Here is a 55,731-nt window from a genome sequence, read left to right on the forward strand (position 1 = left end):
GCGGTCTTCTGTGTTTCTTTTTTGTCTGGTGGGTTGTTTTTTGTTTTTCCCCCCGCCGACCTGGGCGGGGGGCCGGCGGGCCGTGCGATCGCACGGCGGCCGGACGTCCTTGGACGGGGTCTCCCTGCTCGTACGAAGTTGAGAGCCTGGGGATGGAGCCACCAGGGCTTTCGGCCGACGCAGAAGGGGATCCCCCGGCCCTTAAGGCCTTGGGGAGGACGTACCGGACGGTGCGACGGGGCAAAGCCCGCCGGAAGGGGCGCGAGCGGAATCCGGGCCGTGGTGCGGTCGCCAGGTCGGGTCAGACCGCGACGCCCTGCTGGCGCAGGAACGAGACCGGGTTGATCGCCGAACCGTAGTTGGCAGTGTGACGGATCTCGAAGTGCAGGTGCGGGCCGCTGGAGTTACCGGTGTTGCCGGAGAGAGCGATCTTCTCGCCCGTGCTCACGGTCTGGCCTATGCGCACGTCGATCCGCGACAGGTGCGCGTACTGCGAGTACGTGCCGTTGCCGTGCTTGATCACGATGGCGTTGCCGTACGCGGGACCGTCGCCGCCACCGTTCGGGCCCGCCTTCACGACGGTGCCGGAGTGCGCGGCCTTGACCGCGGTCCCGATCGGCACGGCGAAGTCCTGGCCGGAGTGCTTGTGAGCCCAGCGGCTGCCGTCGGTGCCGAAGGTGGCGCTCAGCGTGTAGTGACGGACCGGCGCCATCCAGGAGGCGGCCTTGCCGGCGGCCTTCTCGGCCGCCTTGCCCTGCGCGGCCACCGAGTCGGCCGCGGTGGCGCCGATCAGGGTCGCGGTGCCGGGGGAGCTCGCCGGGGCGGCCGCGAACGCAGCGCCCGCGCCGAGAACCATCGACGTCCCCAGGCCGGCTGCCACTACGGCGCCACGGACACGGGACATGAACGGGCGGCGGGAGTGCTGGAACGTAACGCACTTCGACATATGCGGAGATCCTCCGGATGTGAGTGAACCCGGCTTGTCCGCCGGGCTGGCCATCCCTTGGTAACCCGCCACCCCGTCTGCACCCAAACACCCCATCTACGAAGAAAAGCCGTATTCGGGGCCCAGGGAACCTGCCGTCACGGGCTCCAGACCCTCGCCGCACAAGTCGGCCGAATCTCCCCGGCCGGACAGGTTTAACCCCAGCTCCAAACCGCCTGAAACGGACATGTTGCCGTGTTTCAGGCCTCCCCTCCCACCGCGCCGAAGGTCCCGTTCCGCTGCGGGGCGAAGGCCCCGTCCACGATCACGGTTCCGTCTCCTATGCCTCGTAGTAAGGCCGAAAAGGGGTGTGCTGCTTGTCACCGCCGACGGGACCGCAGACCGTCCGAATCGGGACCTTCGGCATGCAACCTGACTACGCTGTCACGCCAGACGCTCAGCTCCCGGGGACAGCGATGACCAGCGACAGCGCGGACGCCATGGACGGCATCGAGCTCGCAGACGCGGTCGAGTCCATCCGCAATCAGCTCATCGACGCCGCGAGCCGCGCCATCGGCCGCCCCGTGCCCTCGAACTCCGCAAGGAGGTCGAGGGCAGCGGCAAGGTGAAGGCCTGGGTGGTGGAGACGGGCGCCGACGCGTCCCGTGCGACGGGCCGCACCCGCAAGGTCTCCCTCACCCTTGAAACCGCGCGACACCACGAGCGGCGAGCCCTGGCGGATCGGTCACGAGGATGCGGGCAGCACGGCGCACTTCGGCCGCGGTACGGCGCAGCCGTGAGCGCGACGCGGCCCACGGCCCGCACGGTCGCCTTCCATGGCTCCGGGGCCGTCCAGGGCAGCGGAGCCCTGCTCACCGGCCGGCTGGTGCTGACCTGCGCCCACGTGGTCAAGGGCGGCAACCGGGCCGTCGTCGCCCACCCTGATCTGCCGAGCACCTTCCCGCATGGAAGTCGCTCCTGCTCGCCCCGGGACGGCACGGCGAAGGGGCTGCCCCGGAACCGTACGAAACGGTCCGGGGCAGCCCCTTCGGATGCTCAGACGCTCAGCGCGCCCTTACGCGTCCTTCGTCAGGTTCGGGCCGGCGCCGCCTGCCGCCTGCTCGATCGGCGGGACGTCGGGCAACGCCGACTTCTCCTCGCCGCGGAAGGTGAACTTCTTCTCCTCACCCTCGCCCTCGGTGCCGACGACCACGATGTGACCGGGGCGCAGCTCACCGAAGAGGATCTTCTCGGAGAGGACGTCCTCGATCTCGCGCTGGATCGTCCGGCGCAGCGGCCGGGCGCCCATCACGGGGTCGTAGCCCTTCTTGGCCAGGAGCGACTTGGCTTCCGCGCTGAGCTCGATGCCCATGTCGCGGTCCTTCAGGCGCTCGTCCACCTTGGCGATCATGAGGTCGACGATCTGGATGATGTCTTCCTCGGTGAGCTGGTGGAAGACGACCGTGTCGTCGACACGGTTGAGGAACTCCGGCCGGAAGTGCTGCTTGAGCTCTTCATTGACCTTGTTCTTCATCCGCTCGTAGCCGGTCTTGACGTCGCCCTGGGCGGCGAAGCCCAGGTTGAAGCCCTTGGAGATGTCCCGGGTCCCGAGGTTGGTCGTCATGATGATGACGGTGTTCTTGAAGTCCACGACCCGGCCCTGGGAGTCGGTCAGGCGACCGTCTTCCAGAATCTGGAGCAGGGAATTGAAGATATCGGGGTGGGCCTTCTCGACCTCGTCGAAGAGGACGACGGAGAACGGCTTGCGGCGCACCTTCTCGGTGAGCTGGCCACCCTCTTCGTAACCCACGTAACCGGGGGGAGAACCGAAGAGGCGGGAAACCGTGTGCTTCTCGCTGAACTCCGACATGTCGAGGGAGATCAGCGCGTCCTCGTCGCCGAAGAGGAATTCGGCGAGCGTCTTGGAGAGCTCGGTCTTACCGACACCGGACGGGCCGGCGAAGATGAACGAGCCACCGGGGCGCTTCGGGTCCTTCAGACCGGCTCGCGTACGGCGGATCGCCTGCGAGAGGGCCTTGATGGCGTCCTTCTGGCCGATGACGCGCTTGTGGAGCTCGTCCTCCATGCGCAGCAGTCGGGAGGACTCCTCCTCCGTCAGCTTGAAGACCGGGATGCCGGTGGCGGTGGCCAGGACTTCGGCGATGAGCTCGCCGTCGACCTCGGCGACGACGTCCATGTCGCCGGCCTTCCACTCCTTCTCCCGCTTGGCCTTCGCCGCCAGCAGCTGCTTCTCCTTGTCGCGGAGGGAAGCTGCCTTCTCGAAGTCCTGGGAGTCGATGGCCGACTCCTTGTCGCGGCGGACACCCGCGATCTTCTCGTCGAACTCGCGGAGGTCCGGCGGCGCGGTCATCCGGCGGATACGCATCCGGGAACCGGCCTCGTCGATCAGGTCGATCGCCTTGTCCGGCAGGAAGCGGTCCGAGATGTAGCGGTCGGCCAGCGTCGCGGCCTGGACCAGCGCCTCGTCCGTGATGGAGACGCGGTGGTGGGCCTCGTAGCGGTCGCGCAGACCCTTGAGGATCTCGATGGTGTGCGGCAGCGACGGCTCCGCGACCTGGATGGGCTGGAAGCGGCGCTCAAGAGCGGCGTCCTTCTCCAGGTGCTTGCGGTACTCGTCGAGCGTCGTCGCACCGATCGTCTGGAGCTCACCTCGCGCCAGCATGGGCTTGAGGATGCTCGCGGCGTCGATCGCGCCCTCGGCGGCACCCGCACCCACGAGGGTGTGGAGCTCGTCGATGAACAGGATGATGTCGCCACGGGTGCGGATCTCCTTGAGGACCTTCTTCAGGCGCTCCTCGAAGTCACCGCGGTAGCGGGAACCGGCGACCAGTGCACCGAGGTCGAGGGTGTAGAGGTGCTTGTCCTTGAGGGTCTCGGGCACCTCGCCCTTGACGATGGCCTGCGCCAGGCCCTCGACGACCGCCGTCTTGCCGACGCCGGGCTCGCCGATGAGGACCGGGTTGTTCTTGGTACGGCGGGACAGCACCTGCATGACCCGCTCGATCTCCTTCTCGCGCCCGATGACCGGGTCGAGCTTGGATTCGCGAGCGGCCTGGGTGAGGTTCCGGCCGAACTGGTCGAGCACCAGGGACGTGGAGGGTGTGCCCTCCGCGGGGCCGCCTGCAGTGGCCGCCTCCTTGCCTCCCGAGTACCCGGAGAGCAGCTGGATGACCTGCTGCCGCACCCGGTTCAGGTCGGCGCCCAGCTTCACGAGGACCTGGGCGGCGACGCCCTCGCCCTCGCGGATCAGGCCGAGCAGGATGTGCTCGGTACCGATGTAGTTGTGGCCAAGCTGAAGAGCCTCGCGGAGCGACAGCTCCAGGACCTTCTTGGCTCGGGGAGTGAAGGGGATGTGCCCGGACGGGGCCTGCTGGCCCTGACCGATGATCTCCTCCACCTGCTGGCGGACCGCCTCGAGCGAAATCCCGAGGCTCTCCAGGGCCTTAGCGGCGACACCCTCACCCTCATGGATAAGGCCCAGGAGGATGTGCTCGGTGCCGATGTAGTTGTGGTTGAGCATCCGGGCTTCTTCCTGAGCCAGGACGACAACCCGCCGCGCGCGGTCGGTGAACCTCTCGAACATCGTTAATCGCTCCTCAGAGCGGTCAGGCAGTAAGGGGTCGGTCCCCTCCCTGTCCTTCCGCAGCTTAGTCCCGCAAGCGGGGACCGCTCATTCCAACTGCCGACACCCGTCCTTGGCCTCCTGCCCCGAACGCCGACAACTGCTCCAACCCGATGGTGCGAGACGATGTTCCCGCAGGCCAGGCAGATACCCCTATCGCCAGTACGCCGATGGCGAACGTGAGACGTGCCGAGCTGCGTGTCGCCCCTCCCCACTAGGGATGTTCTTACCCGCAATTACAGACAGTCCATGCGGCGCGCGCCGGTTCCCTCCGCTATGGGCGAACATCCTTGCGCGCGGAAACGCACTCGCACGCCCCCCGTCATGGGTACGTTGCGCACACAACTGCCGACTCTGCGTAACTCTTGGGGCGGTCCGGCAGTTCTTCGGACATGGCCCTCACCATCCCGCCCCCACGCGCAACGCTCGTCGACGAGCGCAAGGGTGACTGTGCGTGGTGGTACGAGCACGAACTCGGCTGGCCGACGGAAGGGACCGCTCCGGTGCGGTTGCCGACCGGGCTGCGGTTCGACGTCCTGGAGCTGCCTGCGGCCGCGGGGTACGCGGCGCTGCGGCGAGTGGGGCGCACCGGACCCGTGGCGCTGACGGGGCGGACCATGGGGCTGCTGGTGGCCGCGGGGAGCGCCGACGAGCTGCCGGGGCTGCTCGACTGGCTGGACTGGGGCGGGGTCTCCCTCGCGCTGACCGCCGTCAGTACGGGCGGGCGGATCATCGCGCCGACGCCGCCCGACTGGGCTCCTGGCTCGCCGGGGGCCGCCGCATGGCTGCGGCCCCCCGAGCTGCGGCACGAGGGGAAGCCGGAGCTCCCGGCCCTCGCCGGGCTCGGGAGCAGGGGTGGGGATGCTCCCGATCTCGTACGGCTCGTGGACGCGGTGGCAACGGAATGCCACCGGGCCCGGTTGATGCATGCCCGGACGGGGCGAACGACAACGGTGCAGCCGACAGCGGAGCTGTCGGCAAAGGGACTGCCGACGGGTCGGTCGGCAGTTCAGCCGTTGGCCTTCTCGTAAGCCTCGCGGATCTCTGCCGGAACACGACCACGGTCATTCACATTGTGACCGTTCTCGCGCGCCCACTTACGGATCTCAGCAGTGTCCTTGTTGCCACCGGTAACGGCGCGACCCTTGCCACGACCCGCCCCGGCACGGCCACCGGTACGCCGGCCACCCTTGGTGTACGGCTCAAGAAGGCCACGGAGCTTGTCCGCGTTGGTCGTGGTGAGGTCAATCTCGTACGTCTTGCCATCCAGAGCGAACGTGACCGTCTCGTCCGCCTCGCCACCGTCGAGGTCATCGACAAGAAGGACCTGAACCTTCTGTGCCACCGGATTTCCTTTCATCGAAAATGCAGTACGCGGAAAGGAAACCGCTTTTCCCCGGAAAACACAAACCCCTGGGAGAGGTTCAGGAGCTCAAGAACACGGGAAACATGCGCGATTCGGACATAGGGTTCCGGCGCCTTCCGACGGTCACAGGTGCAGAAGCATCCGGCTGTTGCCCAAGGTGTTCGGCTTCACTCGTTCGAGACCGAGGAACTCTGCTACGCCCTCGTCATAGGAACGCAGCAGCTCGCTGTAGACATCTGTGTCGACCGGCGTCTCTCCGATCTCCACGAAGCCGTGCTTGGCGAAGAAGTCGACTTCGAAGGTGAGACAGAAAACCCGGCGCACACCCAGCCAGCGGGCGGTCTGCAACAGCTTGTCCAGCACTTGATGCCCCACTCCGGCGCCCTTGATGCTGTGATCGACCGCGAGAGTACGGACTTCGGCGAGGTCTTCCCACATCACATGGAGTGCGCCGCAGCCGATGACCCGGGCGTCCTCGTCGCGTTCCGCGATCCAGAACTCCTGGATGTCCTCGTAAAGCGTCACCGTTGCTTTGTCGAGCAGGATGCCTTCGCGTACGTACCCGTCGAGGAGACGGCGGACCGAGGGCACATCGCTCGTCCGGGCACGCCGGACGGTGATGGCTGCGTTTATAACCGACGGTTCGGTACGGAAATCGGTATGCGGAAGCTCTGAGGACATGCCCAGACGCTATCGCCCGGACTCCGTGTCCGCGTCATCGGACGGGCGATCGCCGGCCTCCGGCAGCTCCGGGGATACGATCCGCATCGCGTCACTGAGAGCTTCCCGCTGCTCGGCGGACATCATGCCGAAGAAGGCGACAAGTGCGGCGGCGGGGTTGTCGCTGTGGGACCAGGCTTCGTTCATCAGTGCGGCCGAGTAGGCGGCGCGGGTGGAGACCGCCGTATATCGATATGCGCGGCCTTCGACTTCCCTGCGCACCCAGCCCTTCTGATGGAGATTGTCCATTACCGTCATGACGGTCGTGTACGCGATGGACCGTTCCTTCTGAAGGTCCTCAAGGACTTCCCGCACGGTGACCGGGCGGTTCCATTGCCAGACCCGTGTCATCACGGCGTCTTCCAGCTCTCCCAATTGGCGAGGCACAGCGTCACCTTAGTGCTAGATGTCTGGAATGACCGGTTATTTACGCAACAAAAGGGCGTACGGCTCCTGATGAGCCGCACGCCCTTCATGCGGTACGCGAGGTGCGGTACGCGCCGTACCGGTCAGACGCCCTCGGTCCGCGGTGTCTGCTGCGCCGCCTCGGCACGGCTGAGCGCCGAGTCCACGGCCGCGTCCTCCTTGGCCTTGTTCGGGCCGCCCTGGCTCTTGACGATCGTCACGACGAGGCCGATGAAGAAAGCGGCCATCACCACGGGGGGCACGAGCGCGGATACGTAGTCCATGGGATCCAGAGTAGCGATCCCGGTACGGACTTCCGCGCGACCCCTCCGTCGTCCGGCGTGGCTACCCCGCGGCGCGCTGTTGCGGGGGCGGAACGGGCCGACGGCGGGGCGGAAAGACTTCCGAGGGCTTCGGGGCGGGGCGCTCGGACGGCGGCACCGGACGGGCCGGGGCTGCCGGGGTCTTCGGCTTTTCGGGCTCCGCGGCCCGGCCGCCGGGCAGGGCGAGCAGGCGGCTGCGCGGCGCGGGTGCTGCCGTGGGGACGGCGCGTCCGGCGAGACGGGCCCGCACCGACCGCTCGGCGAGCACGTGGCAGCGCTCCAGGAGCACCGCGGCAACCGGTCTGCCCCGTTGGGTACGCAGGGCGGCCAGATCCTCCGGGCGGGGGTCGTATCCGGCGGCCAGGGCATCCTGGAGCAGCTCCAGATAGCGGGCGACCGAGCCTGGCAGGGCGTCGCGGTAGCGGACGAGGTCGGCGAGGAGGAACGCGCGCAGCCGTCCCGCCTCCCCGACCGCCTCGTCCAGGGAGCCCGCGAGCCGCAGGCAGTCCTGGACGTCCTCGTCGGGCAGGGGCGCGGGGCGGAGGGCATTGGCGAGGGCGCGTCGGAGCACACGCAGCTCGTCCGCGCTGAACGCCATACCGCCGCGTGATCCGTAGGGCGTGGGCATAACGCGACAATACGTGCTACATGGACAAAATCCGTTTAGCTGGGCGACGGCGGCGCGGCGGCGGTCTTCGCACCGCCGCCGCGCCGTTCCCGCAGGTACTCGGCGCGTGCCCTACATCCGGGCGATGTTGCGCTCGTACACCAGTCGCAGCCCGACGAGCGTGAGCCAGGGCTCGTGCTCGTCGATGACGGAGGATTCCCCCAACACCATCGGAGCAAGGCCGCCGGTCGCGATGACGGTGACGTCGTCCGGGTCGGCCGCCAGCTCCTTCTTCATGCGCTCGACGACTCCGTCGACCTGGCCCGCGAAGCCGTACACGATCCCCGCCTGCATGGCCTCGACCGTGTTCTTGCCGATCACGCTGCGCGGCCGGGCCAGCTCGATCTTGCGGAGCTGGGCGCCCTTCACGCCGAGCGCCTCGACCGAGATCTCGATGCCGGGTGCGATGACCCCGCCCGCGTACTCGCCCCGGGCGGAGACCGCGTCGAAGGTGGTCGCCGTGCCGAAGTCGACGACGATCGCCGGGCCGCCGTAGAGATCGACGGCCGCGACCGCATTGATGATGCGGTCCGCGCCGACCTCCTTCGGGTTGTCCATCAGGATCGGGACGCCCGTCTTGATGCCCGGCTCGACGAGCACGGCGGGCACGTCGCCGTAGTAGCGGCGGGTGACCTCGCGCAGCTCGTGCAGGACGGCCGGGACCGTGGAGCAGATCGCGATGCCCTCGATACCGTCGCCCAGCTCCTCGCCGAGCAGCGGGTGCATGCCCATCAGGCCGTTGAGCAGCACCGCGAGCTCGTCCGCGGTGCGGCGGGCGTCGGTGGAGATCCGCCAGTGCTCGACGATCTCCTCACCGTCGAACAGGCCCAGGACGGTGTGGGTGTTGCCGACGTCGATGGTGAGCAGCATCAGACGCCGGCCCCGTCGGTGTCGCGGAAGTCCAGGCCGATGTCGAGGATCGGCGAGGAGTGGGTGAGCGCGCCGACGGCCAGGTAGTCGACGCCTGCGGCGGCGTAGGCACCGGCGGTGTCGAGGGTGAGCCGGCCGGAGGACTCCAGGACCGCGCGGCCGCCGACGAGCGCGACGGCCTCCTCGGTCCGGGACGGGGTGAAGTTGTCCAGCAGGATCAGGTCGGCGCCCGCCTCCAGGACCTCGCGGACCTGGTCCAGGGTGTCGACCTCGACCTCGATCGGTACGTCCGGGAACTCGTCCCGCACCCGCCTGAACGCCTCGGCGACGCCGCCCGCCGCGATGACGTGGTTGTCCTTGACCAGTGCGGCGTCGGAGAGCGACATCCGGTGGTTGACACCGCCGCCGCAGCGCACCGCGTACTTTTCCAGGGCCCGCAGGCCCGGGGTGGTCTTGCGGGTGTCGCGGACCTTCGTCTTCGTGCCTTCGAGCGCATCGGCCCAGGCGCGGGTGGCGGTCGCGATGCCGGAGAGCCTGCAGAGCAGGTTGAGCGCGCTGCGCTCGCCGGTGAGCAGGTCACGGGTGCGGGTGGTGACGGTCAGCAGCTTCTGGCCGGGAGCGACACGGTCGCCGTCCTCGACATGGCGCTCGACCTCGAACTCGGCCGTGCAGACGATGGAGAGGACAGCCTCGGCGACGCGCAGACCCGCGACGACACCGGCCTCGCGGGCGGTGAAGTCACCGGTGGCCATGGCCTCCTCGGAGACCGTGGCGACGGTCGTGACGTCCACACCGCCGTCGAGGTCCTCCTCGATGGCGACGTGCGCGACGTCCTCGACCTGGACCGGGTCGAGGCCCGCGTCGGCGAGCAGCTGGGCGAGGTCGGGGTCGAGACCGCACTCCAGGGGGTCCAGCTCGTAGCGTTCCTCCCCGCCGCAGCCGCAGGCGTCCCCGCAGCCGCCCGCGGCCGGTGCGGGCGCGCCGATCTGGATCAGCGGTACGTCCACGGGTGTGGGGCGCGGATTCTCTTCGGGCGTGCTCACGGTTACGGCTCCTCGGGAGTGGGGTGGTTCGTGGGTGCTGCTGCGCAGTCTGGTGCCCCCGTCGCGCGTACGGGCGGGAATGCCTCGGACTCCGTACGGGCCAGGACCAGCTGCCGGTCGGGGGTGAGCCGGACGACGAGGTGGCGGCGCCAGGTCTCGTCGTCGCGTTCGGGCCGGTCCTCGCGCCAGTGGCAGCCGCGGGTCTCCTCGCGCTCCCGGGCTGCAGCGACCAGGACGCGCGAGACGAGGAGCAGGTTAGTGGCCTCCCATGCCTCGACGCCGGGCACCGCGACCTTGGGCTCGGCCGCCTCGGCGTCGACGGCGGCGCTGCGGTGCAGGGCCTCCAGCTCGTCGGCGGCGGTGGCGAGGCTTGCGGCGGAACGAAGGACTCCGGCGCCCTGGGTCATGATCCGCTGGATCTGCGGCCGCACCTCGGGGGCAAGGAGCGGGGAGGGGGCGGGGGATCCGGCGGCCGGGATTTCGGAGGCCGGGGCCTGCACGGTGCGCGGACCGTTCGCGACGATGTCCGCAGCGATGCGTTCGGCGAAGACCAGCCCCTCCAGGAGCGAGTTGGACGCCAGCCGGTTCGCGCCGTGCACACCCGTGCAGGCGACTTCTCCGCACGCGTACAGACCCGGGACCGTCGTCCGGCCGCGCAGGTCGGTGCGGATGCCGCCGGAGGCGTAGTGCGCGGCGGGGGCCACCGGGACGGGTTCGGTGATCGGGTCGATGCCGTGGGCACGGCAGGCCGCCAGGATCGTGGGGAACCGCTGCTCCCACATCTCGGCGCCGAAGTGGCGGGCGTCGAGATACATGTGCTCGGTGCCGTGCAGCTGCATCTGACGGGTGATGGCCTTGGCGACGATGTCGCGGGGCGCCAGCTCCGCCAGTTCGTGCTGTCCGACCATGAACCGCGTACCGGACGCGTCGACGAGATGGGCACCCTCACCCCGTACCGCTTCCGATACGAGGGGCTGCTGGCCCTCGGAGTCCGCGCCGAGGAAGAGGACCGTCGGGTGGAACTGGACGAACTCGAGGTCGGAGACCTCCGCACCGGCCCGCAGGGCGAGCGCGACACCGTCGCCGGTGGAGACCGGCGGGTTGGTGGTGGCGGAGAAGACCTGGCCCATGCCGCCGGTGGCGAGGACCACCGCGGGGGCGTGGACCGCGCCGACGCCGTCGTGCTGGCCCTCGCCCATGACGTGCAGGGTGACGCCCGCGGTACGCCCTTCGGCGTCCGTCAGCAGGTCCAGCACCAGGGCGTTCTCCACGGTGTGGAGGGCGGCGGAGCGGACCGCATCGACCAGGGCGCGGGAGATCTCGGCGCCCGTCGCGTCCCCGCCCGCGTGGGCGATACGGCGGCGGTGGTGGCCGCCCTCACGGGTGAGCGCGATGTCGCCGGTGTCGGTGGTGTCGAACTGCGCGCCGGTCTCGATCAGGCGGCGTACTGCGTCGGGGCCCTCGGTGACCAGGGTCCCCACCGCGGACTCGTCGCACAGGCCGGCGCCCGCGACCAGGGTGTCGGCCAGGTGCTGTTCGGGGGTGTCGCCCTCGCCGAGCGCCGCCGCGATGCCGCCCTGCGCCCAGCGGGTGGAGCCGTCGTCGAGCCGGGCCTTGGTGACGACGACAGTGGCGAGGCCCGCGGCCGCACAGCGCAGCGCGGTGGTGAGGCCGGCGACGCCGGAGCCGACCACCACGACATCCGCGTCGATGGCCCAGCCGGGGGCGGGGGCGGTCAGCCGTATTCCGGTCACGTGTCGGCTCCGAAGGTCAGCGGGATGTTGTCGATGAGTCGGGTGGCACCCACCCGCGCGGCAACGGCGAGGATCGCGTCACCGGTGGTCCGGTCATCGGGGATCTCGGTGAAGTCGGCCGGGTCCACGAGCGCCAGATAGTCCAGTGCGAGCGGGGGCTGCGCGGCGGCCGCGTCGTCGAGGATCGTCCGCGCGGCAGCGCGTACCGCCGTGGGTCCGTCGTCCGGCCGGGCCCAGGCCACCGCCTGGGTGTCGGCGGCCGCGCGGACCTCACCGAGGCGGGTGAGCGCGGCGGCCCGGCCCGTCGTCGCCGTAGTGGTCTGCGCGCGGGCGTGCAGCGCCTGCTGGGCGGCGAGCCGGTCCCGGGCGGCGAACAGGGCCCGGGAGAGGGCGAGGGCGGTGCGGCGCTCCTCGGCGTCGAGGAAGCGGTTGCGGCTGGAGAGCGCGAGTCCGTCGGGCTCGCGGACCGTCTCCACGCCGACGATCTCCACCGGGAAGTTCAGATCGCGCACCATGCGGCGGATCAGCGCCAGCTGCTGGGCGTCCTTCTGTCCGAAGAACGCGGCATCGGGGCGGGTGAGGTGCAGCATCTTGGCGACGACGGTCAGCATCCCGTCGAAGTGTCCCGGGCGGGACGCACCTTCCAGACGCTCGCCCATCGGGCCCGCGTCAATCCTGACCTGCGGTTCGCCGCCGGGGTACACCTCGTCGACGGACGGGGCGAAGACGGCGTCGGCGCCGGCCGCGCCCGCGACGGCGAGATCGGCGTCGAGGGTACGGGGGTAGCGGTCGAGGTCCGCCGCCTCACCGAACTGCAGCGGGTTGACGAAGACGGTGACGACGACCTGGCCGTCCGGGCCCGCGGCGGTGCGTGCGGCACGGATCAGGGTGGCGTGGCCCTCGTGCAGGGCTCCCATCGTCATGACGACGGCCCGCGGCCCCTTGCCTGCGCCGAACGCGTCGAGTTCGGCCGCGGTACGCAGCAGTGTGGTTGCTCCGGTCGTGTTCATCGGATCCCTCCCGGTCCGGTGCTGCCCGCGCCGCCCGCACCGGTCGCACCGTCGGACAGGACGCCGAGCAGGTCCTCCGCCAGTTCCGGCTTGAGCAGGCCGTGCGCGAGCGCCCGGTCGGCGGTCGCACGGGCCATGGCGAGGTAACCGGCCACGGTCTGCGGGGCGTGCCTGCGCAGCTCGCCGATGTGCGCGGCGACCGTGCCTGCGTCGCCGCGGGCCACCGGGCCGGTCAGCGCGTTGTCACCGGAGCGCAGCGCGTTGTCGAGTGCGGCGCCGAGGAGAGGGCCGAGCATCCGGTCGGGGGCCGCGACCCCCGCCGTGCGCAGCAGCTCCATCGACTGGGCGACCAGGGTGACCAGGTGGTTCGCACCGAGGGCGAGCGCCGCGTGGTAGAGCGGACGGGACTCCTCCGCGATCCATTCGGGCTCGCCGCCCATCTCGATGACGAGCGCCTCGGCGGCAAGCCGCAGCTCCTCGGGGGCGGTGACTCCGAAGGAGCAGCCGGCCAGCCGCTGTACGTCGACAGCCGTGCCGGTGAACGTCATCGCCGGGTGCAGGGCGAGCGGCAGGGCGCCGGCCCGCAGCGCGGGATCCAGGACCCGGGTCCCGTAGCGCCCCGACGTGTGGACGATCAGCTGTCCCGGGCGGACCGCGCCCGTCTCGGCGAGACCCTCGACCAGGCCGGGCAGGGCGTCGTCGGGGACGGTCAGCAGCACCAGCTCGGCGCGGGCGAGCACCTCTGCGGGCTGCACGAGGGGGACGTCGGGCAGAAGCGTGGCGGCGCGGCGCACGGACGCGTCGGAGACACCCGAGACGGCGACCGGGCGGTGTCCGGCGAGCTGCAGGGATGCGGCGAGAGCGGGGCCGACGCGACCCGCGCCCACGACGCCGACGGTGAGGCGGGCGGGGCGGTCCCTCGCGTCGAGGGGCTCCCTGGGTGTTGTTGCGTTCACGCGGGCGATGGCCTTCCGTTCCAGTCCGCGGGGGGTACCGGACGATTTCTCTGCATGCTACGCCAGCGTTTCGTCCGGGCCCCCGGCCGTCCACAGGCTGTGGACGAACGCGTGGATCGCCGACGGGGGAGGGGCCGCGCAGCGGTGTGGGCGGGGGCGGCGTTCTGCGTGATGATCGTCCCATGGCAGACACGGATGAGCAGGTGCAGGTGCGGGACGAGGTACGGGGTGGCTCCCCGGACGACGAACAGGCGGAGCGCCTTCGCCGGCTCGGCGCCTGGCGGCGGGCCGAGCGGGCCCTTGCGCGGCCGCAGGCCGACCGCACCCTCGGGGAGCAACTGGCCGACCTCGCCGAGCACGCCGCGTCCGTCGCCGACCCGGACCAGCCCGCGGACATCTACGGGGACGGCGTCGTCGCCCAGCTGGAGACGCGGATCGCCGGGCTGCTGGGCATGGAGGCGGCTGCGTTCTTCCCGACCGGGACGATGGCGCAGCAGGTCGCCCTGCGCTGCTGGGCGGGGCGCACCGGCAATCCGACCGTGGCGCTGCACCCGCTCGCCCACCCCGAGGTGCACGAGCGGGGCGCGCTGGGGGTGGTGAGCGGGCTGCATACCGTCCACCCGACGTCCGCGCCGCGGCTGCCCACCGCGGAGGAGATCCGCGACTTCGTCGAACCGTTCGGCACGCTGATGCTGGAGCTTCCGCTGCGCGACGCCGGTTTCGTCCTGCCGGAGTGGGAGGAGCTGGAGGCCGTGGTGGCGGCCGCGCGCGAACGTGATGCAGTGGTGCACATGGACGGCGCGAGGCTGTGGGAGTGCGCCCCCCGGTTCGGACGCGGGCTGCCGGAGATCGCGGCGCTGGCGGACAGCGTGTACGTGTCGTTCTACAAGACCCTCGGCGGGCTGTCGGGGGCGGCGCTCGCCGGTCCCGAGTCCCTGATCGAGGAGGCGCGCACCTGGCGCCACCGGTACGGCGGGCAGCTCTTCCAGCAGTTCCCGGCGGCGCTGGCCGCGCTGATCGGTCTGGAACGGGAGCTGCCGAAACTGGCTTCGTACGTGGCGCAGGCGAAGGTAGTGGCCGGTGCGCTGGCCGAGGGGTTCATGGAGTCCGCGGTGCCGTGGTTCCGGGTGCATCCGGAGCCGCCTCACACGCATCAGTTCCAGGTGTGGCTGCCGTACCCGGAGGATGTCCTGACGGAGGCGGGAGTGCGGCAGGCGGAGGAGACGGGCGTGGCGCTCTTCCGGAGGTGGCACCCGGCCGCCGCGGGGCCACCCGGGATGTCGTACACGGAGGTCACGGTGGCGGAGGCGGGACTGGAGTGGACGAAACGCGATGTGCGCGAAGCGGTGGGGGAATTCGTGCGGCGGCTGGCTTAGAGGGGGGCGGGTGCGGGGCGTCCGGGGCCGTTCCGTCCTCAAGCGCAGGACGGGCAAGCTGGTGGCGCCGGGGCCACCGCCCCGGTCGGCGGGTGCCCCGTTCGTCCGAGCACCCGTTCCGTCCTCACCCGCCGGACGGGCCGGAAGTGCCGGGCCGGGCGGGGCCGCCGGACCGGCCGACGGTGCCCGGCGGGCGGCGAATGAGGCGTTCTCGTAGGGCCGTTCTCCAGCGGCGGTTCGCCGGGCGGCCTTCGATCACCGCTGCGAAGCGGCGGGCGTCACGGGCCTCCCGCACGCCCCCCCGGTCGTGCCGGCCAGGCAGCGGCGGCGGCGCTTCCCCGTGCTGAGCTGCGCGGTAGCTGTCGAGCATGTGTTGCTGCATCGCGTCCATGACCTCAGCGTGGGCCGCTCCGGCGGGTCCGGCCCGTCGATTGACGACCACCGTCAAATGGCGCGTGACGCTCTCGCCTCGCCCCGCACTATGGAGGGGTGAGCGTGAACATCGACATCGCGGGACTGCCGTCCGAACGCATCGTCTTCGAGACCTCGCCCCTCGCCGAGCTGGGGCTCGCGCTGCATGCGCTCTCCGAGCCGGGGCACCACCCCGGCCTGCACGGCTGGGCGACGGCGACCGGCAGTGCGCTGGAGCCGGACCTGGCCGACCGGCTGCACGAGGCCGAGTTCCTGTGGCGGAACACGTTCTCGGACGTCTTCATGCCGTTCGCCGGGGTCCGTGGCGGTGACGGCAGGACCGGGGCGACGCTCGCCGAGGACCTCGACATCCTCGACCGGCTGGACGACGAGCGGTTCGTCGCCGCCGCCCTGGAGTTCACCTGCGCCAGCCTGTACGGGATCGGCGCCCCTTCCCCGCTCAGCGACCCGGGCATGCGCGCCCGCGCCCTGGACATGGCGGCGGCGCGCGGTCCGCGGCAGGTGGAGTTCACCCAGCAGCTGCTGGCCGACCCCGCCCCCGTACGCCGCTGGGTCCGGCGCCTCCTCGAGGACTGCGACGAGGCGTTCTTCGCGGACACCTGGCGCCGGGTCCAGGTCCAGCTGGTCGCCGACGCCCGGCACAAGACGGATCTGCTGCGCCGCAAGGGCGCCGACGAGGCGCTGGGCGCGGTGTCCGCAGCGCTCTCGCTCGACGAGAGCCGCGGCCGGATCAGCGTCGACAAGATGACCGAGGGCTCGACCACCGCGACCGACCCGTCCATCGGCGCCGGGCTGACGCTCATCCCGTCCAGCTTCGGCTGGCCGCATCTGATGGTGCTGCACGCACCCGGCTGGCGCCCGGTGATCCACTACCCGGTGCACCGCCCGGAGCTGCCGTCCCCCGCCTCGGTCGAGATCCTGCAGCTGCGGATGGAGGCACTGGCCCACCCCATGCGGATGCGCCTGTGCCGCAACCTCGCCCGTTCCCCGTACACCACCGGTGAACTCGCCGACTCGCACAGCATCACGGCGCCCGAGGTCTCCCGGCATCTTTCGGTGCTGAAGAAGGCTGGCCTGGTGACCACACGACGCCGCGGCCGCTACGTACTGCACCAGCTGGACCTGACCGTGGTGGCCAGGCTCGGCAGCGACTTCCTGGAGGGTGTGCTGCGGTGAGCGGCGCCGGGCGGCCGTGGGCTCGGTCCAGCCGCCTGCGCCTGAGCCCGGACGGGTCCCGCGGAGAGACCGCGATGCGTTGCGGGGTCAGCCCGCCCCGCCCCCGCCGGCCCGCACCAGCCCCGTCTCGTACGCGAGGACCACGACCTGCACCCGGTCGCGCAGGTTCAGCTTGGTGAGGATGCGGCCGACGTGCGTCTTCACCGTCGCCTCGGACAGCACCAGGCGTGCCGCGATCTCGCCGTTCGACATGCCCTGCGCCACCAGCAGCATCACCTCGCGTTCGCGTTCGGTGAGCTTGCCGATGTCCTTGTGCCGCGGTTCGTCGCCGCTGCTCGGCAGCAAGGGCGAGAAGCGGTCGAGCAGTCGTCGCGTGGTGGACGGGGCGACGACCGCGTCTCCGCTGTGCACCGAACGGATCGCGGCGAGCAGCTCGCCCGGCGGCACGTCCTTGAGCATGAAGCCGCTGGCCCCCGCCTTCAGTCCGGAGAAGGCGTACTCGTCGAGGTCGAACGTGGTCAGGATGAGCACCTTGGGCGCATCGGGCCCGCCGCAGATGCGCCGGGTCGCCTCGACACCGTCCAGCCTCGGCATGCGGACATCCATCAGCACCACATCCACGGCGGTGGAACGAAGGGTCTCGATCGCCTCCGCGCCGTCGCCGGCCTCGGCAACGACCTCCATGTCCGGCTGGGCTGCGAGCACCATCCGGAAACCGGTGCGCAGCAGCACCTGGTCGTCGACGAGCATCACGCGGATCGCCATGAGGGTTCTTGTCTCCTGTTCCTGTCCAGCAAGGGTCGGCGGGCTAGTGGGCGGGCTTGAGCGGCAGCAGCGCGCTGATCCGGAAACCGCCGCCGGGGCGCGGCCCGGCGTCGAGCGTGCCGCCGACCATGCCGACCCGCTCCCGCATGCCGATCATCCCGTGGCCCGCGCCGTCGGCGCCGCCGTCCTCGTACAGTTCGTGCGCGGCGCCCCGGCCGTCGTCCTCGACCAGCAGCCCGAGCCCGTCGTCGAAGTAGACCAGCCGCACACTCGCACCGGCGTCCGGGCCACCGTGCTTGCGGGTGTTGGTCAGGGCCTCCTGCACGATGCGGTACGCGGTCAGTTCGACCCCACTGGGGAGCGGGCGCGGGGTTCCCTCGATCTTGAAGTCCACTGCCAGGCCGGTCTGCCTGACCTGCTCGATCAGGTCCTCGATCTGCTCGACGTCGGGCTGTGGGACGTACTCCCCGCTCTCCTGGGCGTCGCCGGTCCGCAGCACGCCGAGCAGCCGGCGCATCTCGGCGAGTGCCTGCCTGCCGGTGCTGGAGATCGTCTCCAGGGCCTGCCGGGCCTGGTCGGGCGCCGCGTCCATCACGTACGCCGCGCCGTCGGCCTGCACCACCATGACGGAGACGTTGTGTGCGACGACATCGTGCAGTTCGCGGGCGATACGGGCCCGCTCGGCGGCCACCGCGACCTTCGACTGCGCCTCGCGCTCCCGCTCGAGACGGGCGGCGCGCTCCTCCAACTGGTCGAAGTACGCCCGCCGGGTCCGCATCGAGTCGCCGAGCACCCAGGCGAGCACGAACGGCACCGTCATGACGATGACGACGAAGACCTCCTGCGTCCAGTTGCCGTGCGGCTCGTTCGGCCAGCGCAGCTGCGAGAGACCGGCCGCGCAGAGACTGCAGACCAGCGCGAGCCGGGAAGCCCAGCGCTCACCGACCGTGGCCACGGTGAAGGTGATCACCAGCATGGCGAAGTTCGCGACGCTCGGTCCGACACCGAACACCAGCTGCGCGACGCCCATCGCGACGGCGAGCAGCAGCATCTTCTCCGGTGCCCGGCGGCGCAGCGCAACGACCAGGCAGAGACCGATGATGATCGGCACGGCGGGGAGCCGCTCCGATCCGCGGCTCGGGTCGGCCACCACGGACACGCCGGAGAGACCGAGGAGGACGACAGCCCAGAAGGTGTCGACGCCCGTCGGGTGTCTGCGGATGAAGTCGTAGAGGCGCTGCACGTAACCCAGCGTAGGGAAGGCCGACAGGTGACCGGGTCAGCCGAAGGGCCGATCCGGTTCCAGGGACCGTACTCCCCAAGGTGGAGACTTGGCTCCGTGACGGATGAGTGGTGTGGGTGGCAGGAGGCGGCAGAGACCGCTTTGTACGGGGACGGGGGGTTCTACCGGAGCCCCGAGGGGCCTGCCGGGCATTTCCGCACCTCCGTGCATGCCTCGCCGCTGTTCGCCGCCGCCGTGGCCAGACTGCTGGCCGGGACGGCGCGGGAGCTGGGAACGGACCGGATCGATCTGATCGACCTGGGGGCCGGGCGGGGCGAGCTGCTGACAGGGGTGCTGGCGGCGCTGCCGGGCAACGCCCCGGCGGGGCTCGTGGTGCGGGCGTATGCGGTGGAGATCGCTGCCCGGCCGCCGGGTCTGGACCCCCGGATCGAGTGGTGCGCCGAGCCGCCGCAGGGGGTGCGGGGGCTGCTGTTCGCCAACGAGTGGCTGGACAACGTGCCGACGCCGGTCGCGGAGACCGACGCGGACGGCGTCGACCGGTATGTGCTTGTCCGGACGACGGACGGCACGGAACGGCTGGGCTCACCGGTGACCGGGGCGGACGCCGAGTGGCTGCGCCGCTGGTGGCCGTCGGCCGGTCCTGGCAGCCGCGCGGAGATCGGGCGGCCGCGCGACGAGGCGTGGGCGCGGGTGGTCGCCACCTTGTCCGAGGGGCTCGCCGTGGCGGTCGACTACGCCCACGTACGGGAGGCGCGGCCGCCGTTCGGCACGCTGACCGGTTTCCGGGCCGGGCGCGAGGTGCGGCCGGTGCCGGACGGCAGCTGCGACCTGACCTCGCATGTGGCGCTGGACGCGTGCGCGGCGGCGGGTGCGGGGGGCGGGATGGAGCCGGAGGTGGTGGATCAGCGGGAGGCGCTGCGCGGGCTCGGGGTCAGCGGGGAGCGGCCGTCGCTCGCACTCGCCTCGACCGACCCGGCGGCATATGTGCGGGCGCTGGCGTCGGCGGGCGAGGCGGCCGAGCTGACCGCACGGGGCGGACTGGGCGATTTCGGATGGCTGATGCAACGGGTGGGGGCGAGCCTGTCGAGCCCCTCCGGCGTTTGACGAGCGGGCTCCGCGGCAGCGCCCCGGAGGCAATGCGGTCCGGGGTGCCGGGCGGACGGGCCGGAAAGCCCGGGGCCCGGAGCACGCTGTGCGGCGCGCAGGGAATACTGGCCGTATGACGGAGACGACGGTCGGCATCGGTGGCGCGGCGGAGAGCACCGACATGGTGCTCAACATCGGGCCGCAGCACCCCTCGACACATGGCGTGCTCCGTCTGCGGATCGTCCTCGACGGCGAGCGGATCCAGCACGCCGAGCCGGTCATCGGCTATATGCACCGCGGTGCGGAAAAGCTTTTCGAGGCGCGCGACTACCGGCAGATCGTGATGCTCGCCAACCGTCACGACTGGCTGTCGGCTTTCTCCAACGAGCTGGGTGTCGTGATGGCTGTCGAGCGGATGCTCGGCATGGAGGTCCCGGAGCGAGCGGTCTGGACACGGACACTCCTCGCCGAGCTGAACCGGGTGCTGAACCACCTGATGTTCCTCGGCTCGTACCCGCTCGAACTGGGCGGCATCACCCCGGTGTTCTACGCCTTCCGGGAACGCGAGGAGCTGCAGGCCGTGATGGAGGAGGTCTCCGGCGGCCGGATGCACTACATGTTCAACCGGGTCGGCGGTCTCAAGGAGGACCTCCCCGCAGGGTGGCTCGGCCGCGCCCGGGACGCCGTCGCCTCGGTCCGCTCACGGATGGACGTGTACGACCGGCTGGTGCTCGGCAACGAGATCTTCCGGGGCCGTACCCGCGGTGTCGGTGTGCTGTCCGCCGAGACCGTGCACGCGTACGGGGTGTCCGGGCCGATCGCCCGCGCCTCCGGGGTCGACTTCGATCTGCGGCGCGACGAGCCGTATCTGGCGTACGGGGAACTGCAGGACACCCTCAAGGTCGTCACCCGCACCGAGGGCGACTGCCTGGCCCGGTTCGAGTGCCTGCTGGAACAGACCCACAACGCGCTGGACCTGGCGGACGCCTGCCTGGACCGGATGGCCGGGCTGGCGCCCGGTCCGATCAACCAGCGGCTGCCCAAGGTGCTGAAGGCCCCCGAGGGCCACACCTACGCCTGGACCGAGAACCCGCTCGGGATCAACGGCTACTACCTGGTGTCCAAGGGCGAGAAGACCCCGTACCGGCTGAAGCTCCGCTCCGCCTCGTACAACAACATCCAGGCGCTCACCGAGCTGCTGCCGGGCACGCTGGTCGCCGACATGGTCGCGATCCTGGGCTCGCTGTTCTTCGTCGTCGGCGACATCGACAAGTAGCTCCTGCCGCCGACACCCCGCGGCAGGGCAGGCCCTAAGGGCTGTCCCGTCATCCCTGGCGGGCGCACGACGCCGGCTACGGCACCTCGCTGCGTTGTCGGAACGCCCGAATACGCCCAGTACGAGGACGCTCCTCCGCCTGGCGATGCACCGCATCCGACGCCGCGCGCTGTTCCGTCAGGGATGACGGGACAGCCCTTAGGAGATCGCGCTGCGCAGCTCCACGACGTCCAGTTGCTCCGTCTCGTCGTGCGCGGTCAGGTCGATGACCTTGCCGACGGCCCGGTTCTGCGCCGCCCCCGTGCGGTGCGCTGCCAGCGCCTCCTCGCCGACCACGTCCGCGAGGTCCTCGTTCTGCACGGACTCGATCGCGACGTGCGCCTTCTGCGTACCGAAGAAGTCGAAGCTGCCCTGCGGCACCGAATGACGGCGGGACGCGGCGTACGGAACGACCGCGCTGGCGGCCGGGACTGCGCGCGGCGCGGGGAGCGCGGTGGACGGGCGGGCCGGGGGCAGGGCGGGCGACAGGCGGCGGTGCTGTTCGGCATCGGCCGCCGCGTGCTTCCCCTTGTACTCCTCCGCCTCCTGGGCGCGCTCCGCGAGATCGCGCTTCCTGGCCTGCTCGGCGGTGCGGCGGGCTTCCTGGAGCGCGGCGTTGCGGGTGAGGTCCTGCAGGGCCTGGGCGGCGCGCGCATACGCGGCCGGTGTCGGCGTGGAGCGGGCGGCGGGCAGCTCCCGGGGCGAGGCGGCTTCGAGCGCGAGCTGCCTGCGTCCCTCCAGCGCGCTGGCCCGCTCGGTCTCGGCGTTGGCGTAACGGCGCAGCAGTGCGGCGTGCTCGCCGCGCAGACCGGCGAGCTCCACACGCTTGCGGCGCAGCTTCGTCTCCAGCCGGACGCGCAGGGCCCGCGACTCCTCCAGGTCGGCCTCGAGCTCCGCGATGCGCTCCTCGGTCTTCCATTCGTCGCTTGCGCGGGCACGCATCAGCTCCGCGACGCGACGGCCGGCCTCCCGGTCCCAGGAGCGCATCAGATACGCACCGGTGACGGCTGCGGCCGCAACGGCGGCGACCAGTCCGCGCAGGACCAGGGGCTCGGCGAGGAGCCAGGCACCCGCAGCACAGACGACCGACGCTCCGGCGACGACCGAGGGCGGAAGGATTCTGTGCAGAGGTGGCGAATGGCGATGACGTCCACGTGGCATGGCCTGAAATTTACCGTGCGTACGGGTCGGTTGGGAGGCCGCCCGGCAATCTGTTCCCCGCCGGTTACCTGACGGGTTACCCGACGGCCTCCGAAGTAGTCCCTTCCTACTTCTTGATCAGACCTTTCGACTGCAGATAGTCCTTGGCCACATCGGCCGGCTTGGCACGCTCGGCGTCGACCTTGCGGTTCAGTTCCGCGAGGTCCTCGGTGGTGAGCGTCTTGGTGAGCTTGCCGAGCGCATCGGCAATGTCCTGCGCTCCGGCGTCCTTGGCATTGAGAACCGGAACGACGTTGTCCGCATTCTGGAGCTTCTTGTCGTCCTCCAGGAACACCAGGTTGTAGCTGTCCAGCACCGCGTCGGTGGTGGTCGTGAGGACCAGCTGGTCCTTGCCGTCCTTGACGGCCTGCTTGGACTGCGGGGTGCCGACTCCCTTCGGGTCGATACCCGTGACATCAATGCCGTACGTCTTCTTCAGACCCGGTGCGCAGAAGGGCCGCACCTCGCACTCGTCACCCGCCGCGATCTTCACCTTCAGCTTGGACGCACCCAGATCCGAAAGGGTCTTGAGCTTGTTCTTGTCGGCGAATTCCTTGGTCACCGCGAACGCGTTCTGGTCGACCGCTTCGCCGTACGGGAGCACCTTCAGTCCGCGCGGGGTGGCGAGCTTCTCCAGCGCGGCGGTGGTGGCCGCCGCGTCACCGGAGGCGACCGGGTTCTTCTCGGCCGTCTTCGCGCCGTTCGCCTTGGCGTTGAGGAATTCGGCGATCGTCGCGGCGTATTCCGGTACGACGTCGATCTCGCCCTTCTCCAGGGACGGCTCGTACAGTTCCCGGTTCTTCACCGTGGTGACCGAGGTGCTGTATCCGGCGTCGCCGAGGATCTGTGCGTACAGCTCGGCGAGCACCTTGGACTCGGTGAAGGCCGCGGCGCCGACGACGAGCGAGCCCTTCTTCCCCGAGTCACCGGACGCGGCGGAGCCGCCCTTGTCCTTCTCCAGGCTGTCGCCGCCGCAGGCGGCGAGCGAGCCGGCCAGTGCGACCATGCCGATGACCGCGCCCGCTATGCGCGAGGTCTTGCTCATGATGTTCTCCGTCCACAGCAACAGGGCTGATTACGAGTTGTGTCGGGCAATCGGATGGGTCAGGCGGTCCGGCGGCGGCGGAGCGGCGACAGAGCCCGGTCCAGCCCCACCAGCACGGCCTCCACCGCCAGGGCGAGCGCGGCGACGAGCAGCGCACCGGCGACCACCTGCGGTGTGTTGTACGTGTTGAAGCCGGCGGTGATGATGCGGCCGAGCCCGCCCTGACCGACCATGGCGGCGATCGTCGCCGTGGCGATCACCTGGACCGCCGCCGAGCGCAGACCGGTCATGATCATCGGGTAGGCGAGCGGGAGCTCGACCCGCACGAAGAGCTGGCCGCCCGACATCCCCATGCCGCGCGCCGCCTCGACCACCGACCGGTCCACCTCCGTCATCCCGACATAGGCGTTGGTCAGCAGCGGCGGCACGGCGAACAGGACCAGCGCGATGATCGTCGGCACATAACCGGCGTTGCGCAGCGGCGACACCATGAACAGGGCCAGCACCGCGAAGACCGGGATCGCCCGCCCCACGTTGGAGAGGTTCACGGCCAGTGCGCCGCCCTTCCCGATGTGCCCCAGGTACAGGGCGACCGGCAGCGCGATCGCGGCGGCCAGCACGAGCGACACCCCGCTGACGTACAGATGCTCGCCGAGCCGGTGCCCAGCCCCGCTCTCCCCCGACCAGTTGGCGCCGGTGGTCAGCCAGGTCCAGGCCTCGCCGAGTACTCCCATGGGTCAGACCGCCTTCACCTTGGCGACCACACCCACGGCGTCGCGCGTCGTGCGTATGCGGGTCCAGGGGGTCAGCAGCCGTTGCACCCCGAGCAGCAGCAGGTCCGCGACCACCGCGAGCAGCACGCAGAGCACCGAAGCGGTGAGCACCTGCGCCTTGAAGAAGCTCGGCAGGGCGTCCTCGATGAGGTTGCCGAGGCCGCCTCTGCCGACGATCGAGCCGACCGTGGTGAGCGCGATGGTGGAGACGGTGGCGATCCGGACCCCGGCCATCACCGCGGGCAGGGCGAGCGGGAGTTCGACCTCCCACAGGAGTCGGCCCGGCCCGTATCCCATGCCCTTCGCGGCGTCCTTCGCCTCCTGCGGCACGGCTTCGAGCCCGGCCAGGATGTTCCGTACGAGAATGGTGAGCGAATACAGCACCAGACCGGTGACGACCAGCGCGGCCGAGAGCCCGAACAGCGGCAGCAGCAGCGAGAACATCGCCAGCGACGGCACGGTGTAGAGCACCGTCGTCAGTCCGAGCACCGGTCCCGCGATGCGCCGGCTGCGGCGCGCGAGCAGCGCCAGCGGAAATGCCACCAGGAGCCCGATCACCACCGAGACAGCGGTGATCCAGATGTGCTGAACGGTCGCATCGGTCAACTCCTGGCTACGGGAACGGAGATACTCACCGCAGATCCAGTCGTTCGTCACCAGGCAGTTCTGTCCGGCCATCCGTCCCCCACCTCCCGTTCGCCGGTCCGTACCGATGTCTGGCGACCCTATCCCCGACCACTGACAATCGCCGAGGCCGTTGTATTCCAGCAACATGTCCTTCACAGAGCACGCGCCACAATGGGGAACCATGATCCGTTTCGAGCACGTCACCAAGCGGTACGCCGACGGCACGACCGCAGTCGACGACCTTTCCTTCGAAGTGGCCGAGGGTGAACTGGTCACGCTCGTAGGGCCGTCCGGCTGCGGCAAGACCACCACCATGAAGATGGTGAACCGGCTGATCGAGCCGACCGAGGGGCGGATATTCCTCGACGGGGACGACATATCGGCCATCGACCCCGTCCGGCTCCGCCGCCGTATCGGCTATGTGATCCAGCAGGTCGGACTGTTTCCGCACAAGACGGTGCTGGAGAACACCGCGACGGTTCCTCATCTCCTGGGCTGGAAGCGGGGAAAGGGCCGCGAACGCGCCGCCGAACTCCTGGATCTCGTCGGACTTGACCCTTCCGTTTATGGCGACCGATATCCGGACCAGCTCTCCGGTGGTCAACGCCAACGCGTGGGAGTGGCAAGGGCGCTGGCCGCTGATCCACCGGTACTGCTGATGGACGAGCCTTTCGGCGCGGTCGACCCGGTGGTCCGTGAACGGCTGCAGAACGAATTCCTCAAACTCCAGGCCCAGGTCCGGAAAACCGTGTTGTTCGTCACGCACGACATCGAGGAAGCCGTCCGGCTCGGCGACCGCATCGCCGTCTACGGTCAGGGCTCCATCGAGCAGTTCGACTCCCCCGCGACCGTGCTCGGTGCCCCCGCCACCCCGTACGTCGCGGACTTCGTCGGCGCCGACCGCGGCCTCAAGCGGCTCTCCGTGACCCCCATCGAGGAGAGCGACCTCGACCAGCCGCCCGTCGTCCATCTGGACGACCCGATCTCCCGGGCGACCGAGCGGCTGCGTGCCCAGGGCGCGCGCTGGGCCGTCGTCCTGGACGCCGACGACCATCTGCACGGCTGGATCCCGGCCGGCACCGCCCTCGCCGACGCCGAGGGCACGGTCCGCGAACACGCCCGCCGCATGGAGGCGTGGCTCCCCGTCGGCGCCCCGCTCAAGCAGGCGTTCGCCACGATGCTGCAGCACGACGCGGGCTGGATCGCGGTCATCGACAAGGAGAGCTCCGGCCGGTTCCTCGGGGTGCTCACCCCTGCCCGCCTCCATGAGGCGCTGCGCCGCTCGATCGACGCGGACGCCCAGGACCTGCCGCGCGCCGACGTGAACGTGGAGACGGTGGCCCGGGCGGGCTCGATCTGAACCGGGGGCATGCGCCCGGCATCTCCACCGGCCTGCCGCACCCGGTCAGTTCTCGCTCAGCCGACTGCTCATCCACTCCAGCGCCGAAGGGATCTCCCGCCGCCAGGTGTTGAAGTTGTGCCCGCCGCTGTCCAGCACGATCGAGGAGACCTGGGCGGGCGCCTTCACCTTCGAGATGAACTTCCGCGTACTCCTGTAATTCCCCTCGCCCTGCCGTGACGTCGTCACCAGGAACGACGAGTCGGGCTGGGGCAGATGGTCCAGGCTCCACAGCAGGTTCGCGCGCTCGCGCTCCGCCCGGTTCCCGTGGAAGAGATCACCGGTCGTCGGGTCCTCGGCCGCCTTGTAGTACGCGGACAGACCGGCGCTCGCCGCGAATCTGTCCGGGTGGTGCAGACCGATCTTCAGTGCGCAGTACCCGCCGGTCGAGTTGCCGATGATGCCCCAGTTCCGTGCCCGCTTCCCGATCCGGTACGAGTCCGAGACCGCCTGGGGCAGGTCCTTCGCGAAGAAGGTCTCGGTCTGCGGCCCGCCCGCTATGTCCACGCACTCGGTGTCCCGCGGCGGGGCGACCGTGGGCCTCAGCAGCACCAGGATCATCGGCTGTGCCCGTCCGGCTTTCACCCGATCGAGTGCGGTGCGTGGATACTCGAGCCTCTTCAGGAGGTTCTCCGCGGTGCCCGGATAGCCGGTGAGGACGACGACCGCGGGGAACTGCCGGTGGGCGTACTCCGGCCGGAAGTACTCCGGCGGAAGATACACGTACGCCGAACTCTCGATCTTCGACCGCCGCCCCGCGATGACGACCTTGTCGATCCGGCCGCCCGCCGTGGGGTGCGAACCACCGGGAACGTCCGGCTGCTGTATCCCGACCCGGACGATGTTCTTCGATGCCAGGGTCCCCGCCGCCCCGTCCGTAACGACGCCCAGTTCCTGCTGCCCGCCGAAGAGGTCGGCCCAGGAGCCGTAGAACAGAAAGGAGTTGTTGGCCATCAGGCCGACCGAGGCGAAGACCATCACCTGGGTCGCCAGCAGCAGGCCGACGCGGCCGAACACCGCGGGCACACTGCGGCGCGCCAGTCTCGGCCAGATCAAGACCGTGGCAGCGAACAGTACGACGGCCGGCACAGTGGACAGCGTCAGAACTGCCTTGCTGGTGAGCCCCATGGTTGAGTGAGCTTTCTTGTCAGGAATTTTCCGGGATGCGGGTGAACCCACCGCCCGGAAGCCTCGTCCTAGAGGTCGCACATCGTCCGGACCGGCTCGGCCGACGGACTCAAGAATCTCTCGCGGAGCCACGGGAAGCGATGTCTATCACGCTAGATGGGGATAAATCAGGATCGGTTCCGAATGCTGTACGCAAGTTCGTACGCGGACCGCGCCCCGAATCCGTACCGGCGCTCGTCGGCGCCTCCTGCACCCTCGTCGGTCTGATCGACGTCGCCGCAGGGGTGTTCCCGCGCTTCCGGCACAGCCGGATGCACACGCTCGCCGAAGTCCTTCCAGGAGCCCTCGGCCCCTTCGCCGCCGCGCTGTCGCTGAGCGCAGGCGTCCTGCTGCTACTCCTCGCCCACGGCCTCAAGCGGCACAAACGGCGGGCCTGGCGCGCCGCCGTGGTCCTGCTGCCGGCAGGCGCGGCAGCGCAGTTCGTCTACCGGCACTCGGTCCTCGGCGCCCTCGTCTCCCTCACGCTCTGCTATCTGCTGGTCCGTCACCGGAGTGAATTCGCCGCGCTCCCCGACCCGCGCAGCCGATGGAGGGCGCTGGCCAACTTCGTTCTCCTCGGGGCGGGTTCGCTCGGCCTGGGACTGATCATCGTCTCCGTTCACCCCGGCCACGTCGTGGGCAACCCCTCCATCGCCGACCGTCTCCAGCACGTCCTGTACGGACTCTTCGGCTTCGAGGGGCCCGTCGAGTACGCCGGAGTCACCTCCTGGACCGTGGCGTACTCGCTCGGCGCACTCGGTCTGCTGACCGCCGTCACCACCATCTACCTCGCGTTCCGCCCCGAACATCCGGCCGCCAGGCTCACCGAGGAGGACGAGGTCCGGCTGCGGGCCCTCCTCGACAAGCACGGCGGCCGCGACTCGCTCGGCCACTTCGCGCTCCGTCGCGACAAGGGCGTCGTCTTCTCCCCCAGCGGCAAGGCCGCCGTCTGCTACCGCGTGGTGTCCGGGGTGATGCTGGCCAGCGGCGACCCGATCGGCGACGTGGAGGCCTGGCCGGGCGCCATCGAACGCTTCATGGACGAGGCCAAGGCGCACTCCTGGACCCCCGCGGTGATGGGCTGCAGTGAGACGGGCGGCGAGGTCTGGACCCGCGAGACCGGGCTCGACGCGCTGGAGCTCGGCGACGAGGCGGTGGTGGATGTCGCGGATTTCTCACTCGCCGGGCGCGCCATGCGCAACGTGCGCCAGATGGTGAAGCGCATTGAGCGCAACGGTTACGAGACCCGCGTGCGGCGCGTCCGCGACATCGGCGAGACCGAGCTGGCCCGCATCCGGCGGGCCGCCGCCGACTGGCGCGGCACCGATACCGAGCGCGGCTTCTCCATGGCGCTCGGCCGGATCGGCGACCCGGCCGACGGCGACTGCATCATCGCCACCGCCCACAAGGCCGACGAGCACACCGCCGACTCCCCGTACGGCGATCTCAAGGCCGTGCTCCACTTCGTTCCGTGGGGCACGGACGGCATGTCCCTGGAGCTCATGCGCCGCGACCGCGCCGCCGACCCCGGGATGAACGAGCTGCTGATCGTCGCCTCCCTGCACGACGCGCCCCGGCTCGGCATCGAACGTGTCTCGCTGAATTTCGCGATGTTCCGCTCGGCGCTCGCCCGCGGCGAGAAACTGGGCGCGGGCCCGGTGCTGCGGGGCTGGCGCGGGCTGCTGATCTTCCTGTCGCGCTGGTTCCAGATCGAGTCGCTGTACAAGTTCAACGCCAAGTTCCGGCCCCGCTGGGAGCCCCGCTTCGTCGTCTATCGCACCAGCCGCGACCTGCCCCGCATCTCGTTCGCCGCGATGCAGGCCGAGGGCTTCGTCAACGTCGGCCTGCCCCGTCCGTTCGCCCGCCGGTTCCCGGCCTCCCGGCCCCGTCCCTGCGCCCACGCAACGGGTCCCGGACCGGAGCACGGTCCCAGCGCGGCGTAACACCGCTCCGTACGGGCCTACGCTGGTCGCATGAGTACGTTGCGTGGACGAGGCACGGTCCAGGGCCTGCCGGAGTGGGACCGCTGTGCGGTCATGGGTGTCGTCAATGTGACCCCCGACTCCTTCTCCGACGGAGGCCGCTGGTTCGACACCACGGCTGCGATCAAGCACGGCCTCGACCTGGTCGCCGCAGGCGCCGACCTGGTCGATGTCGGCGGCGAGTCGACCCGTCCCGGCGCCAGCCGGGTGGACGAGGCCGAGGAGCTGCGGCGCGTGATCCCGGTCGTCCGGGGGCTGGCCCAGGAAGGCGTCACGGTCTCCGTGGACACCATGCGGGCCCGGGTCGCGGAACAGTCCGTCGCCGCAGGTGCGGCCCTGGTCAACGATGTGAGCGGCGGGCTCGCCGACCCGGACATGATCCCGGTCGTCGCCGCCGCCGGAGCGCCGTTCGTGGTCATGCACTGGCGTGGCTTCAGCGAGTCGATGAACAGCCGTGCGGTGTACGAGGACGTCGTCGCCGAGGTCGTCGCGGAGCTGCGGACGCGGATGGACGCGGTGGTCGCGGGCGGCGTCGCCCCCGAACGGATCGTGGTCGACCCCGGCCTGGGCTTCGCCAAGGACGCCGCCCACGATCTCTCCCTCGTCGCCCATCTCGACGAGCTGCGCGCGCTGGGCCGCCCCCTGCTGGTCGCCGCCTCCCGCAAACGGTTCCTCGGTCATGTGCTGGCCGGTGAGGGCGCCGCACCACCGCCCGCCCGGGAACGGGACGCGGCCACCGCCGCAATCTCCGCCCTCTCCGCCCAGGCGGGCGCCTGGGCCGTCCGGGTCCACGAGGTCCGGGCGACCGCCGACGCCGTCCGGGTCGCCCGCGCCGTCGAGGGAGCCGCGTGAGCGACGACCAGGAACAGGTGGCCGCCGACATCGCGGCGGTCGAACAGGCCAACACCGCCTTCTACGAGGCGATGGAACGCGGCGACCTGGACGCGCTCTCCGGGCTCTGGCTGCCCGGCGAGAACCTCACGATCTCCTGCGTCCACCCCGGCTGGCCGGTGCTCAGCGGACGCGGCGAGGTACTGCGCAGTTACGCCCTGATCATGGCGAACACCGAATACATCCAGTTCTTCCTGACCGATGTCGGGGTCTCGATGACCGGGGACACGGCCCTGGTCACCTGCACCGAGAACATCCTCAGCGGCGGCCCCGCGGAGGACGGCGGCGAGCTCGGACCGCTGGTCGGCCAACTCGTCGTCGCCACCAATGTGTTCCGCCGCACCGAGGACGGCTGGAAGCTCTGGTCCCATCACGGGTCCCCGGTACTGACCGAGTCCGAGGACGAGGACGAGGACGAGTCGCCCTCCTGACCCCCTTGCGGGGGCGCGCTCCCGGGCGGATACGCCCCCGAGGGGATTGGACTCCGGGCTGCGGGGTAGGGGACGCGCCTACCAGCCCCGCACGGTCCCGTCCATAGCCCCCACGGGCGAGCACTGTCCGCGCTCGCAGGTAGATTCGAAACAGGGCACCTTGCCGTCCGCACGCGGCCCCGTGTCTCTACGACCAACAAGAGCAGGAGTGATTCGCGTGGATCGTGTCGCGCTGCGCGGCCTCAAGGCCCGTGGGAACCATGGCGTCTTTCCCCGGGAACGGGAAGAGGGCCAGACCTTCATCGTCGACCTGGTTCTCGGCCTCGACACCCGCCCCGCGGCAGCCGCCGACGACCTGGCCAAGACGGTGCACTACGGCGTGGTCGCCGAGGAGGTCGTCGACATCGTGCAGGGAGAGCCGGTCGATCTGATCGAGACACTGGCGGAGCGCATCGCCCAGAAGTGCCTGGGACACGAAGGCGTCGAGGAGGTCGAGGTCGTCGTGCACAAGCCGGATGCGCCGATCACCGTCCCGTTCGACGATGTGACCATCACCATCACCCGGAGCCGAGCATGACTGCATTTTCTACCGAGGGGCAGAGCGACCCGACCGTACAGCCGGTGCCCGCCTCCGTGGTCGAGCAGGTCGACGCGGCGGACGTCACCCTCTCCAACCCCAAACCGGCCGTGATCTCGCTCGGCTCCAACCTCGGCAACCGCCTGGAGACCCTCCAGGGCGCCATCGACGCCCTGGAGGACACCCCCGGCCTCCGGGTCAAGGCGGTTTCCCCGGTGTACGAGACGGAGCCGTGGGGTGTCGCCCCCGGCTCCCAGCCGTCGTACTTCAACGCGGTGATCATCGTGAAGACGACGCTGCCCCCGTCCTCCCTCCTGGAACGCGGCCAGGCCATCGAGGAGGCCTTCGACCGCGTCCGCGAGGAGCGCTGGGGCCCGCGCACCATCGACGTGGACATCGTGGCGTACGCGGATGTGGTCTCCGACGACCCGGCGCTGACCCTTCCCCACCCCCGGGCCCACGAGCGGGCCTTCGTGCTCGCCCCGTGGCACGACATCGACCCCGAGGCGCAGCTGCCCGGCCACGGCCCGGTGGCGGAGCTGCTCGGCACGATCGGCCGCGGCGGCGTACACCCCCGGGCCGATCTGGAACTCCGCCTGCCCGAGTAGTCGTTAGGCTCAGGGCAGGTCAGCACAGGACACAGAACAGACAGCCGGACAGACGGGCGGACAGCCCGGTCGGCCGGCGGCGAAGGGCGGCTTTCTCGGTGAAGCAACTACGGCTCGGGGTACTGGCCGGACTCTTCGCCGCGGCCGGCGTGCTGTCCTGGGGCGGTGCCCGCCTCTGGGACTCCCTCGGGACCCTGCCGAGCGTGCCCCTCGCCGCGCCCATCGTGCTCGCGGTGATCGCCGTCATCCTGCTCGCGACGGCGCTCTCCATCCGCTCCCGGCTGCGCGCGCAGCGCGAGCGCCGCCCGGGCGCGAAGGGTGTCGAGCCGCTGATGGCCGCCCGCGCCGTGGTCTTCGGCCAGGCCAGCGCCCTGGTCGTGTCGCTGGTCGCCGGCCTGTACGGCGGTACCGGGGTCTTCCTGCTTGGCTCGCTCGACATCCCGGCCCGCCGCGACCAGGCGATCTACGCCGGTTTCGCGGTGCTGGCCGGGATCGGGGTGGTCGCCGCCGCCTTGTTCCTGGAGCGCGTGTGCAAGCTCCCGGAGGACAAGGACGACGACAAGAGCGCCGCCTCCGCCTGACGCTCCGACCCCGCCCGGCCCACCGGCACCGCCTCCGGCCCTCAGCGGGCCATGATCAGGCTCATCGCCTCGGCGCGCGTCGCGGGGTCGCGGAGCTGGCCACGTACCGCCGAGGTCAGCGTCTTCGCCCCGGGCTTGCGGATGCCGCGCATCGACATGCACATGTGCTCGCACTCGACGACGACAATGGCTCCGCGCGGCTCCAGGATCCTCATCAGTGAGTCGGCGATCTGCGTGGTCAGCCGCTCCTGGACCTGCGGGCGCCGCGCGTAGACGTCGACCAGCCGGGCCAGCTTCGACAGGCCGGTGATCTTGCCGGTGGTGGCCGGGATGTACCCGACATGCGCGACTCCACGGAACGGCACCAGGTGGTGCTCGCAGGTCGAGAACACCTCGATGTCCTTGACCAGCACCATCTCGTCGTGGCCGAGGTCGAACGTGGTCGTCAGGACGTCCTCGGGCTGCTGGCTCAGACCCGCGAATATCTCCTTGTACGCCCGCGCCACCCGTCCCGGTGTCTCACGCAGCCCCTCACGGTCCGGGTCCTCCCCGACGGCGAGGAGAAGCTCACGCACTGCGGCCTCGGCCCGCTTCTCGTCGAACTCACCGATCGAACCCTGGCCGTCCAGCGTCACCGGGTCGGTCATCTGTGCCTCGTTCCTTGAGCTGTCACCTGCGCGGACATCGCGCAGACATACAAAAGCCGCGCCCCCACAGGCTAAAACCTGGGGGGCGCGGCATCCATTCCGGGTCTGTGGAGCCCCGTGACAGGGGCCACACCGGCGTCCGCACTAGCTCTCGGGACGGTCCTCAGGGATCGCCTCGGTGGCCGCGGCGGTGTCCGTCGGGGTCGACCCGTTGGCCGTGGTGACCCCGTTGGTGAGGGCGAGCTCCTTCGGCGACAGTACCGGCGGCCGCGTCGACGGCGTACGCCGTGCGGAGCCGGTCCACGCCGGGCGGGCCGGACGCTTCACGATTCCGGCGAAGATCTCGGCGATCTGCTCCTTGCCGAGGGTCTCCTTCTCCAGCAGCTGGAGAACCAGGTTGTCGAGAACGTCGCGGTTCTCGACGAGGATCTCCCACGCCTCGTTGTGCGCGGTCTCGATGAGCTTCTTGACCTCTTCGTCGACGAGCGCCGCGACCTCTTCCGAGTAGTCGCGCTGGTGGCCCATCTCCCGGCCCAGGAAGGGCTCGGTGTTGTCGCCGCCGAACTTGATCGCGCCGAGCCGCTCCGTCATGCCGTACTGCGTGACCATCGCGCGGGCCGTGGCACTGGCCTTCTCGATGTCGTTCGCAGCGCCGGTGGTCGGGTCGTGGAAGACCAGCTCCTCGGCCGCGCGCCCGCCCAGCATGTAGGCCAGCTGGTCGAGCATCTCGTTGCGCGTCGTGGAGTACTTGTCCTCCTCCGGCAGCACCATCGTGTAACCGAGGGCGCGGCCGCGGGAGAGGATCGTGATCTTGTGCACCGGGTCCGAGTTGGGGGAAGCCGCCGCGACCAGGGCGTGTCCGCCCTCGTGGTACGCGGTGATCTTCTTCTCCTTGTCGGACATGATCCGGGTCCGCTTCTGCGGGCCCGCCACGACGCGGTCGATCGCCTCGTCCAGCATCTCGTTGTCGATCAGCTTCTTGTTGCTGCGCGCCGTGAGGAGCGCCGCTTCGTTCAGCACGTTCGACAGGTCGGCACCGGTGAAACCGGGCGTACGACGGGCCACGGCGCCGAGATCGACGTCCGGGGCGACCGGCTTGCCCTTCTGGTGCACCTTGAGGATTTCGAGACGGCCCTGCATGTCCGGCCGGTCGACCGCGATCTGCCGGTCGAAACGGCCCGGGCGCAGCAGCGCCGGGTCGAGGATGTCCGGCCGGTTCGTGGCGGCGATCAGGATGACGCCGCCCTTCACGTCGAAGCCGTCCATCTCGACGAGCAGCTGGTTCAGGGTCTGCTCACGCTCGTCGTGACCACCGCCGAGACCCGCACCACGGTGCCGGCCGACGGCGTCGATCTCGTCGACGAAGACGATCGCCGGGGCGTTCGCCTTGGCCTGCTCGAACAGGTCACGGACCCGGGAGGCACCGACACCGACGAACATCTCGACGAAGTCGGAACCGGAGATCGAGTAGAACGGGACGCCGGCCTCGCCCGCGACGGCGCGTGCGAGGAGCGTCTTGCCCGTACCGGGAGGCCCGTACAGCAGGACGCCCTTGGGGATCTTCGCGCCGACGGCCTGGAACTTCGCCGGCTCCTGGAGGAACTCCTTGATCTCGTGGAGCTCCTCGACGGCCTCGTCGGACCCGGCCACATCGGCGAAGGTCGTCTTCGGGGTGTCCTTGGTGATCAGCTTGGCCTTGGACTTGCCGAACTGCATGACCTTGGAGCCGCCGCCCTGCATCTGATTCATCAGGAACAGGAAGACGACCACGATCAGGACGAAGGGCAGCAGCGAGAGAAGGATCGAGAGGAACGGGGACTGCTTCGACGGCGAGACGGTGTAACCCTTCTCGATGTCACCGCTCTCGAACTTCTTCTGCAGCGTGTCGGCGAGCTGGACACCCTGGTCACCGATGTAGCTCGCCTGGAACTTGCTGCCGGACTCGCCCGAGAGTTTCTGGCCGTCCTTCAGCTCGATCTTGAGGATTTGTTCGTCGCCGGTGGTCAGCTTGGCCTGCTCCACCTGGTTCCTGCTGATCGCCTGGATCACCTTGCCGGTGTCCACCGTCTTGTAGCCGCCCGACGAGCCGACGACCTGCATCAACACGACCACGGCGAGGACGGCCAGCACGATCCACATGACCGGCCCACGGAAGTATCGCTTCACGTCCATCCATACGGAGCGAAGTCGCCCCGTCCCTCCTGCCCGTAGGTAAATGCTGCTGTGAGAAAAGACTGTTCTTCGGACGGTACCCCAGCATTGTCGCCTGCGACCGCCTGAGCCGTCTGTCAAACCCGCCTTCAAAGGCTCCAACGCCGGGGACCCGTCAGGGGTTCCCGAGGGTGCACCCGGGTCGGGTGCGCGGGCCGGAGGAGGGCTGCGGGGGCCTTCAGCCGCCGTAGACGTGCGGGGCGAGCGTGCCGACGAAGGGCAGGTTGCGGTACTTCTCCGCGTAGTCCAGCCCGTAGCCGACGACGAACTCGTTGGGGATGTCGAACCCGACCCACTTGCAGTCGAGCGCGACCTTCGCCGCATCCGGCTTGCGCAGCAGGGTGCAGATCTCCAGGCTGGCGGGTTCGCGCGAGCCCAGGTTCGACATCAGCCAGGACAGGGTCAGGCCCGAGTCGATGATGTCCTCGACGATCAGGACGTGCTTGCCCTTGATGTCGGTGTCCAGGTCCTTGAGGATCCGGACGACACCGGAGGACTGGGTGCCCGCGCCGTACGAGGAGACGGCCATCCAGTCCATCGTGACGGGGGTGGACAGCGCGCGCGCCAGGTCCGCCATCACCATCACGGCGCCCTTGAGGACGCCGACGATGAGCAGGTCCTTGCCCGCGTACTCCGCGTCGATCTTCGCGGCCAGCTCGACGAGCTTCGCGTCGATCTCTTCCTTGGTGAGGAGCACCGACTGAAGGTCGGTACCCATGTCCTTCTCGTTCACCCGCGTCTCTTTCTTTGCCTGCCCCGTCCGGGGTGGTGTCCCGGCCGTGCGCGGCCGCTCGCCTGCATGTCAGCCGCTCGTGCTTCAGCTCTGCCGAATCACCAGTCTGCCACCCTGGCGCCGGGCTTCGACGCGGCCGGGCAGGTTGATGGCCTGCTGGCCGCGCCAGCCGGTGATCAGACGGTCGACTTCCTCGATGTGGCGGGCGAAGAGGGAACCGGCCGGAGCGCCTGCCTCTACGGCCGCCCGGCGCAGCACCCGACGGCGCACGGCGGGGGGCAGCGCGTACATCTTGGCGCAGTCCAGCTGCCCGGCGTCGTCCCGTACGGCGGTGTCGGCCTCGGCGGCCCAGGTGTCCAGTGCGTCGGCGTCGTCGCGGGAGAGCTGCGCGGTACGGGCCAGGGCTTCGACCACGCCTTTGCCGAGCGCCTTCTCCAGGGCGGGCAGGCCCTCGTGGCGCAGCCGGGAGCGGGTGTAGGCGGGGTCGACGTTGTGCGGGTCGTCCCAGACGGGCAGGGACTGGACCAGGCACGCCTTGCGGGCGGTCTGCCGGTCGAGCTGCAGGAAGGGGCGTCGGTAGCGGCCGGCCGGGCCGGAGGCGGCGGCCATGCCGGAGAGCGAGCGGATGCCGGAGCCGCGGGCGAGGCCGAGCAGGACGGTTTCCGCCTGGTCGTCACGGGTGTGGCCGAGCAGGACGGCGGCGGCGCCGTGGCGCTCGGCCGCGGCGTCCAGAGCGGCGTAGCGGGCGTCGCGGGCGGCAGCCTCGGGTCCGCCGTCGCGGCCGACGTGCACGGAGACGGCCTCCACCGGGTCGAGGCCCATGGCGGCGAGGCGGGCGACGACCTCGGCGGCGCGGACGTCGGACCCGTCCTGGAGGTTGTGGTCGACGGTGATGCCGCCGGCCCGGACGGCGAGTTTGCGGGCCTCGAAGGCAAGGGCGGAGGCGAGCGCCATGGAGTCGGCGCCGCCGGAGCAGGCCACCAGCACCAGCGGGGCGTCGGGGCGTTCGGGGAGCGTGGGGCGCCGCCTGCCCGGGCCGGCGTCGGCGAGCTCGGGGCGCGGGGCGCGTTCGGTGCGTTCGGCGAATTCGTTCAGTACATCGTGGAGTACGCGGCGGACCGCCAGGCGTATCGCCGCGACCGCAGGATGGGGACCCATGTCCGGTGCCCTTCGTGACGTTTTGGGGGTACCTCGGAGCGTCGGGACGGGAAGAGTGCCGTCACCCAGAGTGCGTCGATGGTGACAGAGTCAAGCCGTTCATCGAGCATTGCACGCCTTCCCATGCCCCTACGGTCCCTCGGATGGGTGATTACCGGGGCGTACTTCTTCCGGCTTCCCCCGTCGACCGCCCCATGATCACGGCTCTGCCCTACGGTGCACCCTCGCGATCCAGTCCGCCGGTTTGGCGATCTCGGCCTTGGTGGGCAGCGTGTTCGGGGACGTCCAGATCCGGTTGAAGCCGTCCATGCCGACCTCGTCGACGACGGCACGCACGAACCGCTCGCCGTCCCGGTACTGACGCAGCTTGGCGTCGAGGCCGAGGAGCTTGCGCAACGCCTGGTCGAGGCGGCTGGCGCCGCGCGCCCGACGCTGCTGGAACTTCTCCCGGATCTCTCCGACGGAGGAGACGACCTCGGGGCCGACACCGTCCATCACGTAGTCGGCGTGTCCCTCGAGCAGGGACATCACGGCGGTGAGCCGGGCGAGGATCTCGCGCTGGGCGGGGGTCTGGACGATCTCGACGAGGCTGCGGCCGCCGTCCTCGCCCTCCTCGCCCTCGGGCGTGCTGCCGGCGAGCGACTGGGCGGCCTCGCGGAGCCGTTCCAGCACAGTCATCGGGTCGACGTCGGTCTCGTCGAGGAACGACTGGATTTCGCCCTGCAGATGGTCGCGGAGCCAGGGGACACCGGTGAACTGAGTGCGGTGGGTCTCCTCGTGGAGCGCGACCCAGAGCCGGAAGTCGTGCGGGTCGACGTCGAGTTCGCGCTCGACGTGGACGACGTTCGGGGCGACGAGCAGCAGTCTGCCGCCGCCGCTGAGGGGAGCCGGGAGCTCACGGCTCGCGGGGGCGAACGTCTCGTACTGTCCGAGGACCCGGGAGGCCAGGAACGACAGCAGCATGCCCAACTCGACGCCGGTCACCTTGGAGCCGACCGCACCGAGCACGGCTCCGCCGGGGCTGCTGGAGCGCCGGTTCTCCATTTTTGCCAGGAGTGGGCGGAGCAGTTCGCGGAAGCCCGCGACGTTCGCCCTGATCCAGCCGGCCCGGTCGACGACCAGGACCGGGGTGTCCTCGGGTTCGGCCCCCTCCGGGATCATCCGGGTGAAGGAACGGACGTGCTCCTCCGACGCCTTGGCATGCCTGCGGAGCTCCGCGACAACCTCGCGGGCCTCCTCGCGGCTGATGTCGGGTCCCGGCCGCACGAGCCGGGTCGCGGTCGCGACCGCGAGATTCCAGTCGACCATCTCGGCACCACCGATGCTCGTCATGCGTCAACCGTACGTGCTCGGGTCCGTCCGCGGTGTGCTGTTGACCGGCTCATCGGGTACGGACGGCGAGGCTCGTGGCGAGGGCGTCGAGGGCGGACTGGGCCTCGGCCGGTGACGTCGTGCCGGACGCCAGGAAGGCGAAGGCGAGCAGCCGGCCCTGTGCATCCACGACCGTCCCGGCGAGAGTGTTCACCCCGGTGAGGGTGCCGGTCTTGGCACGGACCAGTCCGGTGCCGCGCGAGGTCGAGGTGTACCGGTTGCTGAGCGTGCCGGTGAATCCGGCCACCGGGAGGCCGGTCAGGACGGGGCGCAGCTCGGGGCGGCCGGGTTCCGCGGCGCGGGCGAGGAGGCCCGCCAGCAGCCCGGCGGTGACCTTGTCCTTGCGATTCAGTCCGCTGCCGTCGGCGAAGTTCGCGCCGGCCAGCGGCAGGTGCAGCTTCTTCAGTCGGGCGGTGACGGCCCGTCGGCCGCCGTCGAAGTCGGCCGGTTCGCCGGTGGCCAGGGCGGTCTGCCGGGCCAGCGCCTCGGCGATGTCGTTGTCGCTGTTGGTCAGCGCCCGTTCGACCAGGGCGGACAGCGGGACGGAGAGATGCTTGGCGACCGGCCTGGACGTGGCGGCAGCGCGGCCCGGCGCGGGCGCGGACCCGGTGCCGATACCGGCGTCCTTCAGGAGTCCGGCGAAGGTGCGGGCGGCGTCACGGGCCGGGTCGCCGCTGCGCGGGGCGGGTCCGCTGTCCGTCCGGTCGAGCCGCCCCTCGTCCAGCATCAGGGCGCTGACCGGGGCGATGTTCTCGTTGGGGCCGATCGGGTGCAGGGCGGGGCCGGAGTACCGGGAGGTGTCGTACCGGAGCCGGACGGTGTCGACGCCCCGGTCGCGCAGGGCTCGTACGGTGCCGGCGGCCAGTTCGCGCAGCGCCGCCTTGTCGAGGGTGGGGTCGCCGCCGCCCACGAGGGTGAGGGTTCGGGAGTCCGGGGATGCCCGGACGGTCGTGGCGATGCGGTGGTCGGGGCCGAGGGCGGAGAGTGCGGCGACGGCAGTGGCGATCTTGATGGTGGAGGCGGGCGTCATCGCGGTGTCGGCACCCTTCCCGTACAGCCGCTTGCCGGTGGCCGTGTCGATGACGACAGCGGTACGGACGGTGCCGAGCGCGGAGGAGTCCAGCAGCTTGTCGAGGGTGGCGCGGAGAGCGGCCGCTGCTCCGTCCGGAGTGTCGGGCTCGTCCGGGGCGGCCTTGTCGACCCGGGTGCCGAGGGCCGCGAGGACGGCCGGGGCACTCGGGGCGGGGGCCGGTGCGGCCGGCGCTGCGGGTTCGTGATGTGCGCCACCTGTACGGTCCCTGGCGGCGGCCCACTGCTGCTCGGCCTTACGCTGACCCGAGTCCCAGGGACCGGCGGCGAGGACGGCGCCGGCTGCGAGCGCCAGGCCGAGGACGGCGGAGCCTGCCGTGAACTGCCAGTTGCTCCATCCGTTCACCTTGTTCAGGCAACCCGCCACGGCCGGCCTGCGCAACGCGTTCAACGGGTTGAACGACGGTCTTTTCACCGGCTCGGCCACCGTTGACCAGCCCCTTTCGCGAGCACACATCTCCGTGGGGGACACTTAATCACCAGTCGTATGTGTTGATCATGGAGGAGCCACCCGTGGAGTTCGACGTCACCATCGAGATCCCGAAGGGTTCGCGGAACAAGTACGAGGTGGACCACGAGACCGGTCGGATCCGCCTGGACCGTCGACTCTTCACCTCGACCAGCTACCCGGCGGACTACGGCTTCGTCGAGAACACCCTCGGCGAGGACGGCGACCCGCTGGACGCGCTGGTCATCCTGGACGAGCCGACCTTCCCCGGCTGCCTCATCAAGTGTCGCGCCATCGGCATGTTCCGCATGACGGACGAGGCCGGCGGCGACGACAAGCTGCTGTGCGTCCCGGCCTCCGACCCGCGGGTGGAGCACCTGCGCGACATCCACCACGTGTCGGAGTTCGACCGCCTGGAGATCCAGCACTTCTTCGAGGTCTACAAGGACCTGGAGCCCGGCAAGTCCGTCGAGGGTGCCGACTGGGTCGGCCGCGCCGAGGCCGAGGCCGAGATCGAGGCCTCCTACAAGCGCCTCGAGGCGCAGGGCGGCAAGCACTGACACAGCGGTGTCCGTGACCGCCGCGCAGGCGTGATCCCGGTTCCGCTTACGGTGCCCGCTGCGGTTCCGTAATGAGTTCGGCGCAAGGAACGGGCGGCACATCCCTCAGCGGTGTGCCGCCCGTTTCGCATGTGTGCCCATGTCCGTGCCCATACTGGGCAGGAGCGCAACCCAAGACGCGCAGCCAAGAACGAGCGAGGTCCAGTGGTGGCGGAACCGGGCGGTCCCGAGGATCAGAAGCCCCAGTCCGACGAGGCGCGCAGCGCCTTTGTCCCGCCGGCCGGTGTGGAGCGCCCCGCTGCGCCGTCCGAGGACGACCACCCCACGTCGGAGTTCGCCCTCCCGGCCGGTCTGACGACCGAACCGCAGGGGTCCGGAGCCGGCCCCGGATCGGGTTCCGCTTCCGGACCGGGTTCCGGCTCGGGCTCGGGTTCGGACACGATCGGTTCGGCCTTCGCCCCGCCGCGCGCGTACAACGCCGGCCAGTCGCCGCCCGCCTTCACTCCCGCGCACGGCATCCCCATGATCCGACTGACCAAGGAAGCTCCTTGGCAGGACCGGATGCGCACGATGCTGCGGATGCCGGTCGCCGAGCGGCCGGCCCCCGAACCGGTGCAGAAGCCCGACGAAGCGGGCCCAGCGGTGCCGCGCGTGCTCGACCTGACGCTGCGTATCGGCGAGTTGCTGCTCGCGGGTGGGGAGGGCGCGGAGGACGTCGAGGCCGCGATGTTCGCGGTGACCCGCTCCTACGGTCTCGACCGGTGCGAGCCGACGGTCACCTTCACCCTGCTGTCGATCTCGCACCAGCCGTCACTGGTCGACGACCCGGTGACGGCGAGCCGTACCGTACGACGCCGCGGCACCGACTACACGCGGCTGGCCGCCGTCTTCCGGCTCATCGACGACATCACCCACGAGGACGTCGAGGTCTCCCTGGAGGAGGCCTATCGGCGGCTCGCCGAGATCCGCCGCAACCGGCATCCGTACCCCGGCTGGGTGCTGACGCTGGCCGGTGGCGGGCTGGCGGGTGCGGCATCGGTGCTGGTCGGCGGCAACGCACTGGTCTTCGTGGTGGCGGCGGTCGGCGCGATGCTCGGCGACCGGCTCGCCTGGCTCTGCGCCGGGCGCGGGCTGCCGGAGTTCTACCAGTTCGTGGTGGCGGCGATGCCCCCGGCCGCGATAGGGGTCGCGCTGACCCTGACCCACTCGACGGACATCCGGCCGTCCGCCGTCATCACCGGTGGGCTGTTCGCTCTGCTGCCGGGGCGGGCCCTGGTGGCGGGTGTGCAGGACGGGCTGACCGGTTTCTACATCACCGCCGCCGCCCGTCTGCTCGAAGTCATGTACTTGTTCATCGGCATCGTCGTCGGTGTGCTGCTGGTCCTGTATCTGGGACTTCAGCTGGGCGCCCAACTGAACCCCGAAGCCAGGTTCGTCGCCCACGACCGTCCGGTGGTGCAGATCCTGGCATCGATGGCACTCTGTTTCGCCTTCGCGATCCTGCTCCAGCAGGAGCGGTCCACCGTGCTGGCGGTGACCCTCAACGGCGCCGTGGCCTGGGTGATCTACGGCGCCATGGCCAGGACCGGCAACATCTCGCCGGTGGCGGCGACAGCGACGGCGGCCGGTCTGGTGGGCCTGTTCGGGCAGCTGCTCTCGCGCTACCGGTACATGTCGTCGCTGCCGTTCATCACGGCGGCTATCGGCCCGCTGCTGCCCGGCTCGGCCACGTATTTCGGTCTGCTGGGCATGGCACAGGGCAATGTGAACGCCGGGCTCGCCTCGCTGTCGACCGCGGTGGCGACGGCGCTGGCCATCGCGATCGGGGTGAATCTGGGAAGCGAGATCTCCCGGCTGTTCATGCGGGTGCCCGGGGCGGTCGGCGGGGCGAACCGCCGCGCGGCCAAGCGGACGCGCGGCTTCTGACCCGGGTACGGGCCCCGTATGGAGCAGCGGTCAGCGCCTGGCGTGGCGGCCGCGCTGACCCGTGGACGGGGTGCCACCGCCGGCGATCGGGCCCCGGTCCTCGCCGCCCCCGGCGGCCGCTTCCTTCTTCGACCTGCTGCGGGCGCGCAGGAACTCGATCGCGATCGGCACCACCGAGATCAGCACGATCAGGATGAGCATCGCCTCGATGTTCTTGCGGACGAACTCGATCTGCCCGAGCGCGGCGCCGAGCAGTGTGACCCCGACGCCCCAGAGCACGCCGCCGATGATGTTGAACGTGATGAACGAGCGGTAGTTCATCCGGCTCACACCGGCGATGATCGGCGTGAACGTACGCACGACGGGCACGAAGCGGGCCAGGATCAGCGACTTCGGCCCGTACTTCTCGAAGAACTCGTGGGCCTTCTCGACGTTCTCCTGCTTGAAGAGGCGGGAGTCGGGGCGCTTGAAGAGCGAAGGTCCGACCTTGCGGCCGAAGAGATAGCCCACCTGGTCGCCGATGATCGCCGCCAGCGCCACCAGGACGCAGACCAGCCACAGCGGGGTGTGCAGCTTGTCCGTCGTCACCAGCAGACCCGTGGTGAACAGCAGGGAGTCGCCGGGCAGGAAGAAGCCGATCAACAGCCCGGACTCGGCGAAGACGATGACCAGCACACCGAGCAGTCCGAACTGCCCGATGAGATAGTCCGGGTCCAGCCAGCTCGGTCCGAGCGCAAGCGTATTCAAGGGTCCGGGCTCCAGGATCGGTCGATGGCAGCTGCGTGGCCGCCCAAAGCTATCAACGCCGGAAGACAGCTCCGGGTTCCAGTGCACCGCGCGGGGATGCACACAGGGTGAACCGGGACAAAGCTGTCCCCAGGAGGTGCCACACGATGGGCATTGAGGATTACGGCGGCGGGCAGACGGCACAGTCCGATGTCCTGATCGTCACCACGAACGACGTCCCCGGGTACCGGGTGACCCGGGTGATCGGTGAGGTGTTCGGTCTGACCGTGCGCTCGCGTCACCTCGGCAGCCAGATCGGCGCCGGGCTGAAGTCGATGATCGGCGGCGAGCTGAAGGGGCTGACCAAGACCCTCGTCCAGACTCGCAATCAGGCCATGGAGCGGCTTGTCGAGCAGGCGAAGGCGCGCGGCGCCAACGCGGTGCTGATGATGCGGTTCGATGTGACGGAGGCGGCCGACATCGGCACGGAGGTCTGCGCGTACGGCACGGCGGCCGTCGTCGAGAAGGCCTGACGTCCCGACGGGCACCGACGGGGGCCGAGGCGCTCTCGACCCCCGTACCCGGCGCTACGCCCGGCGCTCCGCGTTGGCGTTGATCGCATCCCGCAGGTGTTCGGCCAGGCCGGGCCCGATCGACTCGTAGTAGGCGCGGAACTGCGGATCGCTGACGTACATCTCGCCGAGCCCACGGTGGATCTCGTAGGTGCACTCGTAGAACCACGTGGAGATGTGGAGCCGGTGCGCCTCGGCGAGCTCCGTCGCCCGCTCCCCGTCGGCGGGTTCGCCCGCCTCCATCACCGCGGTGTACGCCTCGCTCCACTCGGCGACCTCGGCCTGCATCCGCTTCCAGTCGTCCTTGGTGTAGCCGGCCACCCGACGCTGCGACTCCGCGTACGTGGCGGTGGAGCCCCAACGCCGCTCCGCCTCCTCCGCGTGCTCCTCCGGGTCCTTGGCCCCGAAGACCTCGAACTTCTCCTCGGGCGTGAGATTGATACCCATCTTCCGTGCCTCCATGGCTGTTTCGACGGCGGCGGCCATCTTCTGGAGTTCGGCGATCCGGCCGGACAGCAACGCGTGCTGGCGGCGCAGGTGGTCCTGCGGATCCGCGTCTGGGTCGTCGAGCAGCACCGCGATCTCTTCGAGCGGGAAGCCGAGTTCCCGGTAGAACAGGATCTGCTGCAGCCGGTCGAGGTCGGCGTCGCTGTAACGCCGGTGACCCGCGTGGCTGCGCCCGCCGGGCGAGAGCAGTCCGATCCCGTCGTAGTGGTGCAGGGTGCGCACCGTGACTCCGGCGAACCCGGCGACCTGTCCCACGGAAAAGTCCACGGCTCTCCACTCCCTTCTGCTTTCGCTCCGTACGCCGGTGCTTCTGTACGGACCCGAGCCTGAACCCTGACGCGACGTGAGGTGCAAGCGCGAAATGGCCCTCCCACCCCGATGCAATGGGTGAGTTATACGCCTTTTGCGTCGTTATGGTGACCCGATGGCCTCCGACTCCGTCGCTCTCGCCCGGCCCACCCCGGCGCGCCGGCTGCTGCTCCTCATCGTGCCCGCCCTGGTCGTCGGGACGGCCTCGGCCCTGATCCTGCTCGCCGTCAGCCTGCTCGCCGAGCAACTCCAGGCCGTGCTCTGGAAGACGCTTCCCGACGCGCTCTCCATCGGCCGGTACTCCTCGGTGTGGATGATCGTCATGCTCCCCGCGACCGGCCTCGCCGTCGGGCTGATCGTCCGCACGGTGCACGGCCACGCGGGCCCCGATCCGGCCACCACCGGGCTGGTCGATCCGCCGCTGCCTCCGGACGTCATCCCCGGACTGCTGGTCGTGACGGTGCTGGCGCTGGCGGGCGGGGTCAGCCTGGGGCCCGAGAACCCGATCACCGCCGCCAACATCGCGCTCGCCTCCTGGCTGGGCCTCCGGGCCGCCCCGGACAGTACGGCCGAGCTCTGGATCACGCTCGCCTCGGCCGGGACGATCGGCGCCCTCTTCGGCACCCCGGTCGCCGCGGCCCTGATCCTCACCGAGTCGCTCAGCGCGGGCGGCCGCGAACCGGGCGCGCTCTGGGACCGGCTCTTCGCCCCGCTCGCGGCGGGCGTCGCGGGGGCGCTCACCATGACACTGCTGGCCCATCCCAGCTTCGACCTGTCGCTGCCGCCGTACCCGGGAGCGCACTGGGTCGACCTGCTCGCGTCGACCGTGATCGCCTCGGCGGGGGCGGCGCTCGGTCTGGCGGCGGTGTACGCGGTGCCGTACACGCACCGGGCGTTCCGCGCGCTGCGGCATCCGGTCCTGATGCTGACCGCCGGCGGTCTGCTGCTCGGGCTGCTCGGCGCACTCGGCGGCCGTCTCACCCTCTTCAAGGGGCTGGACGAGGTGAAGGAGCTCAGCGCCGATCCGAGCGGCTGGTCGGCCGGGGAGTTCGCCACCATGGCCGCAGTGAAGACGGCCGCCCTGGTGATCGCCGCGACCTGCGGCTTCCGGGGCGGGCGGATCTTCCCGGCCGTCTTCGTGGGCGTCGCGCTCGGCATGTGCGCCCATGCGCTGGTCGACACGGTGCCGTTGGCCCTCGCGGTGCCGAGCGCGGTGCTGGGGGTCCTGCTGGCCGTCACCCGGCAGGGCTGGCTGAGCCTGTTCACGGCGGCGGTGCTGGTCAGCGACTCGGCCGTAATGCCGCTGCTCGCCTTCGCCTCACTGCCGACCTGGCTTCTGGTGACCGGACGGCCACAGATGCAGCTGCACGCGGACGGCACACCGCTGCGGTGAGCCGGGCCCCTCCCGGCCCCGTCCGACGCGCCGGTCACCACAGTTGTCCGTATCGTCGCATTCATATGGTCATGCCCCGCTTGCCCCACGGACGACGGCCTCGCGGCCGGGAAGTGACCCCGGGCACAGAGCAGACCACCCGCCAGAACCACCACCAACTGAGAAGGGCTGTCCGCCGATGCCTCTCCATCAGGGTTCGAACCACGGCAGGGAACAGTCCGCGGAGCGCCGCAGGCTCGCCCTCAACCCCTTTTTCGGGGAGGCGGACCCGACCGCGGGCATGACGTCGGCGCCGCCCAGGCACCAGCTGCCCGACGGTCCGCTGCCGCCCTCCACCGCGTACGGACTCGTCCATGACGAGCTGATGCTCGACGGCAACTCCCGGCTCAATCTCGCCACTTTCGTCACCACCTGGATGGAGCCCGAGGCCGGGGTACTGATGGGCGAGTGCCGGGACAAGAACATGATCGACAAGGACGAGTACCCGCGCACCGCCGAGCTGGAGCGGCGCTGTGTGGCGATGCTCGCCGACCTGTGGAACGCCCCCGACCCGTCGACGGCCGTGGGCTGTTCGACCACCGGATCCAGCGAGGCCTGCATGCTCGCCGGCCTGGCGCTCAAACGACGCTGGGCGGCCAGGAACGCCGACCGCTACCCGGCGACCGCCCGGCCCAATCTGGTCATGGGCATCAATGTGCAGGTCTGCTGGGACAAGTTCTGCAACTTCTGGGAGGTCGAGGCCCGGCAGGTCCCGATGGAGGGCGGCCGCTTCCATCTCGACCCGCAGGCCGCCGCCGAACTCTGCGACGAGAACACCATCGGTGTCGTCGGGATCCTGGGCTCCACCTTCGACGGTTCGTACGAGCCCATCGCTGATCTCTGCGCCGCCCTGGACGCGCTGCAGGAGCGCACCGGGCTCGACATCCCCGTCCATGTCGACGGTGCGTCCGGGGCGATGGTGGCGCCGTTCCTGGACGAGGAGCTGGTGTGGGACTTCCGGCTTCCCCGGGTGTCGTCCATCAACACCTCCGGGCACAAGTACGGCCTGGTCTATCCGGGTGTCGGCTGGGCGCTGTGGCGCTCGCCCGCCGAACTCCCCGAGGATCTCGTCTTCCGGGTCAACTACCTGGGCGGCGACATGCCGACCTTCGCGCTGAACTTCTCCCGGCCCGGCGCCCAGGTGGCGGCTCAGTACTACACCTTCCTGCGGCTGGGCCGGGAGGGCTACCGGGCCGTTCAGCAGGCGTCCCGCGATGTGGCGAGCACACTCGCCGCCCAGTTCGAGAAGCTGGGCGACTTCCACCTCCTCACCCGGGGCGACGAGTTGCCCGTCTTCGCGCTGACGACCGCGCCCGATGTGCGGGCGTACGACGTCTTCGACGTGTCACGGCGGCTGCGCGAGCACGGCTGGCTGGTGCCCGCGTACACCTTCCCCGCCAACCGACAGGACCTGTCGGTGCTCCGGGTGGTGTGCCGCAACGGTTTCTCCTCGGACCTCGCGGAACTGCTCATGGAGGACCTGCGCCTGCTGCTGCCCGACCTCCGCTCCCAGCGGCATCCGCTGAGCCACGACCGGAACGTGCCGACGGCGTTCCACCACTGAGGCAGGGCCCGGAGGTTCTATCCGCCGAGCCGGGCGAACCTCCGCACCGCCAGCGGGAAGAACACCGCGATCAGCGCCACCGGCCAGGCCACCGCGAGAAGTTCGGCATGGGCGGCCGCCCATGAACCTCCGGAGCCCCCGGGGTTGCCGAACAGTCCGCGGACCGCTGTGGCCGTCGCCGACATCGGGTTCCACTCGACGACCGCGCCCAGCCCGCCCGGCATCGACTCCGGTACCGCGAAGACGTTGGAGAGGAAGCCGACCGGCCAGACCAGGATCTGCACCGCCTGCACCATCTCGGGCCTCCCCGCCACCATCGCCAGCTGGATGCCGATCCACAGCATCGCGAACCGCAGCAGCAGGAGCAGCCCGACCGCGCCCAGCGCCGCGGTGAGCCCGTTGTGCCAGCGCCAGCCGACCGCGTACCCGACGCCGATCATCACCGCGAGCGCCGCCACCGACTGGAGCATGTCCGCGACGCTCCTGCCGACCAGCACCGAGCCGGAGAACATCGGCATGGCGCGGAACCGGTCGATGACGCCCTTGGTGAGGTCCTGGGTGACCGCGAGCATGGTCGCCTCCAGGCCGAACGCCATGGTCAGCGCGAGCATGCCGGGCACCAGGAACTCGGCGTGGTCACCGTCGACGCCTCGGCCGCCGCCGACCAGATACGTGAACATCAGCAGCAGCATCACGGGAAAGGCCAGACCGACGACGATCCGCACCGGCTGCCGCGCCCAGTGGGCGAGTTCGCGCCGGGTCATCGTCCACGAATCGGCCAGCACCCAGCCGGCCGCGCTCGTGCCGGCGCGCGTACCGATGGCACTCATGCGGCAACCTCCGCGTCCGTGCCCGTGCCCGTGAGCGCCATGAAGACCTCGTCGAGGGTGGGGCGGCGCACCGCGATGTCGTCCGCCTCGATCCCCGCCTCCTGCAGCGCCCGCACCGCCCGGGTGAGTGTCGCCATCCGGTCCCCGGCGGGCGCCCCGATCAGCCGCCGGTCGGCGTCGAGAACCGCGCCGTCCGTCAGGAGTGCCGCAGCGGACTCCAGTTGGGATGCGTCATGGACGACGACATCGATACGGTCCCCGCCCACCCGCGCCTTCAACGTGTCGGCGGTGCCGTCCGCGACCACCCGACCGCCGTCGATCAGCGAGATCCGGTCCGCCAGCTGGTCGGCCTCCTCCAGGTACTGCGTCGTCAACAGGACGGTCGTGCCCCCTCCGACCAGGGAGCGCACCGACGACCACACCTCGGCGCGGCCGCGCGGGTCGAGTCCGGTCGTCGGCTCGTCCAGGAAGAGCACCTCGGGGTCGGTGATGAGGGACGCGGCCAGATCGAGCCGCCGGCGCATACCGCCGCTGTACTCCTCGACCGGCTTGCGGCCGGTGTCCGCGAGCCCGAAGCGGGCCAGCAGTCCGTCGGCCCGTATGCCCGCCCGGCGTGCGCCCAGATGGTGCAGCCGGCCGAACATCTCCAGGTTCTGCCGTCCGCCGAGCTGCTCGTCGAGGGCGGCGTGCTGCCCGAGCAGTCCGATCCGCCGCCGGACCTCACCGGCTTCGCTCCGTACGTCGAACCCCACCACCTCGGCCCGGCCCCTGTCGGGGCGGAGCAGCGTGGACAGGATGCGTACGGCCGTGGTCTTGCCCGCACCGTTGGGCCCCAGCACGGCGTGCACCGTGCCTCGGCCGACCGTGAGATCGAGGCCGTCCAGGGCGCGCCTGCCCTTGTACCTCTTGTGCACATCGTCGAGAACGATCGCGTCCGCCACCTTCGCCACACCCTCTCGTCGCCACCGCAGGGCATCTAGTCAAACTTGACTAGATAGGGAAAGGTAACGGGATCCAACCCATTCGTCAAACTTGATTAGTCGAGATCCCCGGGATCCGGCACGCCGGTCGCGTACGGGTTCTCCTCACCCTCGGCGAGTACCCCGACGAACGGATCGCCCTCCCCCGCGAAGGTGTACGCGCCGCCCTCGATCCGCTCGATCAGCCCCCGCGTCCACTCGGCTCCCGCATCCGCCGAGTGGACCCACATGTTCATGATCTCGCCGATGTGACCGAGCGACTCGGGCCCACCCTCGGGCGTGTAGTACTCGGTGACCGAGGCCCGCCAGGCCGCCAGCCCCGCCACCCGCTCCTTGAGCAGCGAGACCGCTTCGGACCGTTCCAGGTCGACGATGAAGCCGATGCCCGCCGACAGCACATCCATCTTCTGGTCGTACGAGGTCAGCGCCGCACGGAGCAGGGCGAGGTACTCCTCGGTGCCCTTCTCGGTGATCTCGTACTCGGTACGGGGCGGGCCGCCCGCGGTGCTCGGGGCGACCTCATGGGCGATCAGCAACCCTTGCTTCGCCATCTGCTTCAGGGCGTGGTAGACCGAGCCCGGCTTCGCGTTGGACCACTCGTGGGCGCCCCAGTACTCCAGGTCGTTGCGGACCTGATAGCCGTGCGCCCGGCCGTGCTGGCGCACGGCACCGAGGACCAGCAGCCGGATCGCGGACATCCCACCCACCCTTCCTATTCAACTTTGACTAGAATAGCCCGCCTCCTCGGCGACCAGTTCGAACGCGGTCCGGCCGTCCAGGGACTCCCGGATGATGTCCGCATGCCCGGCGTGCCGGGCGATCTCCTCGACGAGATGGATCAGCAGCCAGCGCATCGAGCAGCGCTCGCCCTTCGGGAACCAGGGCGCCTCGGGCAGCGGGAACGTGTCGTTCATGCTCTCCACCGAGTGGATGAACTCCTCGGTCTCCGCCGCGACCTTCGCCCAGAACTCCAGCATCTGCGGGACCGTCTCGTCCCCGACCAGCCGGAAGCTGTCCGCCCAGGTCTCCTCGGTGCGGGCCTTCTCGTTGGGGCGCTGCTGGGCGAGGCACAGCCAGTTCAGCTCGGTCTCCGCGACATGCTTGAGCAGCCCGGAGAGGGAGAGTTCGCTGGCGCTGGGCCGGCTCGCCGCCTGTTCCTCGGTGAGTCCGAGCAGCGAGCGCCGGATCGCGCCGCGCTGGGCCTCGACGAAGGAGAGGAGCGCGCCGCGCTCGTCGCCGTGCGCCTCTGCGGGAACGTGAGTGACCATGATGTCCGCCCTTCGGGACCGTTCGAGCCTGCGCTCGGTGTCTTCCTGACACCGACCAAGCTACGGACACTTGCGGACAGCTTCCGTCCTCAACAGGCGTGCATCAGAGCGAGAACTCCGTCCGGCCGTGCTGGATCGAGATCCACTTCTGGGTGGTGAACGCCTCCACGGTGGCGTCGCCGTTCAGCCGCCCGGCCCCGGAGAACTTCTCGCCGCCGAACGCCACCATCGGGTCGTCCGCGATCGTGGAGTCGTTGACGTGGAACATTCCGGTGACGATGCGCTGCGCGAACCGCACCCCGCGCTCGGCGTTCCGGGTGTGCACGGCGCCGCTCAGCCCGTACGGGGTGTCATTGGCGATCCGTACGGCCTCCTCCTCGCCGTCGAAGGTCATCAGCAGCGCCACCGGACCGAAGATCTCCTGGGCGAGCAGCGGCGAGTCGTCCGGGAGCCCCGCGAGGACGGTCGGCTCGACGAGATTGCCGCGGGTACCGCCCCGAACGAGCGCCGTGGCACCTTCGACGACCGCCTGGTCGACCAGCGCGGTCAGCGCGTCGGCCTGGAAGGTGTTGATGACCGGGCCGATCTGGGTTTCGGGGTCGCGCGGGTCGCCGGTCCTGAGCGCCGCCACCTTGGCGATGAACTTCTCGGTGAACTCGGGTGCGAGGGAGCGGTCCACCAGGATGCGGTTGGCGGCCATGCAGACCTGCCCCTGGTAGACGAAGCGGCTGAAGACGGCCGCGTCGACCGCGTAGTCGATGTCCGCGTCGTCCAGCACCACCAGGGCACTGTTGCCGCTGAGTTCGAGGATGGTCCGCTTGAAGAGTCCGCCCGCGGTCGCACCGACATGGCGGCCGACCCGGTCCGAGCCGGCGAAGGAGATCACCTTGGGCACGGGGTGCGCTATCAGCGCGTCGCCGATCTCGGCGATGTCGGTGACCAGGACGTTGAGCAGTCCGGCGGGCAGCCCGGCGTCCTCGAAGATCTTGGCGATCAGTCCGCCGCCGACGACGGGAGCGTTCTGGTTGGGCTTGATGACGACCGCGTTGCCGAGTGCCAGGGCCGGTGCGACCGACTTCATCGTCACCAGGAAGGGAAAGTTGAACGGGCTGATCACGCCTATGACGCCGACGGGCAGCCGGTAGACGCGGTTCTCCTTGCCGTCCACCGGGGATGGCAGGATCCGCCCCTCGGGGCGCACCGCCTGCTGGATCGCCTCGCGCAGGAAGTCCTTGGCGCAGCCGATCTCGAACTCCGCCTTGAGCCGGGTGCCGCCCAGTTCGTCGTTGATCGCCCCGATGATGTCCTCGGTGCGCTCCTCGGTGATACGCAGGGCGCGTTCGAGGACGAGGCGGCGTTCGTACGGGTTGGTGGTGGCCCAGACCCGCTGGGCGCGCTCGGCGGCTCGGTAGGCCTCGTCGACCTCCTGCGCGGTGGCGACGGTGATGGCGGCGAGCTTTTCCCCGTTGTACGGATTGAAATCGATGATGTCCCACGAGCCCGTGCCGGTCCGCCACTCACCGTCGATGTACTGGTTGGCCAGCTCGTTGAAGAAGGACATGCGATCCCTTACTGCAGGTGCAGACTCCTGTTGATACGTCATCGTACTGATGAATCAGGAGAGTTGGAGAAGGCCGCGGAGCAGATCACGACTCTCCTCGGGACCCGGACTGTCGTGGTGGAGCCGCGTCATCGCCTTTTCGTACTGGGCGACTTCCTCGGCCTTGTCCAGATAGAGCGCACTTGTCAGCTGCTCCAAATAGACAATGTCCGACAGGTCGGATTCCGGGAATCGCAGCATCGTGAAGGAGCCGCTCTCTCCGGCATGCCCGCCAAAACTGAAGGGCATCACTTGAAGCGTGATGTTCGGCTGTTCCGACATTTCAATCAGATGCCGCAATTGCGTGCGCATCACCTCGCGTTCGCCGTACGGGCGGCGCAGTGCCGCTTCGTCCAGCACGGCATGGAAGCTCGGGGCGCGTTCGGAGACGAGGACTTTCTGCCGCTCGAGCCGGAGCGCGACCCGGCGGTCGATCTCGGCGACGGGGGCGCCGGACATGCCGCGGGAGACGACGGCGTGCGCATACGCCTCGGTCTGCAACAGACCGTGGACGAACTGGACTTCGTAGATCCGGATGAGCGAGGCCGCTCCCTCCAGACCGATGTATGTCTGGAACCAGCCGGGCAGCACGTCTCCGTAACTGTGCCACCAGCCCGCCACGTTGGCCTCGCGCGCCAGGCCGAGGAGCGAGTCGCGCTCCACCTCGTCCGTGACCCCGTAGAGCGTGAGCAGGTCCTCGACGTCCCTGGCCTTGAAGCTCACCCGTCCCAACTCCATGCGGCTGATCTTCGATTCGGAAGCACGGATGGAGTAGCCGGCCGCCTCGCGGGTGATGCCGCGCGAGTCGCGCAGCCGCCTGAGCTGAGAGCCCAGCAGGATGCGCCGCACCACGGATCCACTCGACTCGCCTGCCACCACTGGTCCAACCCTCCCCATCGCTTCCCGGGCATCGGGGCACCCCCTGAACCCCAAGAGCCGGATTCTGCCATCAAAATGCTTCAGCCCGTACTCATTCGATTACAGAAATGAGAAGACTTACAGAAAGCCATGAAACTGTCCGCAGGAAGAAATGAGCAAGAACCGGCACGGGGTCGGACAGGTCCGGCGCGTGCACGTGCATCTGCCCTTGCATCTGCTCAGCGCATTCGGAACCATGGGCCCCGCGCACCTGCGTGCTCGTTCGTGTTGTGCCGCTGTACCACCGCAGTACCGCTACAGCCGCGAATCCCGGGAGTGCCTCGCATGGGGACGAATGGATCGACGATGCTCGGGCCGTTACGGCAGGGGCTTCCCCCCATCGATCCCTCAGCCGCCTCCGGATCAGCCACCTGCACCCTGCCGGCCCGGTACGAAGCCGTCCGTGGGGCCCGCCAGTTCACCAAGGCGACGCTGGCCCGGTGGGAGCTGAGCGACCGATTCGACGACGTCGCCCTGGTCGTCTCCGAACTCGTCACCAACGCGCTGCGGCATGCGCTGCCCGAGGAGGCCCCGAGGGACCCTCAGGAGGCTCCGGTGAAGCTGCACTTGATGCGCTGGTCCTCACGCTTGGTGTGCGCGGTGCGCGACCCCAGTCAGGCGAGTCCGGTGGCGTCCGAGGCGCCGGACTCGGCGGAGTCGGGCCGCGGCCTTTTCCTGGTCGAGTCGTTCAGTGACGGCTGGGGCTGGCACCCGTCCCCCGCACTGGGTCCGGAGCATCCGCCCGCGGGCTCGCAGGCCCTGCGCGGCAAGGTGGTCTGGGCGCTGTTCCGGCTCTCCGACACCGCCTGACACGCGAAGCCCGGCGCGGCGTTCCGCGCGCACGGCCTGCGTTTTCCGCCCGTACGGCAGTCAGCCGCCCGCTATCAGGTGATCGAACTCCCCGTCCTTCACGCCGAGCAGCAGCGCCTCTATCTCGGCCGGCGTATAGACCAGGGCGGGCCCGTCGGGATGGCGTGAATTCCGCATCGCCACATCCCCGTCGGGCAACTTGGCGAACTCCACGCAGGATCCCTGGGAGTTGCTGTGCCTGCTCTTCTGCCAGACGACTCCGCGAAGCTCTGTGGCGGCCATGCCGTTGTACACGTGGTGCACAGGACGCTCCCCGAGTTGCAAGGTGCAAGTGTCAACTGGTTCGGATCATAGCTGTGTTCATATGCCGATGCATGAGCAGATGCACGTGCACGCGGGGTGTTCTCTTGATTACAGCTTTACCTTCGCCCGCCTGCCCGCTCTCCGGAGAGATAGACGGTCGGAGCGTCTATTTGGCTCCCGGCAGCAGGAGTTGCCCCGAAAATCGATCCGCACGCCCTGGTAACTTTGGGCGGTCTTTCATCAACAAGGGGGAATTCCAGGTGCACCCACTCGTACGAACCGGCGCCGTCGTCGTCGCGGGTCTGGCCGTCGCGGTCGCACTGACGGGTTGCGGCAGTGACAGCGGGAAGAGCGACTCGGACACCGGCGCTGCCGACGGGCCCACCTCGGCACCCGCCGACGGCGGCGACAGCGGTTCCGCGGGAGACGCCGCGGCGCTCGACGGGACGTGGGCCGGGATGACCGACGGCAAGGCCGTCGCCCTGTCCGTCACCGCCGGCAAGGCCGCGCTCGTCGCCGACGCCCACGTCTGCTCGGGCGAGGTGAAGGACATGGGCAAGGTGATGCTGGCGCTGAAGTGCACCGACGGCGACACCGCCCGCACCATGGGAGCCATCGCGTCCAACGACGGCAGGACGATCGTCGTGGAGTGGGACGCCGGCGGCAAGGACACGCTGGCCAAGACGGAGCCGGGTGCGCTGCCGACGGGACTGCCGGGCCTGCCCACCCCGTGACGCGGGAGCGGCGCCGGGCCGTTCAGCTCCGTCCGGCACCGCTCGTCCCGGGCCGGTCGCCCGCCCCGGCGTCCAGCGCCCGGGAGAACTCCTCCAGGGACTCCAGCAGCAGATCGGCTCCGTTCCGTACGACCGGATCGGATGTTCGCCCGCGCCGCTCGTCCTCCTCGTCCCACCGCTCCAGCGCCTCACGGACCGCCTCCCAGCGCGGTGCGCGGCGCTCCCGCACGTCCTTCGCGCCCTGCTCGGTGGCCCGACGCAGCGCGTCGGCGAGCTGCGCGGCGGCGGGGACGGGGATGGCATCACCCTCCGGCAGATGCGCCTCCATCAGCATCGCGGCCCGGCCCAGCTGGGCGAGGGCGTGCTGGGCGTCCTCGGCGGCCGTGCGGGAGAGGCCGCGGTGGCGCACGGGTTCGTGCTGGGCCCTCGCGACCGCCTCCTGCCAGGCCATACGGGCTTCGCGGGAGACGAGCAGCGCGGCGCGGACGTCCTCGGGGCCGCGCTCCGCCGGATCCGCGTACTGGTCGACGGCGCTGGCGGCGTACCGCCCGCCGGCCGCCAGCCAGTCGCCGAGCCGGTTGCGCAGCCGAGGGGTTTCCCAGGCCGGGTAGACGGCATACGAGATCATCGCGAGGAGCCCGCCCACCAGGGTGAGGACGACGCGTTCGCCCACGGTCTG

At 70.1% G+C, this 55,731-nt stretch carries 57 protein-coding genes (1 of these 57 only partly in view); 20 read left to right on the forward strand and 37 right to left on the reverse strand.

The genetic code is table 11. The features are described 5' to 3' along the window. Positions 1-301: 301 nt before the first annotated feature. Entirely contained in the window at positions 302-946 is a 645-nt protein-coding gene (locus tag ACFU8W_RS04010) for a M23 family metallopeptidase (RefSeq protein WP_384032080.1), read from the reverse strand. A 455-nt stretch (positions 947-1,401) separates the two neighbouring features. Between ACFU8W_RS04010 and ACFU8W_RS04015 the strand changes: the two genes are divergently transcribed. Further along, positions 1,402-1,554, forward strand: a complete 153-nt coding sequence (locus ACFU8W_RS04015) for a hypothetical protein (RefSeq protein ID WP_384032082.1) — start codon at positions 1,402-1,404, stop codon at positions 1,552-1,554. 116 nt (positions 1,555-1,670) lie between these two features. On the opposite strand, the gene ACFU8W_RS04020 is transcribed toward ACFU8W_RS04015, so the two are convergent. Next, a complete protein-coding gene (locus tag ACFU8W_RS04020) occupies positions 1,671-1,892 on the reverse strand; it encodes a hypothetical protein (protein WP_384032084.1) in 222 nt (73 codons plus the stop codon). A 108-nt stretch (positions 1,893-2,000) separates the two neighbouring features. Beyond that, positions 2,001-4,529, reverse strand: a complete 2,529-nt coding sequence (locus ACFU8W_RS04025) for an ATP-dependent Clp protease ATP-binding subunit (protein WP_345517498.1) — start codon at positions 4,527-4,529, stop codon at positions 2,001-2,003. Positions 4,530-4,960: 431 nt separating this feature from the next. Between ACFU8W_RS04025 and ACFU8W_RS04030 the strand changes: the two genes are divergently transcribed. Beyond that, positions 4,961-5,599, forward strand: coding sequence for an SCO3374 family protein (locus ACFU8W_RS04030; RefSeq protein ID WP_384032086.1), 639 nt, complete (start codon positions 4,961-4,963; stop codon positions 5,597-5,599). Here ACFU8W_RS04030 and ACFU8W_RS04035 read toward each other — a convergent pair. The 10 genes from ACFU8W_RS04035 to ACFU8W_RS04080 form a co-directional block, all read right to left on the reverse strand. Next, complete coding sequence (locus ACFU8W_RS04035; protein WP_327245719.1) at positions 5,578-5,913, reverse strand: Lsr2 family protein; 336 nt, start codon at positions 5,911-5,913, stop codon at positions 5,578-5,580. The genes ACFU8W_RS04030 and ACFU8W_RS04035 overlap by 22 nt on opposite strands. A 144-nt stretch (positions 5,914-6,057) precedes the next feature. Next, entirely contained in the window at positions 6,058-6,615 is a 558-nt protein-coding gene (locus tag ACFU8W_RS04040; RefSeq protein ID WP_266984385.1) for an amino-acid N-acetyltransferase, read from the reverse strand. 9 nt (positions 6,616-6,624) lie between these two features. Next, positions 6,625-7,041, reverse strand: a complete 417-nt coding sequence (locus ACFU8W_RS04045) for a BlaI/MecI/CopY family transcriptional regulator (protein ID WP_266984383.1) — start codon at positions 7,039-7,041, stop codon at positions 6,625-6,627. 122 nt (positions 7,042-7,163) lie between these two features. Next, a complete protein-coding gene (locus ACFU8W_RS04050) occupies positions 7,164-7,343 on the reverse strand; it encodes a hypothetical protein (protein WP_327245717.1) in 180 nt (59 codons plus the stop codon). Positions 7,344-7,404: 61 nt separating this feature from the next. Then, positions 7,405-7,980, reverse strand: coding sequence for a hypothetical protein (locus ACFU8W_RS04055; RefSeq protein WP_384032961.1), 576 nt, complete (start codon positions 7,978-7,980; stop codon positions 7,405-7,407). A gap of 141 nt (positions 7,981-8,121) precedes the next feature. Beyond that, on the reverse strand, positions 8,122-8,919 hold the full coding sequence (locus ACFU8W_RS04060; RefSeq protein WP_384032089.1) for a type III pantothenate kinase: 798 nt from the start codon (positions 8,917-8,919) through the stop codon (positions 8,122-8,124). Further along, positions 8,919-9,962, reverse strand: coding sequence for a carboxylating nicotinate-nucleotide diphosphorylase (gene nadC / locus ACFU8W_RS04065; protein ID WP_384032091.1), 1,044 nt, complete (start codon positions 9,960-9,962; stop codon positions 8,919-8,921). Before nadC ends, ACFU8W_RS04060 begins: the two co-directional genes overlap by 1 nt. Positions 9,963-9,964: 2 nt before the next feature. Further along, positions 9,965-11,716: an L-aspartate oxidase gene (locus ACFU8W_RS04070; RefSeq protein WP_384032093.1), complete on the reverse strand. Its 1,752-nt coding sequence runs from the start codon at positions 11,714-11,716 to the stop codon at positions 9,965-9,967. Next, positions 11,713-12,726 carry a pantoate--beta-alanine ligase gene (gene panC, locus ACFU8W_RS04075; protein ID WP_384032094.1) on the reverse strand — a complete coding sequence of 338 codons (1,014 nt, stop codon included), beginning with the start codon at positions 12,724-12,726 and terminating at the stop codon, positions 11,713-11,715. Before panC ends, ACFU8W_RS04070 begins: the two co-directional genes overlap by 4 nt. Then, complete coding sequence (locus tag ACFU8W_RS04080; protein WP_384032097.1) at positions 12,723-13,682, reverse strand: Rossmann-like and DUF2520 domain-containing protein; 960 nt, start codon at positions 13,680-13,682, stop codon at positions 12,723-12,725. Before ACFU8W_RS04080 ends, panC begins: the two co-directional genes overlap by 4 nt. Positions 13,683-13,864: 182 nt before the next feature. Here ACFU8W_RS04080 and ACFU8W_RS04085 point away from each other — a divergent pair, with 182 nt between their 5' ends. After that, positions 13,865-15,058, forward strand: a complete 1,194-nt coding sequence (locus ACFU8W_RS04085; RefSeq protein WP_384032099.1) for a threonine aldolase family protein — start codon at positions 13,865-13,867, stop codon at positions 15,056-15,058. Between the two features lie 124 nt (positions 15,059-15,182). Here the strand turns inward: ACFU8W_RS04085 and ACFU8W_RS04090 are convergent, their stop codons facing one another. Continuing rightward, entirely contained in the window at positions 15,183-15,449 is a 267-nt protein-coding gene (locus ACFU8W_RS04090) for a hypothetical protein (RefSeq protein WP_384032101.1), read from the reverse strand. Positions 15,450-15,553: 104 nt separating this feature from the next. Between ACFU8W_RS04090 and ACFU8W_RS04095 the strand changes: the two genes are divergently transcribed. Beyond that, positions 15,554-16,666, forward strand: coding sequence for a DUF5937 family protein (locus ACFU8W_RS04095; protein ID WP_345518415.1), 1,113 nt, complete (start codon positions 15,554-15,556; stop codon positions 16,664-16,666). Between the two features lie 87 nt (positions 16,667-16,753). On the opposite strand, the gene ACFU8W_RS04100 is transcribed toward ACFU8W_RS04095, so the two are convergent. Both ACFU8W_RS04100 and ACFU8W_RS04105 read right to left on the reverse strand, forming a co-directional pair. Then, positions 16,754-17,431 (reverse strand): response regulator, encoded by a 678-nt coding sequence (locus ACFU8W_RS04100; RefSeq protein ID WP_384032103.1) that lies wholly within the window; start codon positions 17,429-17,431, stop codon positions 16,754-16,756. A 43-nt stretch (positions 17,432-17,474) separates the two neighbouring features. Continuing rightward, positions 17,475-18,674, reverse strand: a complete 1,200-nt coding sequence (locus tag ACFU8W_RS04105) for a sensor histidine kinase (protein ID WP_384032105.1) — start codon at positions 18,672-18,674, stop codon at positions 17,475-17,477. 96 nt (positions 18,675-18,770) lie between these two features. Here ACFU8W_RS04105 and ACFU8W_RS04110 point away from each other — a divergent pair, with 96 nt between their 5' ends. After that, positions 18,771-19,778 carry an SAM-dependent methyltransferase gene (locus ACFU8W_RS04110; protein WP_384032107.1) on the forward strand — a complete coding sequence of 336 codons (1,008 nt, stop codon included), beginning with the start codon at positions 18,771-18,773 and terminating at the stop codon, positions 19,776-19,778. A 115-nt stretch (positions 19,779-19,893) separates the two neighbouring features. Next, entirely contained in the window at positions 19,894-21,036 is a 1,143-nt protein-coding gene (locus ACFU8W_RS04115; protein WP_327245706.1) for an NADH-quinone oxidoreductase subunit D, read from the forward strand. A 198-nt stretch (positions 21,037-21,234) separates the two neighbouring features. On the opposite strand, the gene ACFU8W_RS04120 is transcribed toward ACFU8W_RS04115, so the two are convergent. The 4 genes from ACFU8W_RS04120 to ACFU8W_RS04135 all read right to left on the reverse strand — a co-directional run bounded on the left by ACFU8W_RS04120 (position 21,235) and on the right by ACFU8W_RS04135 (position 24,771). Then, positions 21,235-22,236 (reverse strand): hypothetical protein, encoded by a 1,002-nt coding sequence (locus ACFU8W_RS04120; RefSeq protein ID WP_384032109.1) that lies wholly within the window; start codon positions 22,234-22,236, stop codon positions 21,235-21,237. A gap of 106 nt (positions 22,237-22,342) precedes the next feature. Then, entirely contained in the window at positions 22,343-23,320 is a 978-nt protein-coding gene (locus ACFU8W_RS04125; protein WP_345517483.1) for an ABC transporter substrate-binding protein, read from the reverse strand. A 59-nt stretch (positions 23,321-23,379) separates the two neighbouring features. Next, positions 23,380-24,054, reverse strand: a complete 675-nt coding sequence (locus ACFU8W_RS04130; protein WP_384032112.1) for an ABC transporter permease — start codon at positions 24,052-24,054, stop codon at positions 23,380-23,382. 3 nt (positions 24,055-24,057) lie between these two features. Beyond that, positions 24,058-24,771, reverse strand: coding sequence for an ABC transporter permease (locus ACFU8W_RS04135; RefSeq protein ID WP_384032114.1), 714 nt, complete (start codon positions 24,769-24,771; stop codon positions 24,058-24,060). A gap of 130 nt (positions 24,772-24,901) precedes the next feature. On the opposite strand from ACFU8W_RS04135, the gene ACFU8W_RS04140 reads away from it, so the two are divergent. Continuing rightward, a complete protein-coding gene (locus ACFU8W_RS04140) occupies positions 24,902-26,080 on the forward strand; it encodes a betaine/proline/choline family ABC transporter ATP-binding protein (protein ID WP_384032116.1) in 1,179 nt (392 codons plus the stop codon). A gap of 45 nt (positions 26,081-26,125) precedes the next feature. On the opposite strand, the gene ACFU8W_RS04145 is transcribed toward ACFU8W_RS04140, so the two are convergent. Continuing rightward, the gene (locus ACFU8W_RS04145; protein WP_384032118.1) at positions 26,126-27,247 is read right to left on the reverse strand and encodes an alpha/beta hydrolase; all 1,122 of its coding nucleotides are present in this window, start codon (positions 27,245-27,247) and stop codon (positions 26,126-26,128) included. A gap of 140 nt (positions 27,248-27,387) precedes the next feature. On the opposite strand from ACFU8W_RS04145, the gene ACFU8W_RS04150 reads away from it, so the two are divergent. From ACFU8W_RS04150 to ACFU8W_RS04175, 6 genes are all read left to right on the forward strand, one after another. After that, positions 27,388-29,229, forward strand: a complete 1,842-nt coding sequence (locus ACFU8W_RS04150; RefSeq protein ID WP_384032120.1) for a phosphatidylglycerol lysyltransferase domain-containing protein — start codon at positions 27,388-27,390, stop codon at positions 29,227-29,229. A gap of 93 nt (positions 29,230-29,322) precedes the next feature. Then, on the forward strand, positions 29,323-30,120 hold the full coding sequence (gene folP / locus ACFU8W_RS04155) for a dihydropteroate synthase (protein ID WP_384032964.1): 798 nt from the start codon (positions 29,323-29,325) through the stop codon (positions 30,118-30,120). Further along, a complete protein-coding gene (locus ACFU8W_RS04160; protein WP_345517477.1) occupies positions 30,117-30,590 on the forward strand; it encodes a nuclear transport factor 2 family protein in 474 nt (157 codons plus the stop codon). Before folP ends, ACFU8W_RS04160 begins: the two co-directional genes overlap by 4 nt. A 217-nt stretch (positions 30,591-30,807) precedes the next feature. Next, a complete protein-coding gene (folB, locus tag ACFU8W_RS04165; RefSeq protein ID WP_345517476.1) occupies positions 30,808-31,167 on the forward strand; it encodes a dihydroneopterin aldolase in 360 nt (119 codons plus the stop codon). Further along, the gene (folK, locus tag ACFU8W_RS04170) at positions 31,164-31,775 is read left to right on the forward strand and encodes a 2-amino-4-hydroxy-6-hydroxymethyldihydropteridine diphosphokinase (RefSeq protein WP_384032123.1); all 612 of its coding nucleotides are present in this window, start codon (positions 31,164-31,166) and stop codon (positions 31,773-31,775) included. The genes folB and folK overlap by 4 nt, the downstream gene beginning before the upstream one ends. Before the next feature lie 98 nt (positions 31,776-31,873). Then, positions 31,874-32,356 (forward strand): DUF3180 domain-containing protein, encoded by a 483-nt coding sequence (locus tag ACFU8W_RS04175; protein WP_345517474.1) that lies wholly within the window; start codon positions 31,874-31,876, stop codon positions 32,354-32,356. A gap of 41 nt (positions 32,357-32,397) precedes the next feature. Here the strand turns inward: ACFU8W_RS04175 and folE are convergent, their stop codons facing one another. The 6 genes from folE to dacB form a co-directional block, all read right to left on the reverse strand. Beyond that, positions 32,398-33,003, reverse strand: coding sequence for a GTP cyclohydrolase I FolE (folE, locus tag ACFU8W_RS04180; RefSeq protein ID WP_266984337.1), 606 nt, complete (start codon positions 33,001-33,003; stop codon positions 32,398-32,400). 144 nt (positions 33,004-33,147) lie between these two features. After that, positions 33,148-35,175 (reverse strand): ATP-dependent zinc metalloprotease FtsH, encoded by a 2,028-nt coding sequence (ftsH, locus tag ACFU8W_RS04185; protein WP_384032125.1) that lies wholly within the window; start codon positions 35,173-35,175, stop codon positions 33,148-33,150. 217 nt (positions 35,176-35,392) lie between these two features. Beyond that, positions 35,393-35,932, reverse strand: a complete 540-nt coding sequence (gene hpt / locus ACFU8W_RS04190) for a hypoxanthine phosphoribosyltransferase (RefSeq protein ID WP_072487175.1) — start codon at positions 35,930-35,932, stop codon at positions 35,393-35,395. A 99-nt stretch (positions 35,933-36,031) separates the two neighbouring features. After that, positions 36,032-37,105, reverse strand: a complete 1,074-nt coding sequence (gene tilS / locus ACFU8W_RS04195; RefSeq protein WP_384032127.1) for a tRNA lysidine(34) synthetase TilS — start codon at positions 37,103-37,105, stop codon at positions 36,032-36,034. A gap of 198 nt (positions 37,106-37,303) precedes the next feature. After that, positions 37,304-38,437 carry a zinc-dependent metalloprotease gene (locus tag ACFU8W_RS04200; protein WP_384032129.1) on the reverse strand — a complete coding sequence of 378 codons (1,134 nt, stop codon included), beginning with the start codon at positions 38,435-38,437 and terminating at the stop codon, positions 37,304-37,306. 49 nt (positions 38,438-38,486) lie between these two features. Further along, entirely contained in the window at positions 38,487-39,992 is a 1,506-nt protein-coding gene (gene dacB, locus ACFU8W_RS04205) for a D-alanyl-D-alanine carboxypeptidase/D-alanyl-D-alanine-endopeptidase (protein ID WP_384032131.1), read from the reverse strand. 86 nt (positions 39,993-40,078) lie between these two features. On the opposite strand from dacB, the gene ACFU8W_RS04210 reads away from it, so the two are divergent. Together ACFU8W_RS04210 and ACFU8W_RS04215 are read left to right on the forward strand one after the other, a co-directional pair. Continuing rightward, on the forward strand, positions 40,079-40,573 hold the full coding sequence (locus tag ACFU8W_RS04210; RefSeq protein ID WP_037691000.1) for an inorganic diphosphatase: 495 nt from the start codon (positions 40,079-40,081) through the stop codon (positions 40,571-40,573). A gap of 204 nt (positions 40,574-40,777) precedes the next feature. Further along, positions 40,778-42,499, forward strand: a complete 1,722-nt coding sequence (locus tag ACFU8W_RS04215) for a threonine/serine exporter family protein (protein WP_345517470.1) — start codon at positions 40,778-40,780, stop codon at positions 42,497-42,499. 30 nt (positions 42,500-42,529) lie between these two features. On the opposite strand, the gene ACFU8W_RS04220 is transcribed toward ACFU8W_RS04215, so the two are convergent. After that, the gene (locus tag ACFU8W_RS04220; RefSeq protein ID WP_384032134.1) at positions 42,530-43,246 is read right to left on the reverse strand and encodes a DedA family protein; all 717 of its coding nucleotides are present in this window, start codon (positions 43,244-43,246) and stop codon (positions 42,530-42,532) included. Positions 43,247-43,392: 146 nt separating this feature from the next. Here ACFU8W_RS04220 and ACFU8W_RS04225 point away from each other — a divergent pair, with 146 nt between their 5' ends. Continuing rightward, positions 43,393-43,758, forward strand: coding sequence for a YbjQ family protein (locus tag ACFU8W_RS04225; RefSeq protein WP_384032136.1), 366 nt, complete (start codon positions 43,393-43,395; stop codon positions 43,756-43,758). Between the two features lie 54 nt (positions 43,759-43,812). On the opposite strand, the gene ACFU8W_RS04230 is transcribed toward ACFU8W_RS04225, so the two are convergent. Then, the gene (locus ACFU8W_RS04230; RefSeq protein WP_384032138.1) at positions 43,813-44,571 is read right to left on the reverse strand and encodes a MerR family transcriptional regulator; all 759 of its coding nucleotides are present in this window, start codon (positions 44,569-44,571) and stop codon (positions 43,813-43,815) included. A 157-nt stretch (positions 44,572-44,728) separates the two neighbouring features. Here ACFU8W_RS04230 and ACFU8W_RS04235 point away from each other — a divergent pair, with 157 nt between their 5' ends. Beyond that, entirely contained in the window at positions 44,729-46,006 is a 1,278-nt protein-coding gene (locus ACFU8W_RS04235; protein ID WP_384032140.1) for an ion channel protein, read from the forward strand. 178 nt (positions 46,007-46,184) lie between these two features. Further along, positions 46,185-47,609, forward strand: coding sequence for a glutamate decarboxylase (locus ACFU8W_RS04240; protein WP_384032142.1), 1,425 nt, complete (start codon positions 46,185-46,187; stop codon positions 47,607-47,609). Positions 47,610-47,626: 17 nt separating this feature from the next. Here ACFU8W_RS04240 and ACFU8W_RS04245 read toward each other — a convergent pair whose 3' ends face one another. The 6 genes from ACFU8W_RS04245 to ACFU8W_RS04270 form a co-directional block, all read right to left on the reverse strand. Continuing rightward, positions 47,627-48,439 (reverse strand): ABC transporter permease, encoded by an 813-nt coding sequence (locus tag ACFU8W_RS04245; RefSeq protein WP_384032143.1) that lies wholly within the window; start codon positions 48,437-48,439, stop codon positions 47,627-47,629. Continuing rightward, entirely contained in the window at positions 48,436-49,380 is a 945-nt protein-coding gene (locus ACFU8W_RS04250) for an ATP-binding cassette domain-containing protein (RefSeq protein ID WP_384032145.1), read from the reverse strand. Before ACFU8W_RS04250 ends, ACFU8W_RS04245 begins: the two co-directional genes overlap by 4 nt. Before the next feature lie 95 nt (positions 49,381-49,475). Continuing rightward, a complete protein-coding gene (locus tag ACFU8W_RS04255; protein ID WP_384032147.1) occupies positions 49,476-50,117 on the reverse strand; it encodes a PadR family transcriptional regulator in 642 nt (213 codons plus the stop codon). A gap of 18 nt (positions 50,118-50,135) precedes the next feature. Beyond that, a complete protein-coding gene (locus tag ACFU8W_RS04260) occupies positions 50,136-50,687 on the reverse strand; it encodes a DinB family protein (protein WP_384032149.1) in 552 nt (183 codons plus the stop codon). A gap of 103 nt (positions 50,688-50,790) precedes the next feature. Further along, the gene (locus ACFU8W_RS04265) at positions 50,791-52,248 is read right to left on the reverse strand and encodes an aldehyde dehydrogenase family protein (protein WP_384032151.1); all 1,458 of its coding nucleotides are present in this window, start codon (positions 52,246-52,248) and stop codon (positions 50,791-50,793) included. Between the two features lie 54 nt (positions 52,249-52,302). Beyond that, positions 52,303-53,184 (reverse strand): helix-turn-helix domain-containing protein, encoded by an 882-nt coding sequence (locus tag ACFU8W_RS04270; protein ID WP_384032153.1) that lies wholly within the window; start codon positions 53,182-53,184, stop codon positions 52,303-52,305. A gap of 327 nt (positions 53,185-53,511) precedes the next feature. Here ACFU8W_RS04270 and ACFU8W_RS04275 point away from each other — a divergent pair, with 327 nt between their 5' ends. Continuing rightward, a complete protein-coding gene (locus ACFU8W_RS04275; RefSeq protein WP_384032967.1) occupies positions 53,512-54,015 on the forward strand; it encodes an ATP-binding protein in 504 nt (167 codons plus the stop codon). A 60-nt stretch (positions 54,016-54,075) separates the two neighbouring features. Here the strand turns inward: ACFU8W_RS04275 and ACFU8W_RS04280 are convergent, their stop codons facing one another. Continuing rightward, a complete protein-coding gene (locus ACFU8W_RS04280) occupies positions 54,076-54,318 on the reverse strand; it encodes a DUF397 domain-containing protein (RefSeq protein WP_037690973.1) in 243 nt (80 codons plus the stop codon). A gap of 260 nt (positions 54,319-54,578) precedes the next feature. Here ACFU8W_RS04280 and ACFU8W_RS04285 point away from each other — a divergent pair, with 260 nt between their 5' ends. Next, positions 54,579-55,052, forward strand: a complete 474-nt coding sequence (locus ACFU8W_RS04285) for a hypothetical protein (RefSeq protein WP_384032155.1) — start codon at positions 54,579-54,581, stop codon at positions 55,050-55,052. Between the two features lie 22 nt (positions 55,053-55,074). Here the strand turns inward: ACFU8W_RS04285 and ACFU8W_RS04290 are convergent, their stop codons facing one another. Beyond that, a protein-coding gene (locus ACFU8W_RS04290; protein WP_384032157.1) for an FUSC family protein crosses the window boundary here: on the reverse strand, positions 55,075-55,731 show its end. The gene runs 1,476 nt beyond the window's last position; the window shows 657 of its 2,133 coding nt (coding positions 1,477-2,133); its start codon lies beyond the right edge, outside the window — the gene reads right to left on this strand; it ends in the stop codon at positions 55,075-55,077.

It is taken from the genome of Streptomyces sp. NPDC057565 (assembly GCF_042801455.1).
GTDB lineage: Bacteria > Actinomycetota > Actinomycetes > Streptomycetales > Streptomycetaceae > Streptomyces > Streptomyces yanii.

Bases quoted from the DNA above. Each gene is read 5' to 3' on its own strand.
- ACFU8W_RS04010 (WP_384032080.1), bottom strand. From the start codon at position 946: ATGTCGAAGTGCGTTACGTTCCAGCACTCCCGCCGCCCGTTCATGTCC.
- ACFU8W_RS04015 (WP_384032082.1), top strand. From the start codon at position 1,402: ATGACCAGCGACAGCGCGGACGCCATGGACGGCATCGAGCTCGCAGAC.
- ACFU8W_RS04020 (WP_384032084.1), bottom strand. From the start codon at position 1,892: ATGCGGGAAGGTGCTCGGCAGATCAGGGTGGGCGACGACGGCCCGGTT.
- ACFU8W_RS04025 (WP_345517498.1), bottom strand. From the start codon at position 4,529: ATGTTCGAGAGGTTCACCGACCGCGCGCGGCGGGTTGTCGTCCTGGCT.
- ACFU8W_RS04030 (WP_384032086.1), top strand. From the start codon at position 4,961: ATGGCCCTCACCATCCCGCCCCCACGCGCAACGCTCGTCGACGAGCGC.
- ACFU8W_RS04040 (WP_266984385.1), bottom strand. From the start codon at position 6,615: ATGTCCTCAGAGCTTCCGCATACCGATTTCCGTACCGAACCGTCGGTT.
- ACFU8W_RS04050 (WP_327245717.1), bottom strand. From the start codon at position 7,343: ATGGACTACGTATCCGCGCTCGTGCCCCCCGTGGTGATGGCCGCTTTC.
- ACFU8W_RS04055 (WP_384032961.1), bottom strand. From the start codon at position 7,980: ATGGCGTTCAGCGCGGACGAGCTGCGTGTGCTCCGACGCGCCCTCGCC.
- ACFU8W_RS04060 (WP_384032089.1), bottom strand. From the start codon at position 8,919: ATGCTGCTCACCATCGACGTCGGCAACACCCACACCGTCCTGGGCCTG.
- panC (WP_384032094.1), bottom strand. From the start codon at position 12,726: ATGAACACGACCGGAGCAACCACACTGCTGCGTACCGCGGCCGAACTC.
- ACFU8W_RS04085 (WP_384032099.1), top strand. From the start codon at position 13,865: ATGGCAGACACGGATGAGCAGGTGCAGGTGCGGGACGAGGTACGGGGT.
- ACFU8W_RS04090 (WP_384032101.1), bottom strand. From the start codon at position 15,449: ATGGACGCGATGCAGCAACACATGCTCGACAGCTACCGCGCAGCTCAG.
- ACFU8W_RS04100 (WP_384032103.1), bottom strand. From the start codon at position 17,431: ATGGCGATCCGCGTGATGCTCGTCGACGACCAGGTGCTGCTGCGCACC.
- ACFU8W_RS04115 (WP_327245706.1), top strand. From the start codon at position 19,894: ATGACGGAGACGACGGTCGGCATCGGTGGCGCGGCGGAGAGCACCGAC.
- ACFU8W_RS04120 (WP_384032109.1), bottom strand. From the start codon at position 22,236: ATGCCACGTGGACGTCATCGCCATTCGCCACCTCTGCACAGAATCCTT.
- ACFU8W_RS04125 (WP_345517483.1), bottom strand. From the start codon at position 23,320: ATGAGCAAGACCTCGCGCATAGCGGGCGCGGTCATCGGCATGGTCGCA.
- ACFU8W_RS04130 (WP_384032112.1), bottom strand. From the start codon at position 24,054: ATGGGAGTACTCGGCGAGGCCTGGACCTGGCTGACCACCGGCGCCAAC.
- ACFU8W_RS04135 (WP_384032114.1), bottom strand. From the start codon at position 24,771: ATGGCCGGACAGAACTGCCTGGTGACGAACGACTGGATCTGCGGTGAG.
- ACFU8W_RS04140 (WP_384032116.1), top strand. From the start codon at position 24,902: ATGATCCGTTTCGAGCACGTCACCAAGCGGTACGCCGACGGCACGACC.
- ACFU8W_RS04145 (WP_384032118.1), bottom strand. From the start codon at position 27,247: ATGGGGCTCACCAGCAAGGCAGTTCTGACGCTGTCCACTGTGCCGGCC.
- ACFU8W_RS04150 (WP_384032120.1), top strand. From the start codon at position 27,388: ATGTCTATCACGCTAGATGGGGATAAATCAGGATCGGTTCCGAATGCT.
- folP (WP_384032964.1), top strand. From the start codon at position 29,323: ATGGGTGTCGTCAATGTGACCCCCGACTCCTTCTCCGACGGAGGCCGC.
- folK (WP_384032123.1), top strand. From the start codon at position 31,164: ATGACTGCATTTTCTACCGAGGGGCAGAGCGACCCGACCGTACAGCCG.
- folE (WP_266984337.1), bottom strand. From the start codon at position 33,003: ATGACCGACCCGGTGACGCTGGACGGCCAGGGTTCGATCGGTGAGTTC.
- ftsH (WP_384032125.1), bottom strand. From the start codon at position 35,175: ATGGACGTGAAGCGATACTTCCGTGGGCCGGTCATGTGGATCGTGCTG.
- hpt (WP_072487175.1), bottom strand. From the start codon at position 35,932: ATGGGTACCGACCTTCAGTCGGTGCTCCTCACCAAGGAAGAGATCGAC.
- tilS (WP_384032127.1), bottom strand. From the start codon at position 37,105: ATGGGTCCCCATCCTGCGGTCGCGGCGATACGCCTGGCGGTCCGCCGC.
- ACFU8W_RS04200 (WP_384032129.1), bottom strand. From the start codon at position 38,437: ATGACGAGCATCGGTGGTGCCGAGATGGTCGACTGGAATCTCGCGGTC.
- ACFU8W_RS04225 (WP_384032136.1), top strand. From the start codon at position 43,393: ATGGGCATTGAGGATTACGGCGGCGGGCAGACGGCACAGTCCGATGTC.
- ACFU8W_RS04235 (WP_384032140.1), top strand. From the start codon at position 44,729: ATGGCCTCCGACTCCGTCGCTCTCGCCCGGCCCACCCCGGCGCGCCGG.
- ACFU8W_RS04240 (WP_384032142.1), top strand. From the start codon at position 46,185: ATGCCTCTCCATCAGGGTTCGAACCACGGCAGGGAACAGTCCGCGGAG.
- ACFU8W_RS04245 (WP_384032143.1), bottom strand. From the start codon at position 48,439: ATGAGTGCCATCGGTACGCGCGCCGGCACGAGCGCGGCCGGCTGGGTG.
- ACFU8W_RS04255 (WP_384032147.1), bottom strand. From the start codon at position 50,117: ATGTCCGCGATCCGGCTGCTGGTCCTCGGTGCCGTGCGCCAGCACGGC.
- ACFU8W_RS04260 (WP_384032149.1), bottom strand. From the start codon at position 50,687: ATGGTCACTCACGTTCCCGCAGAGGCGCACGGCGACGAGCGCGGCGCG.
- ACFU8W_RS04265 (WP_384032151.1), bottom strand. From the start codon at position 52,248: ATGTCCTTCTTCAACGAGCTGGCCAACCAGTACATCGACGGTGAGTGG.
- ACFU8W_RS04270 (WP_384032153.1), bottom strand. From the start codon at position 53,184: ATGGGGAGGGTTGGACCAGTGGTGGCAGGCGAGTCGAGTGGATCCGTG.
- ACFU8W_RS04275 (WP_384032967.1), top strand. From the start codon at position 53,512: ATGCTCGGGCCGTTACGGCAGGGGCTTCCCCCCATCGATCCCTCAGCC.